General features: G+C 60.3%; 59 protein-coding genes. 33 read left to right on the top strand and 26 right to left on the bottom strand.

Annotated elements, in window-relative coordinates; all coding sequences use genetic code 11:
• Positions 1-149: 149 nt before the first annotated feature.
• The gene (locus SIAM614_RS04480) at positions 150-449 is read right to left on the bottom strand and encodes a GIY-YIG nuclease family protein (protein WP_006932441.1); all 300 of its coding nucleotides are present in this window, start codon (positions 447-449) and stop codon (positions 150-152) included.
• Between the two features lie 333 nt (positions 450-782).
• Here SIAM614_RS04480 and SIAM614_RS04485 point away from each other — a divergent pair, with 333 nt between their 5' ends.
• Positions 783-2,360, top strand: a complete 1,578-nt coding sequence (locus tag SIAM614_RS04485; RefSeq protein WP_006932442.1) for an APC family permease — start codon at positions 783-785, stop codon at positions 2,358-2,360.
• Between the two features lie 18 nt (positions 2,361-2,378).
• Here SIAM614_RS04485 and SIAM614_RS04490 read toward each other — a convergent pair whose 3' ends face one another.
• Positions 2,379-2,861, bottom strand: a complete 483-nt coding sequence (locus SIAM614_RS04490) for an NUDIX hydrolase (RefSeq protein WP_006932443.1) — start codon at positions 2,859-2,861, stop codon at positions 2,379-2,381.
• Between the two features lie 158 nt (positions 2,862-3,019).
• Between SIAM614_RS04490 and purB the strand changes: the two genes are divergently transcribed.
• The 5 genes from purB (at position 3,020) to SIAM614_RS04515 (ending at position 7,041) form a co-directional block, all read left to right on the top strand.
• Positions 3,020-4,348 carry an adenylosuccinate lyase gene (gene purB / locus SIAM614_RS04495; RefSeq protein ID WP_006932444.1) on the top strand — a complete coding sequence of 443 codons (1,329 nt, stop codon included), beginning with the start codon at positions 3,020-3,022 and terminating at the stop codon, positions 4,346-4,348.
• 228 nt (positions 4,349-4,576) lie between these two features.
• Positions 4,577-4,978 carry a DUF4260 domain-containing protein gene (locus SIAM614_RS04500; protein WP_006932445.1) on the top strand — a complete coding sequence of 134 codons (402 nt, stop codon included), beginning with the start codon at positions 4,577-4,579 and terminating at the stop codon, positions 4,976-4,978.
• A gap of 3 nt (positions 4,979-4,981) precedes the next feature.
• Complete coding sequence (locus tag SIAM614_RS04505) at positions 4,982-5,731, top strand: metallophosphoesterase family protein (RefSeq protein ID WP_006932446.1); 750 nt, start codon at positions 4,982-4,984, stop codon at positions 5,729-5,731.
• Between the two features lie 94 nt (positions 5,732-5,825).
• Entirely contained in the window at positions 5,826-6,323 is a 498-nt protein-coding gene (locus SIAM614_RS33505; protein WP_081455183.1) for a BA14K family protein, read from the top strand.
• Between the two features lie 163 nt (positions 6,324-6,486).
• Positions 6,487-7,041: an RBBP9/YdeN family alpha/beta hydrolase gene (locus SIAM614_RS04515; RefSeq protein ID WP_006932448.1), complete on the top strand. Its 555-nt coding sequence runs from the start codon at positions 6,487-6,489 to the stop codon at positions 7,039-7,041.
• A gap of 6 nt (positions 7,042-7,047) precedes the next feature.
• Here SIAM614_RS04515 and SIAM614_RS04520 read toward each other — a convergent pair whose 3' ends face one another.
• From SIAM614_RS04520 to SIAM614_RS04530, 3 genes are all read right to left on the bottom strand, one after another.
• Entirely contained in the window at positions 7,048-7,263 is a 216-nt protein-coding gene (locus SIAM614_RS04520) for a hypothetical protein (RefSeq protein WP_006932449.1), read from the bottom strand.
• Positions 7,264-7,451: 188 nt separating this feature from the next.
• Positions 7,452-8,258 carry an HpcH/HpaI aldolase family protein gene (locus tag SIAM614_RS04525; protein ID WP_006932450.1) on the bottom strand — a complete coding sequence of 269 codons (807 nt, stop codon included), beginning with the start codon at positions 8,256-8,258 and terminating at the stop codon, positions 7,452-7,454.
• A gap of 237 nt (positions 8,259-8,495) precedes the next feature.
• Entirely contained in the window at positions 8,496-8,819 is a 324-nt protein-coding gene (locus SIAM614_RS04530) for a DUF1476 domain-containing protein (RefSeq protein WP_040439292.1), read from the bottom strand.
• 307 nt (positions 8,820-9,126) lie between these two features.
• On the opposite strand from SIAM614_RS04530, the gene purC reads away from it, so the two are divergent.
• From purC to SIAM614_RS04560, 6 genes are all read left to right on the top strand, one after another.
• Positions 9,127-9,891, top strand: a complete 765-nt coding sequence (purC, locus tag SIAM614_RS04535) for a phosphoribosylaminoimidazolesuccinocarboxamide synthase (protein ID WP_006932454.1) — start codon at positions 9,127-9,129, stop codon at positions 9,889-9,891.
• Between the two features lie 121 nt (positions 9,892-10,012).
• Positions 10,013-10,552, top strand: a complete 540-nt coding sequence (locus tag SIAM614_RS04540; protein WP_006932455.1) for a hypothetical protein — start codon at positions 10,013-10,015, stop codon at positions 10,550-10,552.
• A 106-nt stretch (positions 10,553-10,658) separates the two neighbouring features.
• A complete protein-coding gene (gene purS, locus SIAM614_RS04545; RefSeq protein ID WP_040439341.1) occupies positions 10,659-10,901 on the top strand; it encodes a phosphoribosylformylglycinamidine synthase subunit PurS in 243 nt (80 codons plus the stop codon).
• Between the two features lie 28 nt (positions 10,902-10,929).
• Positions 10,930-11,037: a phosphoribosylformylglycinamidine synthase-associated small membrane protein gene (locus tag SIAM614_RS32875; protein ID WP_006932457.1), complete on the top strand. Its 108-nt coding sequence runs from the start codon at positions 10,930-10,932 to the stop codon at positions 11,035-11,037.
• 18 nt (positions 11,038-11,055) lie between these two features.
• Entirely contained in the window at positions 11,056-11,721 is a 666-nt protein-coding gene (gene purQ, locus SIAM614_RS04555) for a phosphoribosylformylglycinamidine synthase subunit PurQ (RefSeq protein WP_006932458.1), read from the top strand.
• A 20-nt stretch (positions 11,722-11,741) separates the two neighbouring features.
• Positions 11,742-11,996, top strand: a complete 255-nt coding sequence (locus SIAM614_RS04560; protein WP_006932460.1) for a DUF2164 domain-containing protein — start codon at positions 11,742-11,744, stop codon at positions 11,994-11,996.
• A 246-nt stretch (positions 11,997-12,242) separates the two neighbouring features.
• Here SIAM614_RS04560 and SIAM614_RS04565 read toward each other — a convergent pair whose 3' ends face one another.
• The gene (locus SIAM614_RS04565) at positions 12,243-13,043 is read right to left on the bottom strand and encodes an AraC family transcriptional regulator (protein WP_006932461.1); all 801 of its coding nucleotides are present in this window, start codon (positions 13,041-13,043) and stop codon (positions 12,243-12,245) included.
• A 106-nt stretch (positions 13,044-13,149) separates the two neighbouring features.
• On the opposite strand from SIAM614_RS04565, the gene SIAM614_RS04570 reads away from it, so the two are divergent.
• Complete coding sequence (locus SIAM614_RS04570; RefSeq protein WP_006932462.1) at positions 13,150-13,686, top strand: peroxiredoxin-like family protein; 537 nt, start codon at positions 13,150-13,152, stop codon at positions 13,684-13,686.
• Between the two features lie 123 nt (positions 13,687-13,809).
• Here SIAM614_RS04570 and SIAM614_RS33290 read toward each other — a convergent pair whose 3' ends face one another.
• A complete protein-coding gene (locus SIAM614_RS33290; protein WP_006932463.1) occupies positions 13,810-14,049 on the bottom strand; it encodes a DUF1127 domain-containing protein in 240 nt (79 codons plus the stop codon).
• A gap of 102 nt (positions 14,050-14,151) precedes the next feature.
• Between SIAM614_RS33290 and SIAM614_RS04580 the strand changes: the two genes are divergently transcribed.
• The 7 genes from SIAM614_RS04580 (at position 14,152) to grxD (ending at position 20,939) form a co-directional block, all read left to right on the top strand.
• Positions 14,152-15,663, top strand: a complete 1,512-nt coding sequence (locus SIAM614_RS04580) for an aminotransferase-like domain-containing protein (protein WP_006932464.1) — start codon at positions 14,152-14,154, stop codon at positions 15,661-15,663.
• A 22-nt stretch (positions 15,664-15,685) separates the two neighbouring features.
• On the top strand, positions 15,686-16,150 hold the full coding sequence (locus SIAM614_RS04585) for a hypothetical protein (protein ID WP_006932465.1): 465 nt from the start codon (positions 15,686-15,688) through the stop codon (positions 16,148-16,150).
• 106 nt (positions 16,151-16,256) lie between these two features.
• Complete coding sequence (locus SIAM614_RS04590) at positions 16,257-16,769, top strand: hypothetical protein (protein ID WP_006932466.1); 513 nt, start codon at positions 16,257-16,259, stop codon at positions 16,767-16,769.
• A gap of 163 nt (positions 16,770-16,932) precedes the next feature.
• Entirely contained in the window at positions 16,933-17,898 is a 966-nt protein-coding gene (locus SIAM614_RS04595) for a calcium/sodium antiporter (protein ID WP_040439343.1), read from the top strand.
• Positions 17,899-18,038: 140 nt separating this feature from the next.
• The gene (gene purL, locus SIAM614_RS04600) at positions 18,039-20,237 is read left to right on the top strand and encodes a phosphoribosylformylglycinamidine synthase subunit PurL (RefSeq protein ID WP_006932468.1); all 2,199 of its coding nucleotides are present in this window, start codon (positions 18,039-18,041) and stop codon (positions 20,235-20,237) included.
• 42 nt (positions 20,238-20,279) lie between these two features.
• Positions 20,280-20,513, top strand: coding sequence for a BolA family protein (locus SIAM614_RS04605; protein WP_006932469.1), 234 nt, complete (start codon positions 20,280-20,282; stop codon positions 20,511-20,513).
• A gap of 90 nt (positions 20,514-20,603) precedes the next feature.
• A complete protein-coding gene (gene grxD / locus SIAM614_RS04610) occupies positions 20,604-20,939 on the top strand; it encodes a Grx4 family monothiol glutaredoxin (RefSeq protein ID WP_006932470.1) in 336 nt (111 codons plus the stop codon).
• 491 nt (positions 20,940-21,430) lie between these two features.
• Here the strand turns inward: grxD and SIAM614_RS31865 are convergent, their stop codons facing one another.
• Entirely contained in the window at positions 21,431-21,598 is a 168-nt protein-coding gene (locus tag SIAM614_RS31865; protein WP_157139682.1) for a hypothetical protein, read from the bottom strand.
• A gap of 60 nt (positions 21,599-21,658) precedes the next feature.
• Here SIAM614_RS31865 and SIAM614_RS04615 point away from each other — a divergent pair, with 60 nt between their 5' ends.
• The 5 genes from SIAM614_RS04615 to SIAM614_RS04640 all read left to right on the top strand — a co-directional run bounded on the left by SIAM614_RS04615 (position 21,659) and on the right by SIAM614_RS04640 (position 24,266).
• The gene (locus tag SIAM614_RS04615; RefSeq protein ID WP_006932471.1) at positions 21,659-21,940 is read left to right on the top strand and encodes a hypothetical protein; all 282 of its coding nucleotides are present in this window, start codon (positions 21,659-21,661) and stop codon (positions 21,938-21,940) included.
• Between the two features lie 444 nt (positions 21,941-22,384).
• Positions 22,385-22,738, top strand: a complete 354-nt coding sequence (locus SIAM614_RS04625; RefSeq protein WP_006932472.1) for a hypothetical protein — start codon at positions 22,385-22,387, stop codon at positions 22,736-22,738.
• A gap of 119 nt (positions 22,739-22,857) precedes the next feature.
• Positions 22,858-23,139, top strand: a complete 282-nt coding sequence (locus SIAM614_RS04630) for a hypothetical protein (protein WP_006932473.1) — start codon at positions 22,858-22,860, stop codon at positions 23,137-23,139.
• Positions 23,132-23,596, top strand: coding sequence for a DUF411 domain-containing protein (locus SIAM614_RS04635; protein WP_040439294.1), 465 nt, complete (start codon positions 23,132-23,134; stop codon positions 23,594-23,596). Before SIAM614_RS04630 ends, SIAM614_RS04635 begins: the two co-directional genes overlap by 8 nt.
• Positions 23,597-23,603: 7 nt before the next feature.
• Complete coding sequence (locus SIAM614_RS04640) at positions 23,604-24,266, top strand: L,D-transpeptidase (RefSeq protein ID WP_081455184.1); 663 nt, start codon at positions 23,604-23,606, stop codon at positions 24,264-24,266.
• Positions 24,267-24,359: 93 nt separating this feature from the next.
• On the opposite strand, the gene SIAM614_RS04645 is transcribed toward SIAM614_RS04640, so the two are convergent.
• A complete protein-coding gene (locus tag SIAM614_RS04645) occupies positions 24,360-25,784 on the bottom strand; it encodes an aldehyde dehydrogenase family protein (RefSeq protein WP_040439344.1) in 1,425 nt (474 codons plus the stop codon).
• A complete protein-coding gene (locus SIAM614_RS04650) occupies positions 25,784-26,776 on the bottom strand; it encodes an NAD(P)-dependent oxidoreductase (protein ID WP_006932477.1) in 993 nt (330 codons plus the stop codon). Before SIAM614_RS04650 ends, SIAM614_RS04645 begins: the two co-directional genes overlap by 1 nt.
• A 116-nt stretch (positions 26,777-26,892) precedes the next feature.
• Between SIAM614_RS04650 and SIAM614_RS04655 the strand changes: the two genes are divergently transcribed.
• Positions 26,893-27,771 carry a LysR substrate-binding domain-containing protein gene (locus SIAM614_RS04655; protein ID WP_006932478.1) on the top strand — a complete coding sequence of 293 codons (879 nt, stop codon included), beginning with the start codon at positions 26,893-26,895 and terminating at the stop codon, positions 27,769-27,771.
• A 937-nt stretch (positions 27,772-28,708) separates the two neighbouring features.
• Here the strand turns inward: SIAM614_RS04655 and ttcA are convergent.
• The 8 genes from ttcA to SIAM614_RS04695 form a co-directional block, all read right to left on the bottom strand.
• Entirely contained in the window at positions 28,709-29,647 is a 939-nt protein-coding gene (gene ttcA / locus SIAM614_RS04660) for a tRNA 2-thiocytidine(32) synthetase TtcA (protein ID WP_006932479.1), read from the bottom strand.
• Positions 29,648-29,753: 106 nt separating this feature from the next.
• The gene (locus SIAM614_RS04665) at positions 29,754-31,133 is read right to left on the bottom strand and encodes an FGGY-family carbohydrate kinase (RefSeq protein WP_006932480.1); all 1,380 of its coding nucleotides are present in this window, start codon (positions 31,131-31,133) and stop codon (positions 29,754-29,756) included.
• A 6-nt stretch (positions 31,134-31,139) separates the two neighbouring features.
• Positions 31,140-31,454, bottom strand: coding sequence for an L-rhamnose mutarotase (gene rhaM, locus SIAM614_RS04670; protein ID WP_006932481.1), 315 nt, complete (start codon positions 31,452-31,454; stop codon positions 31,140-31,142).
• A gap of 3 nt (positions 31,455-31,457) precedes the next feature.
• Complete coding sequence (locus SIAM614_RS04675; RefSeq protein WP_006932482.1) at positions 31,458-32,474, bottom strand: ABC transporter permease; 1,017 nt, start codon at positions 32,472-32,474, stop codon at positions 31,458-31,460.
• A complete protein-coding gene (locus SIAM614_RS04680) occupies positions 32,471-33,454 on the bottom strand; it encodes an ABC transporter permease (protein WP_006932483.1) in 984 nt (327 codons plus the stop codon). Before SIAM614_RS04680 ends, SIAM614_RS04675 begins: the two co-directional genes overlap by 4 nt.
• The gene (locus SIAM614_RS04685) at positions 33,451-35,004 is read right to left on the bottom strand and encodes a sugar ABC transporter ATP-binding protein (RefSeq protein WP_040439349.1); all 1,554 of its coding nucleotides are present in this window, start codon (positions 35,002-35,004) and stop codon (positions 33,451-33,453) included. The genes SIAM614_RS04680 and SIAM614_RS04685 overlap by 4 nt, the downstream gene beginning before the upstream one ends.
• A gap of 101 nt (positions 35,005-35,105) precedes the next feature.
• Positions 35,106-36,098, bottom strand: a complete 993-nt coding sequence (rhaS, locus tag SIAM614_RS04690; RefSeq protein ID WP_006932485.1) for a rhamnose ABC transporter substrate-binding protein — start codon at positions 36,096-36,098, stop codon at positions 35,106-35,108.
• 55 nt (positions 36,099-36,153) lie between these two features.
• A complete protein-coding gene (locus SIAM614_RS04695) occupies positions 36,154-36,960 on the bottom strand; it encodes a DeoR/GlpR family DNA-binding transcription regulator (protein ID WP_040439296.1) in 807 nt (268 codons plus the stop codon).
• A gap of 184 nt (positions 36,961-37,144) precedes the next feature.
• Between SIAM614_RS04695 and SIAM614_RS04700 the strand changes: the two genes are divergently transcribed.
• Complete coding sequence (locus tag SIAM614_RS04700) at positions 37,145-39,247, top strand: bifunctional rhamnulose-1-phosphate aldolase/short-chain dehydrogenase (RefSeq protein ID WP_040439350.1); 2,103 nt, start codon at positions 37,145-37,147, stop codon at positions 39,245-39,247.
• A 202-nt stretch (positions 39,248-39,449) separates the two neighbouring features.
• Positions 39,450-40,733, top strand: a complete 1,284-nt coding sequence (gene rhaI, locus SIAM614_RS04705) for an L-rhamnose catabolism isomerase (protein WP_006932488.1) — start codon at positions 39,450-39,452, stop codon at positions 40,731-40,733.
• A 51-nt stretch (positions 40,734-40,784) separates the two neighbouring features.
• On the opposite strand, the gene SIAM614_RS04710 is transcribed toward rhaI, so the two are convergent.
• The 7 genes from SIAM614_RS04710 to SIAM614_RS04740 all read right to left on the bottom strand — a co-directional run bounded on the left by SIAM614_RS04710 (position 40,785) and on the right by SIAM614_RS04740 (position 47,936).
• A complete protein-coding gene (locus SIAM614_RS04710) occupies positions 40,785-41,711 on the bottom strand; it encodes a LysR family transcriptional regulator (protein ID WP_208983897.1) in 927 nt (308 codons plus the stop codon).
• A 139-nt stretch (positions 41,712-41,850) separates the two neighbouring features.
• A complete protein-coding gene (locus SIAM614_RS04715) occupies positions 41,851-42,762 on the bottom strand; it encodes a dihydrodipicolinate synthase family protein (protein WP_006932490.1) in 912 nt (303 codons plus the stop codon).
• Between the two features lie 79 nt (positions 42,763-42,841).
• Positions 42,842-44,014 carry an L-rhamnonate dehydratase gene (locus tag SIAM614_RS04720; RefSeq protein ID WP_006932491.1) on the bottom strand — a complete coding sequence of 391 codons (1,173 nt, stop codon included), beginning with the start codon at positions 44,012-44,014 and terminating at the stop codon, positions 42,842-42,844.
• A 13-nt stretch (positions 44,015-44,027) separates the two neighbouring features.
• Entirely contained in the window at positions 44,028-45,050 is a 1,023-nt protein-coding gene (locus SIAM614_RS04725; RefSeq protein ID WP_006932492.1) for a 4-hydroxythreonine-4-phosphate dehydrogenase PdxA, read from the bottom strand.
• Positions 45,047-46,327 carry a TRAP transporter large permease gene (locus tag SIAM614_RS04730; protein ID WP_006932493.1) on the bottom strand — a complete coding sequence of 427 codons (1,281 nt, stop codon included), beginning with the start codon at positions 46,325-46,327 and terminating at the stop codon, positions 45,047-45,049. Before SIAM614_RS04730 ends, SIAM614_RS04725 begins: the two co-directional genes overlap by 4 nt.
• Positions 46,324-46,887 (bottom strand): TRAP transporter small permease, encoded by a 564-nt coding sequence (locus SIAM614_RS04735; RefSeq protein ID WP_006932494.1) that lies wholly within the window; start codon positions 46,885-46,887, stop codon positions 46,324-46,326. Before SIAM614_RS04735 ends, SIAM614_RS04730 begins: the two co-directional genes overlap by 4 nt.
• A gap of 65 nt (positions 46,888-46,952) precedes the next feature.
• Complete coding sequence (locus SIAM614_RS04740; protein ID WP_006932495.1) at positions 46,953-47,936, bottom strand: TRAP transporter substrate-binding protein; 984 nt, start codon at positions 47,934-47,936, stop codon at positions 46,953-46,955.
• A 297-nt stretch (positions 47,937-48,233) separates the two neighbouring features.
• Between SIAM614_RS04740 and SIAM614_RS04745 the strand changes: the two genes are divergently transcribed.
• The 5 genes from SIAM614_RS04745 (at position 48,234) to SIAM614_RS04765 (ending at position 54,701) form a co-directional block, all read left to right on the top strand.
• Positions 48,234-49,145, top strand: coding sequence for a LysR family transcriptional regulator (locus SIAM614_RS04745; protein WP_006932496.1), 912 nt, complete (start codon positions 48,234-48,236; stop codon positions 49,143-49,145).
• 106 nt (positions 49,146-49,251) lie between these two features.
• Positions 49,252-50,907 carry a sulfatase-like hydrolase/transferase gene (locus SIAM614_RS04750; protein ID WP_006932497.1) on the top strand — a complete coding sequence of 552 codons (1,656 nt, stop codon included), beginning with the start codon at positions 49,252-49,254 and terminating at the stop codon, positions 50,905-50,907.
• A 1-nt stretch (position 50,908) separates the two neighbouring features.
• The gene (locus SIAM614_RS30435; RefSeq protein WP_006932500.1) at positions 50,909-53,020 is read left to right on the top strand and encodes a TRAP transporter permease; all 2,112 of its coding nucleotides are present in this window, start codon (positions 50,909-50,911) and stop codon (positions 53,018-53,020) included.
• Positions 53,021-53,048: 28 nt separating this feature from the next.
• Positions 53,049-54,023, top strand: a complete 975-nt coding sequence (locus SIAM614_RS04760; RefSeq protein WP_006932502.1) for a TAXI family TRAP transporter solute-binding subunit — start codon at positions 53,049-53,051, stop codon at positions 54,021-54,023.
• 189 nt (positions 54,024-54,212) lie between these two features.
• Positions 54,213-54,701: a LysM peptidoglycan-binding domain-containing protein gene (locus tag SIAM614_RS04765; RefSeq protein ID WP_006932504.1), complete on the top strand. Its 489-nt coding sequence runs from the start codon at positions 54,213-54,215 to the stop codon at positions 54,699-54,701.
• An 87-nt stretch (positions 54,702-54,788) separates the two neighbouring features.
• Here SIAM614_RS04765 and rpsD read toward each other — a convergent pair whose 3' ends face one another.
• Positions 54,789-55,406, bottom strand: a complete 618-nt coding sequence (gene rpsD, locus SIAM614_RS04770; protein ID WP_006932506.1) for a 30S ribosomal protein S4 — start codon at positions 55,404-55,406, stop codon at positions 54,789-54,791.
• Between the last annotated feature and the right edge of the window lie 311 nt (positions 55,407-55,717).

Raw genomic sequence — 55,717 nt, forward strand, 5'->3', positions numbered from 1 at the left:
AGACTTTGAGACTTTGAGACTTTGAGACTTTGAGACTTTGAGACTTTGAGACTTTGAGACTGAGAAACAACATCCGCTTCAGCCCGTCAACACCAACACCCTCATCCTGAGGAGGACCTTAGGTCCGTCTCGAAGGATGGGCCACGAGCTCATTTCTTCGCCGTCGCTCCTCCTCGTCTCGAAAGCGCGGGAAGAAGATCGAACTCGCCTTTTATCAAGGCTTCTTTTTTGTCACGCCTCCACTCTTTCACCTGCCGTTCACAGGCAATTGCGTCCGTGAGATTCTCGAACTCGCAATTGAACACGAGTTCGACAGGTCGATAGCGAGCAGTGTAACCGTCATATATTCCCTGTTGATGTTCACTGATCCGGCTCGCGAGATCCTTACGCGTGATGCCCGTGTAGTAGCTGCCGTTCGAGCATCTGAGGATATAGAAAGTCACCTGCATTCAGATGGCATATCATGGCTATAGCAACTTATGACTGATTATTTGGAGCAAGCTGCCCATCCTTCGAGACAGCGCTTCGCGCTTCCTCAGGATGAGGTGGCGGAGGGATTGCAGGGCTCTGATGCTCTGAGACAACTTTCACCTCAGACTTCCCACACAAACACCCTCATCTTGAGGAGGACCGTCAGGTCTGTCTCGAAAGATGGGCCCAAGGCACCTTTTCCCCACGCCAGCCGGACGCATTCCAAATACTTCCGCTTCGCGTCTTTCCGTTAAGACAATCCGTCGGTTAAGCTCTCCCCGTTAAAGACTGGGGGAATCGTCTTGGCGCATATGCAACGCAGTATCGGTCTGCTGGGCCTCACTTTTGTGGCGATCAGCGGAATTCTTGGATCTGGGTGGCTGTTCGCGCCCTTGATGGCTGCCCAGGCGGCCGGGCCATCTGCCCTTATCGCCTGGATGATCGGCGGCTTCGCCATGTTGCTTCTGGCCGCCACCTTCGCGGAGATCGCGACGATCCTGCCGGTTGCAGGCGGCATCGGGCGTGTGCCGCATTTCTCCCACGGGTCGGTCGTCTCCATGACAATGGGCTGGACGGCCTGGGTCGGCTACAACACCACCGCCACCATCGAGGTGGAGGCCGTGCTGCGCTACTCCAAGAGCCTTGCGCCCTGGTTATACGGATCAGACGGGCTTCTCAGTACCGCCGGCCTGGCCGTTGCCTGCGTTCTGCTGGCGGTCTTCACCGTGCTGAACGCGTTCGGAGTTCGTTTCTTCGCCCGGATCAACACGGCGCTGACCTGGGTGAAGATCCTTGTTCCGGCCCTTCTCGCCGCAGTTATCCTCACGTCCGAATTCCGATACGCCAATTTCAGCGAATACGGCGGCTTTGCTCCGGAAGGGCTGAAAGGCATTCTGTCGGCGATTTCCACCGGCGGCGTGATCTTCGCCCTGATCGGCTTCCGCCATGTGATCGATATGGCGGGCGAGGCCCGCAATCCGAAAGTCAACGTGCCCCTGGCTCTGGTGATCAGCCTTGTGGTCTGCCTGCTGATCTACGGCGGCTTGCAGCTCGCCTTTCTTGGTGCGCTCGATCCGTCTCAGCTCAAGCAGGGCTGGGCAGCGCTCAGCTTCCCGGGAGAGCTCGGCCCGATGGCAGCTCTTGCCACTGCGGTCGGCGCGCTCTGGATCGTCAGCATTCTGGACAGCAGCGCCCGCATTTCCAGTTTCGCATCGGCGCTCGTCTCCGTCGGGTCGAACGCCCGTCTCGGCCTTGCCATGGCGCAGAACGGTCTCTTTCCCAAGTTCATGGAAACCCTGTCCGCCCGCGGTGTGCCGCTGTTTGCCCTGCTGATCAACTTCGCCGTCTCGGCGCTGTTCTTCTTCATCCTGCCGTTCAAGGAAGTGATCGCCCTCAACACGTCCTCAATCGTGCTGTCCTTCGTTGTCGGCCCCGTCGCCGTACTGGCCTTTCGGGACCTCATGTCCGACGTGCCGCGCGCCTTCGTGCTGCCGGCGGCTCCTGTCACCGGGTGCTTTGCCTTCGTGGTCGCAAGCCTGATCATCTACTGGAGCGGCTGGGACACGATGCTGCACCTTGGGCTCTGCCTGCTGATCGGTTTCGTGCTGATGATCTACCGCAACAGCCAGGGCGGTTTCGACAGCCTGGACTGGCGCGAAGCGGCCTGGCTCGCGCCCTATCTCGCAGGACTTGTGCTGCTCTCCTGGCTTGGATCCTTTGGTGGCGGTGCCGGATACCTGCCGGTCGGGCCGGACATTGTCGTGGTCTCGGCGCTGGCGGTCGCGGTCTACGTTCTGGCGGTGCGTCTGCGGCTGCGCCAGGACAAGTTCGATCTCTACATGGCCGAGGAAAAGGCAGACGAGCGGATGGAATACGGCGATACGGCGTGACGGCTTTCAGGAGCCGGATCAGCTGAACCGGCGGCCCGGCACGGTTTTCCCGGCCTGCCCCGGCAGTTTGTCCTTCAGTCCCGAGGGATAAAGTTCAAGCCCCTTGGCGGCCAGTTCATCCAGCGTGATCCAGCGGGCTGTTCCGGTGGTGTCGTCATTCACTTCGTAAATGATCGTATCCGTCCGGTAATAGCTGTTGTCGGTGAAATGGGCATGGCACAGGAAAACCACCTCATGACCCGGGACACCGTGATGATCGTAAATGTTCTCCATCACGATAAAATCGTCGAGCAGGATGATCCTTGCGCCCAGTTCTTCCAGGAACTCGCGCTGAAGCGTGTCGCGCCAGGGCTCGCCGAATTCCACCGTGCCGCCCAGCGGCCGCATTCCGGTGACGCGGCCCGTGTCGTCGCAGACATCGGACAGAAGCAACGCGTCGTCCTGCCAGATCAGGGCAAGCGCCTTCACCGAAATCGTGTTAGCTGGCCGCCAGATCGTCATCCGTGTCTCCTCAAAGACAGCCGCATCGCCTACGTGTGCACCGTAAAATTCACATTCAGGCACCGTGCTGCAAGCAAAAACCGCCTCTCCTCATTGAAGGGGCAGCGCCCCTCTGCTATTCCGCAGCCAGAATTTCCACATATGAGGTCCATTCGCCGATGATCCCGCGCTATTCCCGCCCCGATATGGTTGCCATCTGGTCGCCGGAATCGAAGTTCCGCATCTGGTTCGAGATCGAGGCACATGCCTGCGACGCTCTGGCCGAACGCGGTGTGATCCCGAAGGAAGCGGCCAAGACCATCTGGGAAAAGGGCGGCAATGCCACGTTCGACATCGACCGCATCGACGAGATCGAGCGCGAGACCAAGCACGACGTCATCGCCTTCCTGACCCATCTGGCGGAAATCGTTGGCCCGGACGCCCGTTTCGTGCACCAGGGCATGACCTCATCCGACGTGCTCGACACCTGCTTCAACGTGCAGCTGGTCAAGGCAACCGACATGCTGCTGGCCGACATGGACGCCCTGCTGGCCGCGATCAAGCGCCGGGCGATGGAGCACAAGGACACCGTCTGCATCGGCCGGTCCCACGGCATCCATGCCGAACCGGTCACCTTCGGCCTGAAGATGGCCGAAGCCTATGCCGAGTTCGACCGCTGCAAGAAGCGCCTGCTGGCCGCGCGTGAGGAAATCGCCACCTGCGCCATTTCCGGTGCGGTCGGCACCTTCGCCAACATCGACCCTGCCGTTGAAGAACATGTCGCCAAGGCCATGGGCCTTCAGGCCGAGCCGGTCTCCACCCAGGTGATCCCGCGTGACCGTCACGCCATGTATTTCGCGACCCTCGGCGTGATCGCCTCGTCCATCGAGCGCCTGGCAACCGAAGTCCGCCACCTGCAGCGCACCGAGGTTCTGGAAGCGGAAGAATTCTTCTCCAAGGGCCAGAAGGGCTCGTCGGCGATGCCGCACAAGCGCAACCCGGTGTTGACCGAAAACCTGACCGGCCTTGCCCGCATCGTCCGTGGCTTCTCTATTCCCGCAATGGAAAACGTGGCTCTCTGGCACGAGCGCGACATTTCCCATTCCTCCGTCGAGCGCATGATCGGCCCGGACGCGACCATCACCCTCGATTTCGCTCTGGCACGCCTGACCGGCGTCATCGACAAGCTGCTGGTCTATCCGGAGCGCATGATCGGCAACATGGACCGTCTCGGCGGCCTCGTGCACTCCCAGCGCATCCTGCTAGCCCTCACGCAGGCTGGCTCCTCCCGCGAGGACGCTTACCGCCTGGTTCAGCGCAATGCCATGAAAGTCTGGGACAGCTACCAGGTGGCCGGTGCTGCCTCCGTCGACTTCCTGACCGAGCTTCTCAACGACGAGGATGTCCGCAAGTATCTGTCCGAAGAAGAAATCCGTGACCGCTTCGATCTTGGCTATCACACCAAGAATGTCGACGTGATCTTCGAACGGGTCTTCGGCAAAGCCTAAACCGCCACTAAATCCTTGTCGGTTCGTCATCCCGAACGCAGCGAAGCGAAGATCCGGGATCGGAGAGCCAGGGCATAACCAACGCATTGGGGGAGCCACGGCATAGACTGTGGCTCTCCGCTCCCGGCTCGCACTTCGTTTGGCCGGGATGACATCGGAAGGCAAAAACGAAGTCAGCGATGGCCGGAGGTATTCACCTCCCTTTCCTCTTGTATCGGGAGATTGGACATGTGCGGCGAAAACTCCCTTGTTGCATGGCAGCGCATTGAGGCGCTCTTTGTTCTGATTGCTGCGCTGGTCCTTTATTTCTGGATTGGTGCCCCCTGGCTGACGTTTGTCATCCTCATTCTGGTGCCCGACCTGTCGATGCTGGGATATTTCGCCAATCCACGGATCGGCGCCCTGATCTACAATCTCTTTCACACCTACATCGGCCCTGCGCTTCTGATGGGGCTCGGGGTGATCCTCACCGATAATGATCTCGATCCCTACGCCTTCTGGGATTTTGCCCCGATTGCGATCATCTGGACGGCCCACATTGCGTTCGACCGGGTTCTGGGCTACGGCCTGAAGAGCCCGGAAGGGTTCAAGATCACCCACCTTGGCCGGATCGGCCGACAGGATAGCTGAACGATGAAAATCGCCGTTGTGTCGGACATTCACGGCAATGTCCTGGCCCTTGAAGCCGTACTGGCAGACCTGAAGCTGGAAGCGCCGGACCTGATCGTCAATCTGGGCGATTGCGTTTCCGGCCCGCTCTGGCCGGAGGAAACTGCCGCCATCCTGCGCGAGACCGCCTGGCCGACCGTGCGCGGCAACCACGACCGCGTCGTGCTGGACGATCCGCTCGACAAGATGGGACCGACCGACGTCTTCGCCGCTGAGCGTCTTACTCAGGCAAGCCGCGACTGGCTGGCAACCAGCCAGCCGACCATCCGCCTGACCGACGAGATTTTTCTGTGCCATGGCACGCCGGACAATGACGACCGCTACCTGACCGAAAAGGTGGAGGGACCGAAAGGACACTTGCCGGACGAACAGACCTTGCTGGGCGAACTGAAGGGCGAAACGGCACCTGTCGTCTGCTGCGGTCACACGCATATTCCAAGGGTCATCCGGCTGCAGAAAACCGGGCAGGTCCTGCTCAATCCCGGTAGCGTCGGCCTGCCGTCCTACGAGGATGACCACCCGCACCGTCACGTCATGGAAGCCGGCAGCCCGCATGCCCGCTATGCCCTGATGACCAACAATCACGGTGCGTGGAACTTCCAGGAGAAGATCCTGACCTATGATTGGGACGCCGCCTCAGCCGAAGCGGAAAAGAACGGGCGTCCAGGCTGGGCACGCGCGCTCAAACACGGGTTTTACGGCCCGCTTTCCTGATCAACCGCCAGTCACCATTGACCTTGCCGGACGATTTCGCGGAACTAAGCCGTGTGATCCACGTTTTATCTCTATGATGCCCATGGAGTAAGTCATGCCGATCTGGAAATCCGTTTTAAGTCACGTCGCCATAGGCGGTCTCGCGGTGGGGTTGGCTCTGCCCGCATTCGCCGCCCCCCTTCCTCTTTCTCAGCTCGCACCAACGCGCGCTCAGACGCAAACGGAGGTGCCGGCCAACGTTCTCACGGTCGACCACAGACGTGGACACAATCCGCATCGCGGCTACAACAATCAAAACGGCCGCCATTATTACAACGGTCACCGAGGGTATCGGAAATACCGCCAGGGTTACCGCCGCTACAATGGTTGGTGGTTCCCGCCGGCAGCCTTTGGCTTCGGTATCGGCGTCGCCCCCGGGCCTCGCTACGTTGCCCCGCCCCGCTATGCCGCTCCGCCGCGGTACGGCCGCGGGTACAGCCCTGCCCATTACCAATGGTGCGACCAGCGCTACAGGTCCTACCGTGCCGTGGACAACAGTTTCCAGCCCTACCACGGACCACGCCGTGCATGCGTCTCGCCCTATGGGCCGTGATGGCAGTTGAAGCTCGCCAGGCAAAGAGCCGGTCCCCAGGGCCGGCTTTTTTTTTGCATTCCCTTCAATCGTCATCCCGCCCCGCGCTTGCCGCGATTGACAAGCGCCCGGAAAAACTGCGAGACAGCGGCACATCTTCGACAGCCACGCATAGGTGTAGCCCGTGAAAATTTCAGACACCGATATTCTGCTTGTTCCCGGCTACGGCAAGACCTTGCCGGGCCATTGGCTACTGCGATGGCGCGACAAGATGGCGAACGCCCGTGTGGTGAAACAGGCCGAATTGCACCGCCCGAGCAAGAAGGAATGGCTGGAAACGCTCGTCGAGGCAGTCGATGCCGCCGAGCGGCCTGTCGTGCTTGTCGCCCATTCGCTTGGCTGCATCCTGGTTGCCCATGGCGCTCATGCGCTGAAGGGCAAGATTGCCGGCGCCTATCTGGTCGCTCCATCCGATTGGGACCGCGAGGGACTGGTGACCGAGTTCGACGGCGGTGATTTCAAGCCCATTCCGGAGCACCCGCTGCCGTTCCCGGCGCACCTTGTTGCCAGCCGGGACGATCCCTATTGCGACTACGCGCGTGCCGAGCACTTTGCCAAGGTCTGGGGCACCACCTTCCAGTATGCCGGGGCCGCAGGCCACATCAACCTGGAAAGTGGCCATGGCCCCTGGCCGGAAGGCATGATGTCCTTCGCGCATTTCATGAAGAAGTTGGGCTGACGTCGCTCAGGTCCGTGCGGAGGAGGCGTCCATCATCGCGCCGATCCGCGTCGCGACCCAGTAACTTACCGGAGCAGCAAGCGCGGCGCCTGCCGCCGCGCCGCCGACAAGCAGCAGCGCGTTGAAGTCGCCGACGCCGTAGAACGACAACGGAACCAGGGCGCCAAGGCCCGCAAGTGTCGGGCCGATGATGATGAACAGGATCAATGCCAGTTTCCACATGAGGGTCTCCCATCGGGAAAGCGGCGGTTCTCCGTCCTGAGCACCACGGTTAGCAGTGATTGATTATGAGACATAATCACCCTTGCCGTTGAAGCTCAGAACCGTCGCGGTTTCGATATTCCATTACTTGCGCAAAATGGAAACTTACAGCATTGACCCAGGTCAAGTACGTGCACGAAGATCCTGCATCAATAGCCGGCAGTCGGCCCTGCGCCGGGCTCCGAAAGCCAGGCAACCTCCTTGAGCGCACCCCGGGCGGAATGATCGAGAAAGAGCGTGTCGACCCCGTGCGACATCAACCGGAAACCCTGATTGTAGGCATCCTCGACCTTGTCGGCATTGAGGCAGAAAATCCCGGCAAGTTTGCCTGCCGCAAGCGCCCTTTTCGCAATCTCTCCGGCAACCTCTCCCGTATGGGCCCCGTTCGGGTCAAGTGACGCGCCTTTCGACAGCGCGAGAGAAAGGTCACTCGGGCCGACGAACACGCCGTCGAGACAATCGACACTCAGAATCTCGTCCAATGCGTCGATGGCGTCCTGGGTTTCGATCATGGCGAAGGCCAGGGTCTGGGCGTTGGCGTTTTCAAGATATTCGTCCCGCGTCTGCCCGCTCAGCATGGCTGCTCGGAACGGCGACCAGCTTCGCTCGCCTATCGGCGGATACTTGACGGCGCGCGCAAAGATGTCCGCGTCCCGGAAGGAATTGATCATCGGCGCGATGATGCAATCGGCCCCCATGTCGATCAGCCGCCCCGCAAGCGCGTTGTCGCCCACGGGAATGCGGACGATGCGGTGGGCTCCGGCCAGGGCAATGGCGGCCATAGCCTCGCAGGCAGAGGCAAAATCATACATGCCATGCTGAAGATCAAGCGTCACCGCCTCGTAACCCGAGCGGGCAAACAACTCCGGAACCATGGGGGCGGACAACTGGGACCAGCCGGTAATGACAGCTTTTCCGGAACGCAGCTTGTCGGCGAGAAAGGCATTTTCTGACACGGGACGTCTCCTCCGTAAGTGGAGGTATCAAATCCGTCTGCCGGCACAACCGCAAGCGCTCTTTTTGCATATCCGCGAGCTTGGTTGACGCAAAGGGAGAAGGAAATTTTCTTCATTGCAGTCGAAAGAGGATTGTCTCAGATGCAAGGTCTGCCAGAAGCCCTGGCGGAAGTCCTGCCTGACAACGCAAAAACGCCCGCCGTTTCCGGCGGGCGCTTGAAGCGTAGAAAGCTGTGATCAGCCTTCTTTCTGCAACTGGTCGATTGCCGTGTGCATCAGTTCGTCCATGGTGCGGCGTATCTGATGATCGGACTGCTCGACGTTGTTTGCGTCGAAATCTTCGCGAAGCTTGCGGAACACGTCTTCCTCGCCCGGCTCTTCGAAATCGGCCCGGACGACTTCCTTGGCGTATTCGTCGGCCTTTTCGCCTTCAAAGCCCAGAAGACCGGCCGCCCACAGCCCCAGCAACTTGTTGCGGCGTGCGGTTGCCTTGAACCGCAGCTCCTCGTCATGCACGAACTTGTTTTCAAACCCCTGCTCGCGCTTGTCGAATGTGCTCATACTCATCGTCTCCTGAACTGCGCTGATGCATTTCTCCCCATATGGGGCTGATTTGGTCTCTTGCATATCCCCGCATGGCGATCAAATCAACGCAGTACGTACACGCATGCGTCAAAAGCATAACCGCCCTGCGCACTCTCTGGAAACATAAGATTGTACTTTTGCCCGGCTTCGGTTAAGTTCCGCGCCGCAAAAGAGGGCCAGCTGCCTTTAAGCATCGGCCGGTTGACGACAAACGTCCCGGTGGATTTTCAGACAAGGTAAGCATGTCCCGTCAAAGGTTTCTCTAAAAGACACGGTATAGCCAATGAACCGCCGCCGGCGCATTTACGAAGGTAAGGGCAAGATCCTTTACGAAGGTCCTGAACCGGGAACACTGGTTCAGCACTTCAAGGACGACGCGACTGCCTTCAACAACAAGAAACACGAGATTGTTGACGGCAAAGGCGTGCTCAACAACCGGATTTCCGAATATATCTTCAACCATCTGAATGCCATCGGCATCCCGACTCACTTCATTCGCCGCCTCAACATGCGCGAACAGTTGATCCGGGAAGTCGAGATCATTCCGCTGGAAGTGGTCGTGCGCAACGTCGCCGCCGGTTCCATCGCCACCCGTCTGGGCCTGGAAGAAGGCACTCAGTTGCCGCGTTCCATCATCGAATTCTACTACAAGAACGATGAGCTCAACGACCCGATGGTTGCCGAAGAACACATCACCGCGTTCGGCTGGGCAACCCCGCAGGAACTGGACGACATGATGGCGCTCGCCATCCGCGTCAACGATTTCCTGTGCGGTCTGTTCCTGGGCGTCGGCATTCGCCTTGTCGATTTCAAGATCGAATGCGGCCGCCTGTTCGAAGGAGACATGATGCGCATCGTCGTTGCCGACGAGATTTCCCCGGACAGCTGCCGTCTGTGGGACATCGAGACCAACGACAAGATGGACAAGGACCGCTTCCGCCGCGACATGGGCGGCATGCTGGAAGCCTACCAGGAAGTTGCCAAGCGGCTGGGGATCATGATCACCAGCGAGCGCCCGGCAGGTTCCGGACCGACCCTGGTCAAGTAAGACGCGCTGCTGATGCAGTATTGACACAGGCTGGTGCAATCGCTGCAAACGGCCCTTACGTCAACATTGCAACCATCGGTATTGCCAACTATGACGCCTCCTTGTTCAACAAGGGGGCGTTATGTCTTTTAGATTTTCTTCCATTTTCAAGGCCGTATCGATTGCGCTTCTGTGCGGTTTTCTTGCAGCCTGTCAAACCACGGGCCTGAAGCCCGGCAGCATATCCTCCAGCTTTGCACCCAAGGGTTGGGCCAGTAAGCAGAACGGCAACAAGGCCGTATATGTTTGTCTGCCATCCACCTGCAAATCGCCTGAAGTTGTCGTTGTGGGTCCGATCGAGGTCGAGGGCGACACGGAATCGGCCATCCGGCAAAACCTGATCTCTGCCGAATTGATGAATGCCGTCGGCAACATTGCGAACGTGGCCTCAAAGGGTCAGGTCCGTCTCAAAACCAATCGCCGTGTCGTCACCAAATCCTATTCCGGCTTCGACATGACTACCAGGTACCGGACGGACAAAGGCAACGTCTATGTCGCCGCACGCCTCATCATTCAAAACGACCGCGGCAGCACCGTTGCCTCCTTTGCGACATCAAGCTCCAGGGCAAAGGCAAATCTCGACCGCTTCCTGAAGCAGACAACGATCAAGCGCGTGCCGTAAATCGCAGGTTTTCTGCACACAGGCCTTTCGCAAATGGGGCTCCTCGTGTATGGGGAGCCCCAAAGTCATTCAACTGCAGAATCTGCAGTCTGCTGCGGGGATCCCAATCATGAAAGCACGTGTGATCGTCACCCTGAAAAACGGTGTACTCGATCCTCAGGGAAAAGCCATCGAAGGCGCGCTCGGCGGCCTCGGCTTCGGCGACGTCGGCTCCGTTCGTCAGGGCAAGGTGTTCGATGTCGAACTGACCGGTACCGACAAGGCAGCCGCCAAGGCTGAGCTGGAGCAGATGTGCGAAAAGCTGCTCGCCAACACCGTCATCGAGAACTACGCGATCGAGATCGCCTGACCGACACTTCGACACCGGGGCACCGCCGATGGATGACGACACCCGCAAGGCCCTGATCTTCATGGCCACCAAAGCGGCGATATTCATTCTGGTGCCCGCAATCGCGGCCCTGATTGCCGTACTTGTTCTGCTCTGAACCGACTGGATTGCCCATATGAAAACCGCAGTCATCGTTTTCCCCGGCTCCAACCGCGACCGTGACATGTTCCACGCTCTGGAACTGATCACCGGAACCAGGCCGCAGAGCGTCTGGCACACGGAAAGCACCCTGCCGGATGTGGATCTCGTGGTTGTTCCCGGCGGCTTTTCCTACGGCGACTATCTGCGCTCCGGTGCGATTGCCGCCCGTTCCCCGATCCTCAAGGACCTCGTGGCCAAGGCCGACAGCGGCGTCGCTGTGCTCGGTGTCTGCAACGGGTTCCAGATCCTGACCGAGGCCGGCCTGCTGCCGGGTGCCCTGATGCGCAACGCCGGGCTCACCTTCGTCTGCCGCGAAGTCCTGATGGAAACCGTCAACACCGCGACAAGGTTCTCCTCGAAATTCGAAAAGGGCCAGGTCTGGCGCTGCCCGGTGGCCCATCACGACGGCAACTACTTTGCCGACGCCGACACGCTGAAACAGATCGAGGACAATGGTCAGGTCGTCTTCCGCTACGCGGGCGGCACCAATCCGAACGGCTCCCTCAACGACATTGCCGGCATCACCAATGCCAAGGGCAACGTCCTCGGCATGATGCCGCATCCGGAAAACCTGATCGAACCGATCAATGGCGGTCTTGACGGCCGCCTGCTGTTTGAAAGCCTGCTGGAAGCAGCCTGAAAACCATCCGGGAGGCGGGCATGACAGACCTGACACTCGACAAGGACGCCAGAACCCGCCTCGCCTCCGAGATCAAGCATTATCTCGAAACCGATCTGGATATCGACATCGGCAACATGGACGCCGAATTGCTTATCGATTTCCTGACGCCGTCTCTGGGGGCCAGGTTCTACAACCTGGGCCTCAAGGACGCCCAGGCCCTGCTCGCCCGCAAGGTCGACGACATCAACGACGAACTCTACGCCCTGGAAAAACCAGTTCAGGATCGCGGCTAAACTTCAGGGGACGCTGCGGCGTGAAGAAGCCCGTCCACTCCGATTTCCGCAAGGCCTGGCGCCTTCAGTCCCCACTCTCCTTGTCATCCCCGCGCAGGCGGGGATCCAGTAACCGACCGCCTCAGCCGCCTTGCCCCATCCCGTCAGCTCCGGCGGATACTGGATACCGGTCTTGGCGCTGCGCACCAAACCGGGATGACAAATACAGAGGCTTATGAGGCTACTGAAGCTCAGGGAGTAGCCGGTTCAAGCCGCCTGGCTGCGCTTTTGCTTGGGGGAGTAGCCGAACCGGCGGGAGAAGGCTCTGGAAAAGGCTGCGGGGCTTGCGAAGCCGCAGAGGCTGGCGACGGCCTTGACCTGCCTGCCGGTTTCCAGCTCGGAGCGGGCAATGTCCAGCCGCCAGTTGGAGAGATAGCCCATGGGCGTTGTGCCGACGAGTTCCTTGAAGGTCACCGCGAACTGCGTGCGCGACATGCCGGCCGTCTCGGCCAGCTTTTCCAGCGTCCAGGGTTCTCCGGGCACCTCGTGGATCGCCACCAGCGCGGCTGCGATCCGCGGGTTTGCCAGACCGTTCAAGAGGCCTGTATCGGCCTTCCCCTCCTCCATGGCGTGACGCAGCAGCCGGATCACGACAACTTCGCATAAACGCTGGAACGCGGCCTGCCCGCCACATCTGGGCATGGTGGCTTCCTCGATCAGCGGTGTCACCACGGCAGAGAGAAAGGGATCTTCCGTCATTTGCACGGAAATGCAGTCCGGCAAGGCACTGATGAGCTGCCTGCCGACACCGGAGATCGTGATCCGGGCTGCAACAAGCGGCGTCTCATCGCTGGCGGGCTCCATGCCGCAAAGCGTTCCCTTCCCATCCCGCACAGGACAAAAGACAAGCCTCAGCCCTCTCACCGGGCTGTCGTAGATCCTCAGATTGGAATCGCTGCCGTCCGCGTCCGCGGTCAATGAGATGTCCACCTGCACGCGAAGTCGGTCGATGAGCGAAGACAGCCGGTCCAGTCTGCCATTGAAGGACGTTCGATAGGGGGCCGGCATTTCCGTACTCCTGAGCATTTTTTATGAATGTTTATGGAGCTTTCGTTCACTACCTTACAGCTATTCGCAGGGAAATGGAAAGCCTGCCCAGCCAAATGAGGAAAACATGCTTGTTCCACGCCAACCCGTTCCCGGCCTGACGGTCGAAACACTGAGCTCCGGATCCTTCGATCTGTCCAAGGATAACGCCGATTTCGCAACGCTTGTCGTTTTCTACCGGGGCCTGCATTGCCCGATCTGCGCAACCTACCTGAAAGAACTGGGCCGACTGACCGCCGATTTCGCGGCAAAGGGCGTCAAGACCATTGCGATTTCTTCGGACGACAGGGATCGCGCGGAAAAAATGGCGGAAAAAGTCGGCCATGCGGATCTGCGTTTCGGCTACGGCCTGCCGCTCACTGTCGCAAGAGAATGGGGGCTATACGTTTCCACCAGCCGTGGCACCACCTCGATCGGCATCGACGAGCCGGCGCTGTTTTCAGAACCCGGCGTCTTTCTGGTGAAATCGGACGGCACGCTTTACTTCGCCTCCGTCCAGACCATGCCTTTCGTGCGCCCGCACTTCCAGGAAATGGTCGGTGCGCTCGATTTCGTTCAGAAGAACGAGTATCCGGCACGCGGCGAATATACCGGCGCAGTCTGACGGCGCCTTTACACGGGCCTCAAAACAAGGATGCCGGACACGGGCTGCATCGTGTCCGGCATCAACAAAGACTTGCCAGGGGAAGCAGGTCCTTGTCCGTGGGGATCGGTAGCGATCTCCGCATCAATAGCGGCCCTTGCGCCGGCTTTCGGTATCCCAGAACGGACGCATTGCCTCGGCCAGCGCAGCCTCCCGGGTCAGTCCGAGGTCCTCAAGGGCCGCGTCTGACAATTCCAGAAGTTCCAGGCGGGTCCGGCGTCTCACAAACCATTCCCTCAGATATCTGAAAGCCGTTCTGGCGAGACCGCCGGGGATCCGGAGCCGCGATATCGGGCGCCCGGATATTGTTTCGATTGAACTCATTTAAGTCATCTCCAGGGTGACAATTACATCAATTGGACGCATTGTAGCGCTACAATCATATGAATTGACTCTGTTTGGGATGCAATATATTAAATTGTCACCATGACAAATTGGCACCCAGAGATTCCCGAGGGCCAAGGCCCGCTCTACATCCGGCTGGCGGACCGCATCGCCGAGGACATCGCCACCGGCGCGCTTGGTGCCGGCTCCAAACTGCCGCCGCAGCGCGACCTCGCCTACGATCTCGGCGTCACCGTCGGCACGATCGGCCGCGCCTATGCGCTGATCCGACAGCGTGGTCTCGTCAGCGGGGAAGTCGGGCGCGGCACCTTCGTTCTCGGCAGCACGTACGATCCGACGCTTGAAGAAGACACCAAGCCCGATCTCGACCGGCCCACACATCAGACCAACGGCTCTGTGGCACAGAACATATCCGCCTCTTCCTGGACCCAGGGTGCGATGCACGTGCCGAAGGACGTCGCCTTTGGCGGAACCCGGGTCATGGTGCCCTCTCCAGAGGCAATCCGCTTCGACAGCACGTCCGCACCCGAGATCGGTCAGGCTGCCGTTATCGGACGGCTGACGGCCGACATCACCCGTGAGGCGCCATACGAAATTGCCAGCTACACCCGCTCCGTGCCCGAAAGCTGGCGCCAGGCGGGGCGCATCTGGCTGTCTCGCGCCGGATGGCAACCGCCGGAAGGCAGCATCGTGCCGACGACAGGCGCCCAGGCGGCGATCATGGCCATCATCGCGGCCACGACCGCCCCAGGCGATCAGGTCGCCTTTGAGGAACTGACCTACAGTTCGATTGCCCGTGGTGCGGCTCTCTCCGGCAGGCGGCCGGTCCAGATCGCGCGCGATGACGAAGGCCCCCTGCCCGAAGATCTCGTCCGCGTCTGCGCTCAGAAGCACCCGAAGCTGCTGTTCGTGATGCCGACCATGCATAACCCGACCCTCGGCATGATGGGCGAACAGCGCCGCGCGGACATTGTGACCATTGCCCGCCAGTACAATCTCTGGATCATCGAGGACGAGGTCTACGGGTCCTTGCGCGAAACCTCACCGCCCCCGCTCGCCGCACTGGCGCCAGAGCGCACGTTTCACGTCGGCTCGTTGTCGAAATCCGTCACCGCCGGCGTGCGCGGCGGCTGGGTTTCCAGCCCGTTGTCGCACGCACAGCGGATCTACACCGCCCACAAGATGCTGACCGGCGGCATATCCTTTCTCCTGTCGGAACTGTCCACCCGGCTGGTTCTGTCCGGCGCCGCAGACGAAATCCGCGGGAAAATTCTTGCCGAAGTCTCCGCCCGGTTCGAATTGGTGCAGAAGTATCTCGGCGCCTACGACATGTGCGCCGCCGCAGATGCACCGTTTCTGTGGCTCAAGGTGCCCGAACCCTGGCTGTCCGGCACCTTCAAGGCGGCCGCCGCTGCCGCCAATGTGCTGGTCGATGATGAGGACGAATTCAAGACCGGCCGGTCCGGCAAGGTCTATCACCGCGTACGCATCGGCATCACCAACCCGATGACCCGGGCAGAGACCGCCAAGGGCCTGCTGATCCTGCAAAATTTGCTGGAAGACAGCGGAGCCTGCTACGACAGTTTCGAATAGAGACCTTTGAAGGCAGAAAAATATGCCGGAAACCAGTTTGCCCTTCGTCATCCTTCCGGTCTTCTTCGTCGTCTTCGCCCTGTTCTGGTCGCTGATTGTCTTCGTGATTGCCCAGACCGGCGGCTGGTCCGGGCTGGCGAACGCCTATCCCGCCACCGAAAAACCGGAAGGCCGAAGCTGGAACTGGCGAACCATCAGGTTCGGGCTCTTCGGCAACTACCGCAACAGTGTGAACGTGTCCCTGTCCGACGCTGGTCTCTACATGTGCCCGATCTTTCTCTTCAGGATCGGCCACAAGCCGATCCTCATACCCTGGAAAGCTGTTTCGGATACCCACCGGCGCGACCTGTGGTTTGCGCAGACACTCACGCTAGCGGTACCTCTGACCGGCAGCGGCGAAGAGAGACGGGTGTCCTTCTACGGCGCAGAATTCGTCGACGCGATCGAGGACTGCCTGAGACGTAACGGCAATGCTCTCTACCGGTGAAAACCACGACTGACCGGCCAGCCTGACGGCGCATGAACCGGGATCACGTTTTTCTTGTCCCGCACCCGCTCTGCTGCCAATGTGAGCTGGTGACCTGGAGGGTGCAATGACAGGGTCTGTGCCGTTGTGGGTGAAACTGGCCGGCGTGGCGGCTGCAGTCTATTGCATTGCCGTCTTTGGCGCCCTTTACCGCTACAACCAGTCCATCCTGGCAAATGCCAGCTTTGCCGAAATCACCGGTGGCGGTTTCATCTACAATTACCGCATTGCCGACATCCGGGCTGGCATCACGGTTGGTCTCGTCAAGCCGCTGCCGCTTGGAACCCGGCTCGTTGCCGAATTCGAACGCCCGCAGGGTGGCAAGATCGAGATCGAGAAGGCCGTTTCCCATGCCAGACGCAACTACAGTTTCGAAACGCCGTCGCTGAGCGATGTCGAAGCCGACCGCACTTATACCGCCGTTCTTCACGTCTTGGATGCCAAGACGGGTCAGGAGATCGAGCAACACGAAAAGGGCCTGAAGAGCGGCGTTGCGCCAAAGGCCATGCCCACCAAGGCACTGACCATCGGTCCCGGCTATCACATCAACCCGGAAATCCAGCCGGCACCGAAGGGGTGAACCGGCCGGTCGTTCTGAAAACGGCACCAGACGGCGCTTGAAGTCTCGAAAGTGACGCTATTTTCCGTGCCACGCGAAAAAAGTCTGCGCGGCATTGCCCTGGCCATTGTGCAGCGCAATCACGCACACCATCTGCCAGCAACGTGTCCTCGGGATCTCCAAAATGACTGTCTTTGAAATTGCGCTCGGCCTCGTGCTTCTGGTTGCCGGCGGTGACGTGCTGGTGCGCGGATCTGTTGGCCTTGCCAAGCGCTTCGGCCTGTCGGAACTCCTGATCGGCCTCGTTCTGGTCGGCTTCGGCACCTCGACGCCTGAACTGATGACCAGCGTGCTGGCGGCACTCGACGGCTCTGCCGGTATTGCGGTCGGCAATGTGGCAGGCTCCAACATCGCCAACATTCTGCTCATACTGGGTCTGACAGCCGTGATCTGTCCCTTGCGGGTGGAACCCGCGGCGCTGTTGCGCGATGGGCCGGCGAACCTGCTGGCGGCTCTTGCCTTTACCGGCCTTTCAATAACCGGCTTCATCGGGCGCGAAGCCGGAGTTGCACTGGTGCTGACGCTCGCAGCCTATCTCGTCCTCACCTACCGGATGGAAAAGGGCACGCACACACCCTCGGCCGAGCTGCACAGGGGCGAAGTCCAACTGGTGGCTCCGCCCGCCTGGAAGACCAGCCTGCTGCTCAGTCTGGTTATGGCGTTCGGCGGGCTCGTGATGATCCTCGGCGGCGCGCATTTTCTGGTGGCAGGCGCCACGCGTCTGGCGCAGGCGGCAGGCATCAGCGATGCCGTCATCGGCGTCACCATTGTTGCTGTCGGCACGTCCCTGCCGGAACTGGTAACGTCCGTCATTGCCGCCCTGAAGCGGCAGACGGATATCGCCCTTGGCAACATCCTGGGATCGAACCTTTTCAACATCCTCGGCATTCTGGGCGTGACCGCGCTTGTCTCGCCCTTGCAGGTGCCGCAGGAAATCATGCAGCTCGACATCTGGGTGCTGCTGGGTGCCACGGCGATTCTCCTGGTCTTTTCCATGAGCGGTTGGCGGATTTGCCGGCGCGAAGGGGCAGTCATGCTGTTCGCTTATGGGGCCTACACCACCGTAGTCCTGACAAAGGCCCTTGGATGATGCCAATTTATCGGATTTTCTTGGCACTCCGAGGCTCCCCATTTCGCGGACAATCTGCTAAACGGCGGCATCATCGTCTGCCCGTGCTGTCGCGGCCCCACCCATTGGCCAAAAACATTGGCCAAAAACAGTGAAACGTCATGATCCCGAACGACATCAAGATCACGCCCGACCTGATTGCTTCCCACGGCCTGAAGCCGGATGAATATGAACGCATCCTGGAGCTGATCGGCCGCGAGCCGACCTTCACCGAACTGGGCATCTTTTCCGCCATGTGGAACGAGCACTGCTCGTATAAATCCTCCAAGAAATGGCTGAAAACCCTGCCGACCGAGGGACCGCGCGTGCTGCAGGGCCCGGGTGAAAACGCCGGCGTGGTCGATATCGGCGATGGCCAGGCCGTGGTCTTCAAGATGGAAAGCCACAACCACCCGTCCTACATCGAGCCCTACCAGGGTGCGGCGACCGGTGTCGGCGGCATTCTGCGCGATGTCTTCACCATGGGCGCACGTCCGGTGGCAGCCATGAACGCCCTGCGCTTTGGCGAACCCGATCATCCGCGCACCCGGCACCTCGTTTCCGGCGTCGTTTCCGGTGTTGGCGGCTACGGCAACTCCTTCGGCGTTCCGACCGTCGGCGGCGAAGTCGAGTTCCATGCCCGTTATAACGGCAACTGCCTGGTCAATGCCTTCGCCGCAGGCCTTGCCAAGTCCGATGCCATCTTCCTGGCCAAGGCCGAAGGCGTCGGCCTGCCGGTCGTCTATCTGGGCGCCAAGACCGGTCGCGACGGTGTCGGCGGCGCGACCATGGCCTCGGCAGAATTCGACGACACGATCGAGGAAAAGCGCCCCACCGTTCAGGTCGGCGATCCTTTCACCGAAAAATGCCTGCTGGAAGCCTGCCTTGAGCTGATGGAAACAGGCGCGGTCATCGCCATTCAGGACATGGGCGCTGCCGGCCTCACCTGTTCGGCCGTTGAAATGGGCGCCAGTGGCGACCTTGGCATCGAGCTGGACCTGGACAAGGTTCCGGTGCGCGAAGAGCAGATGAGCGCCTACGAGATGATGCTTTCGGAAAGCCAAGAGCGCATGCTCATGGTGCTGCGTCCGGAAAAGGAACACGAAGCCGAGGCCATCTTCAAGAAATGGGGCCTCGACTTCGCCATCGTCGGCAAGACCACCGATACGCTGCGCTTCATCGTCAAGCACCAGGGCGAAGTGGTTGCCGATCTGCCGATCAAGGAACTCGGCGACGAAGCTCCCGAATATGACCGTCCCTGGGTCGAGCCGAAGAAGCGTCCCGTTCTGTCGCCTTCTGAAATCGAGGAACCGGCGGATTATGCCGAAGCCCTCAAGACCCTGGTCGGCAACGCCAACGGCTCGTCCCGCCGCTGGGTCTATGAACAATACGACACGCTGATCCAGGGCAACTCGGCCGCTACGCCGGGCGGTGATGCCGGTGTCATTCGCGTGGAAGGCACCCGCAAGGGCCTGTCCTTCTCCGTCGACGTGACCCCGCGCTACTGCGAGGCAGACCCGTTCGAAGGCGGCAAGCAGGCGGTTGCCGAAGTGTGGCGCAACCTGACCGCTGTCGGGTCCGAGCCCCTTGCGGCGACCGACAACCTGAATTTCGGCAACCCGGAAAAGCCGGAAATCATGGGCCAGTTCGTCGGCTGCATCAAAGGCATCGGCGAAGCCTGCCGGGAACTCGACTTCCCGATCGTTTCCGGCAACGTCTCTCTCTACAACGAGACCCATGGCGAAGCGATCCTGCCGACCCCGGCTATTGGCGGTGTCGGCCTGCTGCCGGACGTTACGGTGCGCGCCGGTGCGGCCTTTGTAAACGAAGGTGACGCAATCCTGCTCATCGGTGGCAATGGCACCCATCTGGGTGCCTCCCAGTATCTCGCCGATATTCTCGGCCGTGAGGAAGGTGCACCGCCGCCGGTCGACCTGGCCGCCGAAAAGCGGCGTGGCACGCTGGTTCGCCAGTTGATCGGCGCGGCCCGTGTGACGGCTGTCCATGACATTTCCTCAGGTGGCCTGGGTGTCGCGCTGGCCGAAATGGCGATGGCGAGCGGCATCGGCGCAAAGGTCAAGATTGATGGCCCGGCTCATGCGGCGCTCTTCGGCGAAGACCAGGGCCGGTATGTCGTTACGGTTGCCGAGGACAAGCTGGAAGCCGTTCTGGAAGACATTCTGGACGGCGGCGTCGATGTTCAACAGATCGGCACAACCGGGGGCACGGATTTGACTGTTGAGGGCATCCTCACCATATCCGTTGCAAACTTGAAGAAAGCGCACGAAGATTGGTTCCCGAATTACATGGCAACGGCATAAGCCGTTTGACCTTCAGGAACTTAACAACAGGACGGACGCACGATGCCGATGAACGCAAATGAGATCGAGACCCTGATCAAGGCAGCCCTGCCCGATGCTCAGGTCGAGATCCGGGATTTGGCTGGAGACGGTGATCACTATGCGGCGAATGTCGTCTCGGAATCGTTCCGGGGCAAAAGCCGCGTGCAACAGCACCAACTGGTTTACGAGGCGCTGAAGGGAAACATGGGCGGCGCTTTGCACGCCCTCGCCCTTCAGACCAAGGCACCGGATTGAGCTGACACATTGCCGCGCAGACAGCGCGCGCACTTGAACACGCCGCCTTAATTCGCCAGATAAGCGGCAAAGACACAAAGGACGGACCCCATGAGCATCCAGGACTGGATCAAGAACGAAGTCGACACCAACGACGTTGTGCTTTTCATGAAAGGCACGCCGAACTTCCCGCAGTGCGGTTTCTCCGGTCAGGTCGTGCAGATCCTCGACTATGTCGGTGCCCCGTACAAAGGCATCAACGTTCTGGAAGACGACGACCTGCGCCAGGGCATCAAGGAATTCACCAACTGGCCGACGATCCCGCAGCTTTACGTGAAGGGTGAATTCGTCGGCGGCTGCGACATCATCCGTGAAATGTTCCAGAACCAGGAACTGCAGGGCCTTCTGACCGAAAAAGGCATTGCGACCACGCAGCAGACCGCCTGAGCCTGAATCGATTTCTGAAGACAGCTTTCCAAGGGGCGGTTCTACCGCCCCTTTTTCGTGTCTGCGGTGTTTCCTGCGACAGCGATAATTCGGAAATGGAGAGCCAGGCTGTGGGGTGAACTTACCCGCAACTGTGACCAATGACGGCTCCCCGATCCCGGATCGCGCTTCGCTTGTCCGGGATGACGAAAGTGAGGGAGAGGTTCGGGCGACGGTTCGAGATGCGCTTGTCGAGCGTGTTGAGTTGCCCCTCCCCCTCCCGTCATTCCGGACAAGAGAGGCACCGCCGAACGCCGATCCGGAATCCAGACATATTTCGCGCCAGAGGCGCGGCCTTGCTTTGAAATAAAGAGTTCGCTTTGCTCACGATGACATCTGGTTTCCGGATTGGCGCGCAGCTTCGCTGCACTAGTCCGGAATGACGGAAGCGGAACGACGGGTGCCACGTGACACTCCGGAATCAGCTCACTGGAGCACCGGAACGATACCAATCAGCCTCCCGACCCCGTCAAAGCCGTCAGGATTTGCGGTTTATCCAATGCTAACACGAATCGATTGCGGTCGAATTTAGGCAGCGCCTCGGCAAATTTTGCCGAATCACCTAAGCTGAACGCAAGGTGAATGCGGATTTCAGGGTGAGTACAGGTGCGTTCCGCCATTCTCCGACCATATCGCAGGGCTCCAACGAACAACGGAGCCGGGAAATGGGACCGGGGACTATGAACAAGATTGCAGTTGCTGCCACCTCCACTTTCGTTCTGGCACTTGTCGGAGCCGGCGTCGTTCTGTCTGGCGGCGTCAGGACAGACAGCGAGCTGCGCCGGGTTGAATGCCAGGCCCTCACCATGTTCACACCGGCCAGAAGCAAGAGCGCCGAAGAGCTTTGCGCCAACTACGGCGGTGTTGCGCTGAAGGATGCCGAGCCCAGCAAGCAAGGCCTGGTGATTCTCGTCCGCAACCAGCCGATGGGCGGCTTCGATGGTGAAAACACCGTTCGCTAAATTCTGCCGATAAACACTCTGATCGATTGCGTCAGGCGCCGACTTGAGCGGATCATGCCACCACGCCTGATTGACGTTCCCCGAAGCGCGACCTCATCCAGGCAAGGACATCATGATCCCTCTCAACGGATGATCGGCAAACGCCGGGCAACCTGGGCTCTCCCGGGGAACAACCGGTCACTGCTCGGTCGCCCCGCACCGTAATCGCATGCGCGGTCACCGGCCCGGCGACTTTGTGCAGGTACGCCAGCCCGAGCGGCTGGCTCTCCTCAGGCCCTCCGCGCGCCTCCCCCCTCACGCCCGCAAACGGCACTTGCAAAAAACGCATAGGTGCTCTCCGCTGCAGACACCCGATCAAGCCACGGTTTGACCTCAATTCGCGATTACGCGCTTGTGAGCAGTCAGAGTATGGAAATTGAAAACCCTGTCGGGTACTGAAATTATATGCGCACCGTTCTGATCACATTGCTGATCTGTTTCTTTGCCGGGGTCACCTCCGCCGCAGCCTATACGCATGTTCCAAAGAGTATCCGGGCTCTGGAACGCTCGATTGCGCTGGAAACGGGCCTATCGGCAAAGACGGGGCAGTTCACCGCGCATTACGCCCAATGTTGCCAACCTGACAATCAGGCCGGAACGCCCAGCAAACCCTTTGGGTGCGGCCCGGATTGCCTCTCTCATTTTTCCGTCATGGCTCTGCAATTTCCGACGGCTGAAACCGGCCCGGAGACCACCTCGCCTCCCGTCCTGACGGACGGACTGCCATCCACGGAAGATCAACCTCCCATAAAAGGCTGAAAGCTCCATCGGAACGCGAAGTTCCAGCTTTGCCCACACTATTGGAAGGTTGAACGACTTCTTGTCGGGATTTGAGTGACCGGCGGGAAAACAGTTCGCCTGAATGACAGGAAAAAAACATGAGTCTTCAGGAAAACGGCACACAGGCATTCCATGCCGCGCCAGGATTTCGAACTCGGAAATATCTGAACAGGACCACCCTCTTCATGTCTGGTTGCTGCCTGCTTATGGCATTGGTGACCGGTCTTTTGATCGTCTCCGCCCCGGCCGGACTGACCGCGGGCGAAGCTTTGCTGCTGGCCGCGCCAATGTTCGGCTGCGTCGCCATTCATGCGATTCTGCATCGTATCATGGGCCAGCCCTGCCACGCGCCTGCACGAAAGGAGACCGACCATGTCTAAGAGACCACTCGTTTTCGCACTTGCCGGTGGCTTTCTCGCCTTGTCCTCTGCCGCTTGGGCTGCGGAAGACACCACCATCACGGTCTACAAGTCGCCCTTGTGCGGTTGCTGCGAACTGTGGACGGAGGCCGTCGAGGCTGCCGGATACAAGGTCGTCATTCACGATATGGAAGACCTGAGCTCCATCAAGGCCCAGGCAGGCATTCCGGACGACATGCAGGCTTGCCACACGGCAGTGACCGGCGGCGACCGGAAATACATCATCGAAGGACACGTGCCGCTGGAAGCGGTTGAAAAAATGCTGTCGGAGCGGCCGGACATTCGCGGTATCGCGGTCCCAGGCATGCCCCAGGGCTCGCTCGGCATGGGCTACGATCCGGCGGCGCAATACACGGTTTACACCCTCGGCCAGAACCCGGCCGATCCTCCCATCCCCTATCTAGAGACAGGCCAGTAGCCTTCACATGACGAACCTTACAAGAAGATCCTTTCTTGCCGGGTCGGCGAGCCTCACCGGGCTCGCCGTCAGCGGTTGTATGTCGACAGCTCCCCAGCAGCCACTTGCGCCCTGGCAGGACCCGTCCGTCCTTGCCATGTACCGTGCGATGCCGGAAGAACAGTTTCCGATCCCCGCCCCCGATTTGAAGAAGGTACCGGAACGCTATTACCGCAAGCAGGTCGACTACCCGACCAGCGAGAAGGTCGGTACGCTGGTGGTCGATACCAGCAACTATTACCTCTACCTCGTTCAGGAAAACGGCAAGGCAATGCGCTACGGCGTCGGCCTTGGCCGAGCCGGGTTCGAATGGTCCGGACGGGCCCGGATCGCCCGCAAGGCTGCCTGGCCCAAATGGACGCCGCCGGAAGAAATGATCCAGCGGCAACCCGAGCTGGAAAAGTGGAGCTGGCGCAACGGCGGCATGCCCCCGGGCATCGAGAACCCGCTTGGGGCAAGAGCGCTCTACATCTTCCAGGGCAACAAGGACACGCTTTACCGCATCCACGGCACCGCCGAATACTGGACGATCGGTTCTGCTGTCTCCAGCGGGTGTGTGCGCCTGATCAACCAGGATGTCATCGACCTTTACAGCCGCGTTCCGGACGGATCCCAGATCGTCGTACTGTAAGGGCGGAAGGACAGTTGAGCAAAAGGGGCTGGCCAGCCGGTCCCTTCGCCACCTCCAGGCACTACTAGTGTCTCATACCTCCGACACCTGGCTTCAGCCTGTTATGGCTTTCAGTTCCAGGAAATCTTCCAGGCCGAATTCGCCGAACTCGCGACCATTGCCGGACTGTTTGTAGCCGCCGAAGGGCACATCGTAATCCGGACTGGCGCCGTTGATATAGACGCTGCCCGCGCGTAGCTTGCGGGCAACGCGCTTGGCCCGTTCCGGATCGCCGGTCTGGATGTAGGCAGCAAGGCCGTAGGGCGTATCGTTGGCGATTGCGATGGCGTCCTCTTCCGTTTCGAACGGGATCATCACCAGCACCGGACCGAAGATCTCGTTGCGCGCAATCGACATCTGGTTGGTGACATCCGCAAAGACGGTCGGCTGGACAAAATACCCGGTCTCAAAGCCCTTCGGCTTACCTGGACCACCGGCAACAAGACGTGCACCATCGGCCAAACCACGCTCGATATGCCCCTGGATCTTCTCGTATTGCAGGTCGCTGATCACCGGTCCGATGTGATCGCCTTCCTCGGCCGGATCGCCGACCTTGGTCTCCGCGGCAATCTTGCCGGCAAGTTCGACGGCTTCGTCGTAGACGCTCCGCTCCACCAGCAGACGGGTCGGAGCATCGCAGGATTGGCCGGTGTTGGAAAAGCAGCCGGACAGCGACGTGCGCAGGGCCGTTTCCAGATCAGCATCCGCAAAAAGCAGGTTGGCCGATTTGCCGCCAAGCTCTTGTGCGACACGCTTGACAGTCGTCGCTGCGTTCTGGCTCACGGAAATGCCCGCCCGGGTGGAGCCGGTAAAGGACATCATGTCGATATCCGGATGCGAAGACATCGCCACGCCCACGCCCGGTCCATCGCCATTCACCAGATTGAACACGCCGGCCGGGCAACCGGCCTCGTCCAGAAACTCGGCGAAGAGAAGCCCGGAAAGCGGTGCGATTTCGCTCGGCTTCAGCACCATGGTGCAACCGGCGGCAAGCGCAGGCGCCACCTTGGCTGCGATCTGGTTGATCGGCCAGTTCCAGGGCGTGATCAGCCCGCAGACACCAATCGGCTCGTGCCGAAGCACGCTTCCGCCACGGGGGCTGGGACGTTCGAACGCGTGATGCTTCAAGGCTTCCAGGGTGGCTTCCAGATGGCCTGCGCCGGTTGGTGTCTGGCTGTCCCGCGCAAAGCAGCGCGGTGCGCCCATTTCCAGCCGGATCGCCTCGTCCATTTCCTCCGACCGGCGCTTGTAGATCACAATGATCCGCTCCAGCAACGCTGCGCGCTCATCGACACTCGTTTCCGACCAGTCGGTAAATGCGGCCTTGGCGGCAGCCACCGCCTTGTCTACATCGGCGGCACTGCCAAGGGAAATCACGGCAATCGGCTGTTCCGTTGCCGGGTTAATCACCTCAAGCGTTTTTGCCTCAACCGGATCGACCCAGGATCCACCGATATAGAACTGGCGCTTTTCAATCATCAGCCTGCTGCTTCCCATCTGTTCAGTTTCATCTCGCAGCCCCGTTTGGGCGTGACCTCATATCCGGCTTCTTCGGGCTCGTCGTCAACCATCTCCTCCGGAAAACCCGGAGCTCTGATGTCGAGACCCGTCGCGTCTTCCAGGCGCCTGATGATGTTGGGCGACAGTTCCCGCGGCCCGTAGCGGTCGATGCCGTCTGCGAATATCCGGTTGATAAGCGGTGACACTTCAAGCGGCACCTGATGATCGTCTGCGATTTTCTGGAAAAGGCCGACATCCTTGGCAACCAGATCCATGGTGAAGGAAATGTCTCGCGAACCATTCAGGATCACCTGGCTCTCCGTTTCATGCACGAAGGAGTTTCCCGAGGAAATCCGGATGGCTTCATAGGCGGTGCCAAGATCCATTCCCGCCGCCTTGCAAGTGGTCAGGGCCTCGGCGAGCGACACCAGATTGACCGTTGCCAGATAGTTGGTGACCACCTTCAGGACAGACGCCGAGCCGATCTCGCCTGTGTGCAGCACCCGGCGACCCAGAACCGTCAGCAGCGGAAGCATCCGCTCGAAGGTTTGCCGCGCGCACCCGGCAAAGATCGAGATATTTCCAGTAGCCGCCCGGTGACAGCCACCGGACACCGGACATTCGATTGCCTCACCGCCCCTGGCTGCGACAAGCCCCGCAAGACGCCGCACTTCACCAGCATCGGTGGTGGACATTTCCGCCCAGATCCTGCCCGGGCCAATCCCTTCCAGAATGCCGTCCCTGCCCTCCACGACCGCCGCACAGGCCGCCGGACTGGGCAGGCAGGTGATGACGACATCGCAGCTCTCGGCAAGCTGCCTGGGGCTTTCACCACGCACCGCGCCTCTTGCCGCAAAGCTTTCCATCAACAGCGGGTTCAGATCGAGAACCGCAATCTCAAACCCGTTTCTGAGAAGACTGCCGGCCAGTTTACCGCCGACATTGCCCAAACCGATAAATCCGACCCGCATGAGACGCCCCTTTCGTGAAGCAGGAAGTGACCGGACTTCACTTTGCGCCTCGCCCCGCAAACAGAGAAATGATATTAATTCAGGAGATTACCCGACTATTTTTATGAGTGCGCAAGATGTCGTCACTGCCCAATCTTCTGTGGCTGAGAAGCTTTGAAGCCGTCAGCCGGCTGGGTGGTTTCACAGCGGCGGGTGCGGAACTCGGCCTCACCCAGGCTGCCGTCAGCACGCACATCAGCGGTCTGGAAACCCAGCTCGGCCATCAGCTTTTCGAACGCACCACGCGCAAGCTGGAACTGACCGCAAGCGGCCAGGCTTATCTGCCCGCGGTGCGCAAGGCATTGCAGGAGCTGGCGGTTTCGACCGACAGCCTGTTCGGCAACCGGTCTGCCGGGTCCGTAACCATTCGCGCCCCGATTTCCGAAGCCGTGCTCATTATCGCCCCTGCCCTGGTAGAGTTTCAGAAGGAGCATCCCGAACTCGACATACGACTTCTGTCGGCAATCTGGGCCGATACGGCGCTCGACACTGGCACCGACATCGAAATCCGCCTCGGCACCGGCAACTGGTCCGGTGTGCATGCGGAGCCTCTGGGACCGGAAACCATCGTACCCGTGTGCCATCCGGATCTGGCCGGAAAACTGAAGCAACCGGCGGATCTGATGGACCTCCCGCGCATTCACATTCTGGGGTTCGACGATCACTGGCCAAGCTATTTCGACGCCCTCGGCCTTCCGCAGCCCTCGACCCGAACCAGTGCCACGGTCGACACATCGCTGGCGGCAGTCGAACTGGCGGCTGCAGGCGGCGGTGTCGCCCTGCTGCTGGGCAAGGTTGCGACCAGACTGGCGGCAACAGGGCGACTGACGACCCCTCTGTTCCCGGGCCTGCCTTCCGTGCGCACCCATTACCTGCTGAACCGGGACAATGCCTCACCGCGAAAACCGGCGGTTCAACGGGTGGAAACCTGGCTGCGAGACCTGTTTGCAGCATAGGCCGGCGACTATCCCGGCCAGGTCAAGCGCTCACCTGCGCGCTGGGAGTGGGCCAGAGGCTCATATCGATTTCAATAGGTGCGCGTCTCCGCGTTCACAGGCACTCACCCCAGCGAAAAGCAGATAAGCGGTTGAAACAGCGTCCTTTTCTCAAGCCCGACCGCACGGCGTACTGGATCCCGGTCTTGTCGCTGGTGCGACAAACCGGGATGACAAGTCAGGGGGTAGCGTAACAATGACGGAGCAGGCTGAGCGGGGACACCATCCCTTTCCTTGCCACACCCTCGTCATGCCATGGCTCGACCATGGCATCCACGCAGATGCATCACCGCACACCGCTATCTCTTCTTGTTGAAAGGTCACGGCATGGATTGCCGGATCAAGTCCGGCAATGACGGAAGAGACTGAGCTAGGGTGCTTTACCAATGCCTCTCCCCAAACCTCGTCATGCCATGGCTCGACCATGGCATCCATGCCGATACATCACCACACACCGCCACCTCTCCTCTTGGAAACGTCACGGAGTGGATTGCCGGATCAAGTCTGGCAATGTCGGATGGGCTGTAACAGAGTGCTTTCCCGCTGCCTCTCCCCGAACCACGTCATGCCATGGCTCGACCATGGCATCCATGCCGATACATCGCCACACACTGAGACCTCTCCTCTTGGAAACGTTACGGAGTGGATTGCAGGGTCAAGCCCCGCAATGACGGATGGACTGAGTTAGAGCACTTTCACAATGCCTCTCCCCAAACCACGTCATGCCATGGCTCGACCATGGCATCCATGCCGATACAACACGACACGGCAACGCCTGTCCTTTTGGAGAGGCCAAGGAGTGGATTGCAGGGTCAAGCCCTGCAATGACGGGGAGCGTGCGGGATAAGGTACGGGGCAGTCAGAACTCAGTTGGCAACTGTTGCCACGTCGCCTGATGTTACTCCGCTGCGAACAGCTTGGCCGTCATCGCGAGGCTGGCGCCACAGGGTTCTTCCGCCTCGCCGCTCGCCTCGGACATGCCCTCAGCAGGCCGCAGGTTGACGAAGTCGTAGAGCGAGCGGTCGAGAAGATGCGACGGACGGGTGTGGCCGAGAGCGCGGGCCATGACGCCGAGGCGGCCCGGTGTTGCCTTTTCCCAGCCCTGCAGCATGCGTTTGACTTCCTCGCGCTGCAGACCGTCCTGCGAACCGCACAGATTGCACGGAATGATCGGGAACTGCATGCCGGAGGCAAAGCGGGCGATATCGCTTTCGGCTGAATAGGCAAGCGGACGGAGCACCAGAAGGTCGCCCTCGTCGTTGATCAGCTTGGGCGGCATGGAGGCCAGACGGCCGCCATGGAAGAGGTTCATGAAGAACGTCTCCAGGATATCCTCCCGGTGATGGCCGAGCACGATGGCCTCGCAACCCTGCTCCCGCGCGATCCGGTAGAGAATGCCACGACGCAGCCGCGAACAGAGCGAACAATAGGTGCGGTGCTCGGGAATCTTGTCGGTGACGATGGAATAGGTATCTTCGCGCACGATGATGTGCTCGATGCCATTGTCCTCGAAGAACTTCGGCAGAATGTCCGTCGGAAAACCGGGCTGGGCCTGATCGAGATTGCAGGCGATCAGATCGACCGGTAGCAGACCACGCCATTTCAGTTCGATCAGCACCGCCAGCAGCGTGTAACTGTCCTTACCACCTGACAGGCAGACCAGCCATTTCGGACGGTTTTCCTGCGATGCCCCTGCCGGCAGCATGCCGAAATCGGCAATCGCCTCGCGCGTCTGGCGCAACAGGCGCTTGCGCAGCTTCTTGAACTCGACGCTTGAAGGCGCATTGCGGAGCAACGCGGGCACATCGATGTCGGTACTGTCGGCAATATCGTTCATGAGAGAAGCTCGGCGGCGTATCGGGATCTGGATCTTTCGCTGACATAGCGGATCAGGGCAGCCGGGAAAAGGGAAAAGCCGCGCTTATCAAGGGATGGCAGTTCCCTCACCGAAGCTGTTCGCGCCATTTCCTTGCGTATTTTGCCAGTCGTGGATCGCGATTGTCCGCGGTCTCGCCTGCCTGAGCCTCTGGTTCCTGCGCTTCACTATCCGCCACCAGCAACGCCGCGCCGATGCTGGTCCCAGTGACCGACCCAGCCGACGCTTCAACCGGCCGCCTTGTCGCTGCCACCAGCATGTCGAGATAAAGCCGGTTCTGCGCAAATGGTCCCTCAACGACGACTGGACCGTCTGCCCCGGTCATCGCCAGGCATTCCGCCGTCACCAGCGCCAGGTAGAAAGACGTTGCCGCAAAGCGTTCACCGTCGCTCAGGACCGTTTCATCCACGCTCCAGTGATGCTCCCGGCCCTGAAAAGGACCGGAGCGCGGATCGACGGCGGGAAAGAGCATGGTCTCGTGAGAAAGGATAGTTTCGATTTCCCTTTCAGAACAGCCTTTTTTGCGGCCTTGCAGGATCATGTCGAACTCGCGTCCGCCCATGAACCTTGCCGAGGGTACCGGATCCCCGAAAGCGTTGACGTTGATCAGCGTGTCGCGTGATGGATCGAGCATGACCTGGCCACCGCCTATCGCCAGCACGATTACCCAGGTGCCTGTGGAGACCACCGAAAACGGCGGCTCGCGCCCGATCAGGTGCGGATAAAGCGAGGCGTTGGAATCGTGGATGCCGCAGGCAATCTTGATGTCCTGTGGCAGGCCGGTCCGGGCTGCCACATCCGGCAAGATCGGCCCCAGACTGTCACCGGCCTTGCGCACGGGCGCCATCCTGTCTGTCAGACCGATCCTGTCAACCAGAGAGGAAAACCGGTTTTCCGAAGGGCACCAGAGGTCGGTATGGCAGCCGAGTGACGTCACCTCGTTGGAAAGAACGCCGGTGAGCTTGTACGCCCAGTATTGCGGATAGGTCAGAACCGTCGTCACCCTGCCAAGCAGATCCAGGTCCGTTTTCAGCTGCCAATGAAGCTGTGCCCCCAGATTGAGGCCCATGCCGAGCCGGGGTGACCCGGTCTCCGCGAAGTCCGGCCGGATCGCCTCATAATCATCCGCTAGGTCGTCCGGGCCGGTGGACTCATAATCGAGCATCGGCGCGGCAAGGTTTCCTTCCGCGTCCAGAAGAACGGCGCTGGCGCCATGGGTCGTCACCGACAGGGCATCGATACCATGGGCCTCATGCAACTTGCTCAGTGCGTCGCAGATGAAACCCCAGTGGCCTTCCAGATCGAAATGCGGATAAGGCGGCCCTGGCAGGACCGTGTTGGGCCGTGTCAGGACCCCAAGCTCTCTGCGCTGGTCCAGATCCACCACGGCGACCTTGGCATTGGTCTTGCCGATGTCGATGACGCCCACATTACGGATCGCTGCCATCAGCGCTCAATCCATGTGAAAGACGGTTGTGAGCGGCGTTGCCACCGGCTCGTTGTCCGGTTTTGTCGCCATCACATCGGCCATATGCGCCCACCATTTCCGCATCACCGGGTGGTTCGGCAGATCGTCCATCCTGTGGCCATCCTCGCGCCAGAGCACGCCGAAGAGGATATTTGTTTCCGGATCCAGGTGAATGGAATAGTCGCGGATGCCCGCCTCTTTCAGCAGGTCCACCAGGTCCGGCCAGATCTCGTCGTGGCGCTTCCGGTATTCAGCTTCCATGCCCGGATTGAGCTTCATCTTGAAGGCATATTTTTCCATGGCTCAGGCCTTCCTGCGCGCGAGGATACGGCCGGCGATGCGCGGCAGGGCAATGACGGCAATCAGCAGCAGGCCGATGAAGATCGACATGACGATGCCCGGCACGTTGAGCAGGCCGAAACCGAAGGTGACCATGCCCATGACGAAGGCGGCGATCACCACGCCGGGAATGGAGCCGGAGCCACCGAGAATATTGACCCCGCCCAGCACCACCATTGTCACCACCTCAAGCTCCCAGCCGAAGGCAATCGACGGCCTTGTCGCCCCGAGGCGCGAGGTCAGACAGATGGCGGCAACGCCGGACATCAGGCCCGTGATCAGGAAGAGCGCGAATTTCACGCGTGGCACGCGAATGCCGGAAAAAAGCGCACCGACCGGATTGTTGCCGACGACATAGACCGCGCGGCCGAAATTCGTCTTGTGCAGGATGACGGCGAAGACGATGGCCAGCAGTGCGAACAGGACGAACTCGAAAGAGATCACCCACCAGACGTAGCCCTGCCCGAAAAAGGCAAAGCTTGAGGGATAGCCGGTGTAGGCCTTGTCGCCCAGCACGATATAGGAAATGCCTCGGAAAAGGCTCATGGTGCCGATGGTCACAACGATGGACGGCAGGCCGAAGCCCGTCACCAGAAAGCCGTTGAACGCACCGCACAGCAGACCGGTGCCCAGCCCGATCATCACCAGAACCGGCGTATCGGCGCCCATCTGGACGGCAAAGCCCATGGCCGTTGAGGCAAGTGCAATGATCGAGGCGACCGAAAGGTCGATTTCGCCGGAAATGATCAACAGCCCCATGGCAAAGGCGATCATCGCCTTTTCGGTGAAATTGAAGGTCGCGTCGGAGAGGTTCCACGGGTCGAGGAAATAGGGCGAGGCAAAGCTGTTGAGCGTGAAGACGGCAACGGCGACTATCAGCAAAAGCAGTTCCCAGCTCACAAGGAACCGCTGCAGCGGTGACTTCAGCCTGTCCGGGATCTGGCGCCCTTGCGCGCCGGTGTCTGGGGTGGCGAGGCTCATGCTGCGTGCTCCGCTTTTTTCAGGATCACCCGGCCCTTGGCCCGGCTGGACGTGGCGTTGAAGGCAACGGCAATGATGATCGCGCTGCCGGAAATGGCGAGCTGCCAGAAGGGCGAGATATTGATGACCGGGAGCGCATTCTTGACGATGCCGAGGAACAGCGCCCCCAGCAGCGCCCCGCCGACCGACCCGATGCCGCCTGCAATCGAGATGCCGCCGATGACACAGGCCGCGACCACTTCCAGCTCGAAGCCGCCGGCGATATCGACATAGGCAACCGCATATCGGGCCACCCAGAGATAGCCGGTGAGACCGGCAAGCGCACCGGAGATGACATAGGCCGCGCATTGGGTGAGACCGACGTTGATGCCGGTGTAGACGGCAGCATGCGGATTGCCGCCAACGGCAAAGAAGGCCCTGCCGAGCGGTGTGCGCCCGACCAGAACGATGAAGCCGATCACGACGGCAATCGCGATCCACGAAAGAACCGGTAGCCCGAGCACGACCTCGCGCGGAAATGCCTTGAAGGCATCGCTCATCTCGTGGGCATTGATCCACTCCCCACCGGAAATCACGAAGATGATCCCCCGGTAGATAGTCATGGTGCCAAGGGTGACAACAATGGGCGGAATATCCAGCTTCCAGACAAGCAGCCCGTTGACGAGCCCCATCAAGGCCCCGAGGCTGATCGCCAGGGCAAGGATCACCGGCACCGGCAGGCCGGGCATGGCCATGTTGAGCATGGCAACCACCATGCCGGTGAGCGCAAGGTTGGCGGCCACCGACAGGTCTATACAGCGGGTGAGGATCACCACCATCTGGCCGAGTGCCAGTATGATCAGAGGTGAGGTGTCGTTGAAGACATTCGCCAGGTTGGACGGTGCAACAAAGCCGGGAAAGCGGGTGGCGATGGCCAGCACCAGTACCAGGATCGCCGCGGCGAGAATGGTTTCGCGGGATTTCATCAGCGGGCGGATCATGGGCGCACCTCCGTGATGCCGGCGGCCGCCCGCACCAGATGTTCCGGCGTCAGGTCAGCGCCTTCATATTCGGCCGCGATGCGCCCCTCGCGCATGACGATCACCCGGTCGGACATGCCGAGAATTTCCGGAATTTCGGACGACACCATGATCACCGCCAGACCTTCGGCTGCCAGTTCCGCCATGAATTCATGCACGGCGGCCTTGGACCCGATGTCGATGCCCTTGGTCGGCTCGTCCAGGATGATCACCCGGGGTTTGGTCGCAAGCCATTTGGCGATGACGACCTTCTGCTGGTTGCCTCCGGACAGTTCGCCGATGTCCTGATCTAGCGCGGCCGCGCGCAGATCCAGTCGCCGCGTGTAGTCGCGGGCAAGCTTGAATTCCTCTGCAAGCCGCAGGAACCCCTTGTGCGAGGTTTCCTTGAGCGACGGCAGCGAGACATTCTGGAAAATAGGCAGGCCCTTGATCGCCCCCTGTTTGCCCCGGTCCTCCGGCACATAGACGATGCCGTGCCGGATGGCCTCGTTGGGGTCGCGAATGACGGCAACCGTGTCATCGATCCGGATTGCCCCCTTGGAGGGCTTGGTCACCCCGAACAGCGCCTGCATGAATTCGCTGCGCCCGGCACCGACAAGACCGTAAAAACCCAGGATCTCGCCTGCGCGCAGTGTGAAGCCGATGTCCTCGAATTCGGTCGGGTGGCAATAGCCGACAACCTTCAGCACTTCCTTGCCAAGCTGCGGCGCCCGTTTCGGGAAAACCTGGTCGACCGAGCGGCCGACCATGAGTTTGACCAGCTCCTGTTCGGACACCTCCTCGATCTTGCCCATGCCGACCATCTGGCCGTCGCGGAAGACCGTATAGCGGTCCGCAATGCGGAAGATTTCGTCGAACTTGTGACTGATGAAGAGGATCGCCTTGCCCTCGGCTTTCAGGCGTTCCACCAGCTCGTAGGTTTCCTCGATTTCCTTGTGGGAGAGCGAGGCGGTCGGCTCATCCATGATGACGATCTTGGCGTCGATGGAGAGCGCCCGGGCAATCGCCACGAGGTGCTTGTTGGCAATACCGAGGTCTTTCAGGGTCACTTGGGGGTCGATCCTGGCACCGATCCGGTCGAGCAGCGCTTGCGCCTTGCGCAGCATTTCCTTGCGGTCGATCAGCCCGAAACGCGTTTTCGGTGCATGACCGATGAAGATGTTTTCCGCCACCGACAAATCATCGAACAGGACGGTTTCCTGGTGGATCGCCGTTACCCCTGCCCGGCCCGCATCCTGGGCGGTGGGAAAGGAGACCGGACTGCCGTTGATCGAAATCGCGCCCTCGTCCGGCTGATAGATCCCGGTCAGGATCTTCACGATTGTGGATTTTCCCGCGCCATTCTCGCCCACCAAAGCGGTGACTTCACCCGGAAAAAGCTCCAGCGACACCTCGGAAAGGGCCTTCACGCCGGGGAATGATTTGGAAATGCCGCTGAGGGTCAGTACCGGCCCCGCGCCGTCTGCCGTTTGCGAATGCGTGTCCGCTATGCCCTGCGTGTTCGCAAGCATGACCATGTCCCGGAGCCTGAAGTTTCGTTGCTGGTTTCAAAGACCCGGTGCCGCGCGCACCGGGTCTGACAGATTTCTATCGTCCGGTCGTGGCGACCAGCTTAGAAAATGTCCTTGAAGTCGTCGATGTTGGAGCTGTCATAGACGAACGGATCGGCCATCGCGCCTTCGTTATTGTCGTCGAGCGTGAGCGTGCCCATACGGCCCATCGGGATTTCCGCACCCGGCTTGGCTTCCGCGGCGCCGGTGGACAGATTGTAGGCCAGCATGGTTGCCGAATAGCCGAGATCGATCGGGTTCCAGATCGCGAAGGATTTGGACGCACCGGACTTGATGTGACCGGCCATTTCGGACGGCAGACCGAGACCGGTCACGTTGACCTGGCCGGCTTTTTCAGCGTCAGAAACAGCCTGCGCGGCAGCCACGATGCCGACGGAGGTTGGTGCGATGATCGCTTTCAGGTCCGGATAGGTCTGCATCAGGCCCTGGGCTTCACGATAGGACTTGTCGGCAAGGTCGTCGCCATAAACGGTGGCAACCACCTTGATGCCCGGATAATTGTCCTTCACCTTGTTCATTTCCTCGATCCAGATGTTCTGGTTCGTGGCGGTTGCGGACGCGGACAGGACGGCGACATCACCGCCATCGGGCAGATGATCGGCGGCCAGCTTGATGATCATGTTGCCGATCAGCGGATTGGACGACGGGTTGAGGTGTAGCTGACGGCCTTCCGGCGCGACACCACTGTCCCAGGAAATCACGGTGATGCCGCGATCCATGGCCTTCTTCAGGGCCGGGACCAGGGCGTCCTGATCGTTGGCGGAGATTGCGATGGCATCGACCTTCTGGGCGATCAGCGCGTTGATGACCTCGATCTGGCCTTCAGCGGTCGTATCAGTCGGTCCGGTGTAGATGATCTCGACATCGCCGAGTTCCTTGGCGGCTTCTTCAGCGCCCTTGGCGGCAGCTTCAAAGAAGCCGATGCCGAGCGCCTTGACGACAAGGGCGATGCGTTTTTCCGCGGCACTGGCCGGTGCGGCGATGCAGACGGCGGCGACTGCTGTTGCCGCCAGAAGTGACTTGAGCAATTTCATGGTCTTCCTCCCAAAAATGCTGCCGGCCCCTCCCAAGGTCCGGACAGTATGCCGGCTACCCGTTCGAGGTTGCCTTGGTCTGCGCGGCGCTTGTTTCCGCCACGATCAGATGGATGTCGGCCTGTTCCAGCATGCTGGCCGCGCTGTCGGGGATCCCGTCATCGGTGATGACGGTGGAGATCCGCTCGAGCGGGCACAGGATCAGGCTGGAACGGGCTCTGAATTTCGATGAGTCCACCAGAACCACCAGTTCGTCCGCCTGTCCGATCAGCTTCTGCTCGGCCTGAATGAGCAGCGGATCGGCCTCCATGAGCCCTAGCGGACCAAGCCCCTGCGCGCCCATAAACATGCGCTTGGCATAGAAATTCCGGGTCACGTCATTCTCGAAGGGACTGAGGATGATGTTCTGTTCTCGGTAAATGACACCACCGGAAAGCATGATGGTGTTCTTGGAATTCTTGAGGAGATGCTCTGCAATCGGAAACGAGTTGGTGAACACCTGGCAGCGCTTGGTTGCCAGCGGATGCACCATCTGAAACGTCGTGGTGCCGCCATTGATGATGATGGCATCACCATCTTCACACAGCTCCACCGCCTTTTGCGCGATTGCGCGTTTCTGAGCGATGTTGATCGTTTCGTTGACACTGAACGGACGCCCCGCCAGACCGACGAACTGCGGCGGATGTATGCTCTCCGCCCCACCCCGCACGCGGCGCAGCTTCTTCTGCACGTGCAGCTGGGCAATGTCGCGCCGGATGGTCGCTTCAGAGGAATCCGTCAACGCCACCAGTTCCTGAACCGTCACGACCGGACGATCCTGGACTGCGGACAATATGATCCTGTGGCGTTCTTTCTCGTGCATCTGGTCCTCCCATTGATCAGACGTTTCCACCAATACCGGTCAATGTCAATCATAAAAAATCAAAAATGATCATTTTGCAGCGCAATATGATTGATATTGATCGTTTTTGATTGACAACCTGATCCGTTCAAGCGAATTTCAACGCAACGAGACGCAAGCCATCAGGCTTACCTGGGAGGAAATGATGTTGAATTCCGCTGCCGGTTCCCGGCTTGCCAACCTGTGGGATGACCAGAAGGCTTCCGGCATGAGCGAAGCGGAGCTGCTGCTCTACCGCTCCAACCTTCTGGGCTCCGACAAGCGCATCACCAATTACGGCGGCGGCAATACCTCCGCAAAGGCGATGGAAAAGGATCCGCTCACCGGCGACCAGGTCGAGGTTCTGTGGGTCAAGGGCTCCGGCGGCGATGTCGGCACCATCAAGATGGATGGCTTTGCGACACTCTACATGGACAAGCTGCGGGCACTGAAAGGGCTCTACCGCGGCGTCGCGTTCGAAGACGAGATGGTCGCCTGCCTGCCCCACTGCACGTTCAACCTGAACCCGCGCGCCGCCTCCATCGACACCCCGCTTCATGCCTATGTGCCGAAAAAACATGTCGACCACATGCACCCGGATGCGATCATCGCCATTGCCGCGGCAAGCGACAGCAAGGCAATCACGCAGGAGATCTTCGGCAGCGACATCGGCTGGTTGCCCTGGAAGCGTCCGGGCTATGAACTTGGCCTCTGGCTGGAAAAATTCTGCCTGGAAAATCCGGAGGCTCGTGGGGTCGTTCTGGAAAGCCACGGCCTCTTTACATGGGCTGACGACGCCAGGGCCTGCTACGAGACCACACTGGAAATCATCAACAAGGCGATTGCCTGGTTTGAGGAAAAGACCGTCGGCAAGGATGCCTTCGGCGGGTCCAAACATCGCGCCCTCGCCCCCTCCGACCGGCGCGCGATTGCCGCCCGTCTGATGCCCGCGATCCGGGGCATGGTCTCCGGCAAGCAGCATATGGTCGGTCATTTCGACGACAGTGACGCCGTGCTGGAATTCGTCTGCGCCAACGACATGGAAGCGCTTGCCGCCCTCGGCACAAGCTGCCCGGACCATTTCCTGCGCACCAAGATCCGCCCGCTCGTGGTCGATTTCGATCCTGCCGCACCGGATATCGAGGCAACGCTTGCCGGTCTCGGCGAGGCAGCCGAAGCCTATCGTGATGACTATGCGGCCTATTATGAGCGCTGCAAGCACGACGACAGTCCCGCCCTGCGCGACCCGAACGCAGTCGTCTACCTGATACCAGGCGTCGGCATGATCACCTTTGCCAAGGACAAGGCGACGGCACGCATTTCCGGCGAGTTCTATACCAACGCCATCAACGTCATGCGCGGCGCTTCCAGCGTCTCCACCTACCGCGGCTTGCCCGAGCAGGAAGCCTTCGACATCGAATACTGGCTTCTGGAGGAAGCCAAGCTGCAGCGCATGCCGAAACCCAAGAGCCTTGCCGGCAAGATCGCTCTGGTCACCGGCGGTGCCGGTGGCATCGGTTCGGCCACCGCAGAACGCTTCCTGCGCGAAGGCGCCTGCGTGGTGCTGGCTGATATTGATGCGGACGCACTCACGGCCGCCGCCGACAATCTCACCGCACGCTATTCCAGGGACGTCGTGCGCACGGTGACGATGGATGTCACCAGCGAAGAGGCCGTTGCCGACAGTTTCGCCCGCGCAGCACTGGAATTCGGCGGGGTCGACATTCTCGTTTCCAACGCCGGCATCGCCTCTTCCGCCCCCATCGAGGACACCACGCTTGACCTGTGGAACCGGAACATGTCGATCCTGTCGACCGGTTATTTCCTGGTGTCCCGAGAGGCCTTCAAGGTCATGAAGACGCAAGGGGTCGGCGGTTCCATCGTTTTCATCGGATCGAAGAACGGCCTTGCCGCGTCTCCCGGCGCCAGCGCCTATTGCACCGCAAAGGCCTCCGAACTGCACCTTGCCCGCTGTCTGGCTCTGGAAGGCGCTCCAGAAGGAATTCGCGTCAATGTGGTCAACCCGGATGCTGTCCTGCGCGGGTCCAAGATCTGGTCCGGTGACTGGCTGAAGGAACGCGCGGAAGCCTACGGCAAGGACACATCGGAGCTTGAGGAACACTACCGCCAGCGTTCACTGCTGAAACTCTCCGTTCTGCCGGAAGACATCGCCGAGGCAACCTACTTTTTCGCCTCCGAGTTTTCCGCCAAGTCGACCGGGAACATCATCAACGTCGACGCCGGCAACGTTCAGGCGTTCACGCGGTAGCAATCCTTGAGGTAATCGAACCACATCTTCCCTCATCCTGAGGAGGACCGCCAGGTCCGTCTCGAAGGATGGGCCACACGATCTGAGCTTGCCGCCCATCCTTCGAGACGCGAGCAGGCTCGCTCCTCAGGATGAGGAAGTGGATTGAGGGAAGTGATCTTGGAACAAACGGATCGAAGAAAATCCGGGAAAGGATCTTCTCATGATGATCGACACATCGCTGGTCGCCGGGGAAAACGAGACCCGCACTGCCGACCTGAAGCGTGACTATGAAACCCTGGGCGAAAGGCTAGACCGGCGCGGCGTTTCCATTGACGCCGTCAAGGAAAAGGTCGCCGCCTATGGTGTTGCCGTACCGTCCTGGGGTGTCGGCACCGGCGGCACGCGCTTTGCGCGTTTTCCCGGCAAGGGCGAACCGCGCAACATCTTCGACAAGCTGGAAGATTGCAGCGTCATCCAGCAGCTGACCCGCGCAACGCCCAACGTTTCGCTGCATATTCCCTGGGACAAGGCCGACCCTGCAGAGCTGAAGGCCAAGGCAAACTCGCTCGGGCTTGGTTTTGACGCCATGAACTCCAACACCTTTCAGGATCAGGACGGCCAGCCACTTTCCTACAAGTTCGGCTCGCTCAGCCATACGGACGCCGGCACGCGCAGGCAGGCTGTCGAGCACAATCTGGAATGCATAGAGATCGGCAAGGCCATCGGCTCCAGGGCCCTGACCATCTGGATCGGCGACGGATCGAACTTCCCGGGACAGACCCACTTCACCCGTCAGTTCGAACGGTATCTGGACGCGGCCAAGACCATTTATGCGGAGCTGCCGGACGACTGGCGGCTGTTCACCGAGCACAAGATGTATGAGCCCGCCTTCTATTCCACCGTCGTGCAGGACTGGGGCACCAACTACATGATCGCGCAGGAACTGGGCGCGAAGGCCTACTGCCTTGTCGATCTCGGCCACCATGCCCCCAACGCCAATATCGAGATGATCGTTGCCCGGCTGATCCAGTTCGGCAAGCTCGGCGGTTTCCACTTCAACGACAGCAAGTATGGCGACGATGACCTGGATACCGGGTCCATCGACCCGTACCGGCTTTTCCTGGTCTTCAACGAGCTGGTGGATGCCGAAACGCGAAAGGCACCCGGTTTCGACCCCGCGCATATGCTCGACCAGTCTCACAATGTCACCGATCCCATCGAAAGCCTGATGGTCTCCGCCATGGAGGTGCAGCGTGCCTATGCCCAGGCCCTGCTGGTCGATCGGTCTGCCCTGGAGGGCTTTCAGGACAGCAACGACGCCCTGATGGCAACAACCACCCTGAAAACGGCGTTCAGAACCGACGTCGAGCCGATCCTGGCCATGGCAAGACTGGAAAACGGTGGCGCTATCGATCCCGTTGCGGCCTATCGTACAGCCGGATACCGGCAGAAGGTTTCGGAGATCCGCCCGGATGTGTCCGGGGCTGGTGGCGGGATCGTCTGACCCCCGGGCGTTGGACAGGAAAATACCGGCCGGGAGGGTCCCCCTTCCCGGTCAGGCCGAGGCGCGAATGAGCGACACCAGCGCCTCGACTTCAGGGTCGAATTCATCCTTGTTCGGGATCAGCAACCCGTAACGGCTCATGTGCTCTTCCAGTTTGACCGGCAGAATACGGATCAGGCCGTTTTCCTGGTAGTAGTCGGCAACCGATTGCGGCAGCACCGCCAGCATCTCGCTTTTGCCGACCGCCAGCGTCGTCATCAGCATCGATGATGTCTCAAGGCCGTAATGCGGCGCCGGCAGATCCGCATGGGCGAAAGCGAGTTCGATCGACATGCGCATCGGACTGGGGCGCGGCTGAAGGATCCAGCTGAAATCGCCAAGATCCACCAGGCTCAACTGTTTGCTTGACGCCAGTGGATGCGACGGCGCCGCCACGACCGCCAGTTTTTCCTGCCAGAGCGGCTCGAACCTGATCCCCGTCATGTCGAGATGTTCCACCGGCCGCCCCAGAACAATATCCAGAGCACCTTCGTTGAGCGCGGAAATCAGATTGTCGGAAGTGGACACCATCAGGCTGATCTGCGGCCCGACGTTCGTTTCCATCAGGTTCATCAGCAGTTCCGACACCTGCCCCGGCAAGGCTTCCATGATGGCCCCAAGCCGCACCTTGCCGTATTCACCGCGCTGCATCGCCGACAATTGCGCCTTCAGCCGCCCGGTCTCGGAAATGATCTGCCGGGCATGCCGGGCCACCACGACGCCATAGGCCGTCGGCTTCATGCCCCGGGAAAGACGCTCGAACAGGGTGACCCCAAGCGTGTCCTCAACTTCCTTCAGGAGCTTTGTCGCCCCCGGCTGCGACAGGTTCAACTCACGCGCGGATTCGTGAAGATTGGTTGTGACTTCCAGGCTCGCCACCAGGGCAAGCTGTTTGAACCGCAGGCGAGACAGGATCGCCATGTCGAAGGTTCCGTGCATATCGATCGATCCGCTCAGTCGTTGGCGTACCCGCTTGGCGGTTTCAATCGATACCGGATTTTTTCCTTTCCAGACAGTCAAATACCCGGCCTCATGCTTGTGGAGGGACCAAACGGCGGCGAACCGCCTGAAAGTCTCGTCACTTCCCCCAACGCAGAACCAGGGGATCGAGCCGGCGCAAAAGCGTCAGCAACCTTTCGCGCACCGGCTGCGGCAGCGGGTCGATCGGATGCCGGCAGAAATCGGATTTGATGACACCACCTTCGACCATCGCCGCCTTGCAGGAGCGCCAGCCGCATAAGCGGTTCTCATGATTGATGACAGGCAGAACACGCGCGTAGGCGTCTGCAGCCTCATCCGGCTTTCCTGCGTGATAAAGCTCGATCACGGGCTTGATCTGGTCGACAATCATCCCCGAGGTCATCGACCCGCGCGCACCCGCATCCAGATCCGCAAGCAGCGTGATGCCTTCCTCTCCGTCAAAGGGACCTTCAATGGCTGGACCGCCTTCTGCAATCAGAGACCGCAACTTGTTGGCAGCCTGCGGACATTCGATCTTGAAGAGCTTTACCATCTCGATCTCGCGCGCCATCTTCACCAGAAGCGGCACTGGCAGGTCGACGCCGGACAGGGGGGCATCCTGGATCATGATCGGAATGCCGACCTCGCCGACGGCGGCGAATTGATCGTAGGTTTGCTGGGCGTTCCCCTTCAGAAGAGCACCGTGATAGGGCGGCATCATCATGACAATGGCCGCGCCAAGCGACTTGGCAAGGTGCGCCCGCTCTACCGCGATCCTTGTCGCGAAATGGCTGATCGTGACGATGACCGGGACGCGGCCGTCGATATGCTCGATGCAAAGCCGCGTCAGCAGCTCTCTCTCGGCATCGGACAACAGGAACTGCTCCGAGAAATTCGCCAGAATACAGATGCCGTCCGCACCCTGGTCGATAAGGCAATCCAGCACGCGGCGCATGCCGGGCTCGTCCAGCGAGCCGTCTTCGTGAAAGGGTGTCGGGGCGACAGGCCAGATACCGGAATAAGGGGTCATGGGCTACGTGCTTTTTGCTTTCAGGATACGGGATGAGCTCACCGCCCTGGCCCACAGGCCAGGGCGGAAACCCGAAAGGTTACTCGGTGATATCAAAATGCTGGAGGTGCTTGTCCGAGATCGCGATGCCGAGGCCCGGCAGATCGTCGTCAAGCTGCAGATAGCCGTCCACGGCTTCCGGATCGCCTTCGAAAATGTAGTAGAAGAGCTCGTTGCCGACCTCGACATCGAAGACGGGGAAATATTCGCTGATCGGGCAATTCGTGTTGGCCATGGTCAAATGGTAGTTGTGCATCTGGCCCGCATGGGGAATGACCGGGATCTGGGCAGCTTCGGCAATGGCGTTGATCTTTTGTGCTGCCGTGATGCCACCGACGCGGTTGGTATCATACTGCAGCACGCTGACGGCCTTGCGGTTGATGAGCTCGGCGCAGCCGATCACCGAAAACTCGTGCTCTCCACCGGAAATCGGCACGATGTTCATCGCGTTGAGTTCGGCATAACCGGCAACATCGTCGGCAATCACCGGCTCTTCAAGCCAGCGCGGCTCGTAAGGAGCGAGTTTCGGCAACATGCGCTTGGCATAGTCGAGGTTCCAGCCCATGTAGCATTCGAGCATGAGATCATTGTCGTAACCGATGACCTCGCGAACCGCCTCGACCCGCTTCAGGTTTTCGCGCATGCCCGGCATGCCGTCCTTCGGACCGTAACCAAAGCGGGACTTGAAGGCCTTGTAACCGCCCTTCATCGCCTCTTCGGCTTCCTTCTGCATCGCTTCGATCGATCCGGCATAGAGCTTGGAATAATAGACCGGGATCCTGTCCTTGGTGCGCCCGCCCAGAAGCTTGAAGACAGGCTTACCGACCAGTTTGCCCATCAGGTCCCAGATGGCAATGTCAATGGCGGAGATCGCCGTCATGCCGATCCCCTTGCGGCCCCAGGCATGGCTGCGCCGGTACATCTTTTCCCAGATGTAGGCATAGTCGAACGGATCTTCGCCGATCACCAGCGGGGCGTACCAGTCGTCGATGACCTTCTTGACCACCGAGGGAGCCAGTGCGGCGTTGCCGATACCGATGGTGCCGTCTTCCGTCTCGACTTCACATGTCAGCCACTGGTGAAAGCGGAAGGACGACATTGCATCGCCCTTCATCCAGAGAGCATCGGAGGCATTGGTGCAGAAGTTGCCCTGCGGCGGGACCGTCGGACCTTTCCAGGTCCAGACGCGCGTGCGTACGGATTTGATTTTCATATGACTGGTCCACTCAATTGGAAATTCGGGAAGTCCGGCGCCGCGTTCCCATGGCGCAGGCAATGTTCCAGGCGTTGCGCATCGGGCCGACGTTGGCCGTTCCCTTGCCGCGAATGTCGAAAGCGGTTCCATGCGCCGGTGTCGTGATCGGGATCGGCAGGCCACCCTGCACCGTCACACCCTGCCAGAAGCCCAGCAGCTTGATCGCGATCTGCCCCTGGTCGTGATAGAGCGTCACGATGGCGTCGAGTTCCTTGGCAACCGCTTTCAGGAAAATCGTATCGGAGGGATAAGGCCCTTCCACCGGTAGGCCCAGCGCTTTCGCACGTTCGACCGCCGGCGTGATGATCTCGATTTCTTCCGTGCCGAAATTGCCGTTGTCGCCATTGTGCGGATTAAGGCCGCAAACACCGATCCGTGGGCTCTCGAACCCGGCATCCTTCAGGGCCGAATGGATCAGCCGGGCAGCCTCGATAATCTTGTCTTCGGTAATGAGGTCGGCAACGTCACGAAGCGCGATATGGCTCGTCACCCGGCTGGTCCACAGGCCATCCATGACATTGAGTTCCGAAACACTGCCGTTGTGGCCCAGCCTGTCGGCAAACCAGTGCAGTTCGTCCGACTGGCTCATGCCGGCAGAATGCAGCGAAGCCTTGTTGAGCGGGGCAAAGACCAGCGCATCCGCTTTGCCGGACCGCACCAGATCGACGCCTTTTCCAAGCGTTTCCAGACAATGGGCGCCACCTTCCGCACTCACCTCAGCCCGCTTCCAGCCGCCTTCCGGCGCGGTGCCGACCTGAAAAAACGAAGGCACGTCGGTGGCCTGCGAAGGCAAGGCGGCTTCGGAGACTTTCTCGTACTCAAAGCGGACGCCGGCGATATCCATGCCGTTCTTCAGTTCGTCCTCATCGCCGAGGATCAGGATAGCCGCCGCCTGACGAGCCTCCTCGTCGGCAAGCAGCCGGGCGACCAGTTCAGAGCCGATACCCGCTGGGTCGCCAAGGGTCAGAACCAAACGCGGTTTGGGCGTCGTCATTGAATAAACTCCGTCAAAGCAAGGGAAACCTGGGGAACGTAGGTCACCAGAAGCAGGATCAGGGCGAGCACGGCGATGAACGGCAGGTTGGCGCGGGAGGTTTCCCAGATGCCCGCCTTGGCAATCGAGCAGGACGTGATCAGCACCGAGGCAACCGGCGGCGTCTGCTGGCCGATGGCAAGATTGAGCGTCACCATGATGCCGAAATGGATCGGGTCGATGCCGACCGCATTCACCAGCGGCATCACCACCGGCACGACCAGGATGATCGCCGCCGCCCCGTGCAGGAACATGCCGAGCACCAGCAGAAGCAGGTTGAGCAGCGCCAGAACGATGTAGGGATTGGTCGTCAGCTCGGTGATCTGGGCGGCCAGCTGCTGCGGCACCTGGGCCTGCGTCAGGAACAGCCCGAGCGCTGCGGAGGTTGCCACCAGCAGCATGACGACACCTGTCTGGCTGATGCCTTCGAGCATGGTTTTGCGCAGCCGCCGGACATCAAGGTCCCGGTAGATGAACAAGCCGATCACCAGAGCCGCCAGCACCGCCAGCCCGGCGCCTTCGGTCGCCGTAACAAGCCCGGAGAAAATGCCGCCAAGGATGATCACCGGCATGGTAAGCGCCCAGAAGGCTTCCCGGAAGGTTTTGGCAACGTGGCGAAGATCGAACCCTTCGGCGCGCGGCAGGTTGTAGCGAACCGCCAGGATGTAGGTGACGACCATCAGCAGCCCTCCACCGAGAACACCCGGCACAATACCGGCCACAAAGAGCTTCAACACCGAGGTTTCGGCAATCGCACCGTAGAGGATCATCGGGATGGACGGCGGGATGATGATGGCAAGCGACGCCGAAGACGAGGTGATTGCCGCCGCAAGTGTGCGGGAATAGCCGCGCTTCTTCATTTCCGGGATCAGCACCGTGCCGGTGGCAGCCACATCCGCCACAGCTGATCCGGAAATCTCGGCAAAGACCATTGAGACGCCGATATTGACCATGCCCAGCCCGCCTCGGACAAAGCCGATGAGCGCGGTGACAAAGTTGATCAGCCTGACGGAGATGCCAGACGTGTTCATCAGATTACCGGCAAGGATGAACAGCGGGATGGCAATCAGCGGAAACGAGGTCGAGCCCGAATAGAGCGCGATTGCCATGTCGTAGAGCCGGTCCGTGCCCGAGGTCATGACGAAGCCGCCAAGAGCCACGATCCCGATTGCCACGGCAATCGGAACGTTGATCAGGATCAGGCCGATCAGAACGATTGTTGTCAGAAGAAGGATCATCGTGTGCCCTCCCGTGCATGCAGGGCCTGGGCTTCTTCTTCAGCCTCGGCAATTGCGTGTTCGATTTCTGCGTGTTCCCGGTCAATACCGGCAGCAGCGTCGCGCAAGGTGCGCGGCAACGTCAGCAGCGTTCCGATGATCATGAGGCCGCAGGTGATGGGGATGACCGATTGCACGATGTCGAGCGTCATCCATGGAAGGCTGAGGAGCGAATCCCACTTGGCAACGGCCAGAACGGCATAGCCGTACCAGGCGACAATTGCGAAGAAAGCGATGACGAGCAGCTCCGAAAAGGCCGTCAGGGCAACTGCCAGTCCCTTTGGCATGGCCGTCAGCAGCCCGGAAAAGGACATGTGGTGCCGCATGAAGACGGCATAGGTCGCACCAAAATAGGTCAGCCAGGCCAGCATCACGCTGGCGAGTTCGTCGTACCAGGACGGGGAAGACCCCAGGTACCGCATTGTCGTCGAGTAGATGACCGCTCCCGTCAACGCGAGCAGCAGTGCGATGCAGACAGCCTCGATTGCGCGCAACAAAAGGCGCTCGAACAAAGCAATCATGGCTCCTCCCAGAGAAATCGCCGGCCGGTTGGCCCGGCCGGCTGTTTTGTCAGTGTCTTGTTTGATCAGTCGGCCAGGCTCTGCGCTAGCCCCACCAGCTTGTCGCCTCCCTCAACCTTTGCAGCAAAGGCTTCGTAGATCGGCGCAGACGCTGCGATGAAAGCGGACTTGTCGGCCTCGTTCACCTCGACGCCAGCGGCACGCACCTTGTCGACCAGCTCCTTGTCCGCAGTCTCGCCTTCATTGAGCGACCAGTCCTGTACCGAAGCGGCAACTTCGGATACGGCCGTCTTGACGTTTTCCGGCAGCTCGCCCCAGGTGCCCGCACCCGTAGTCAGGTAGGTCGGCGAATAGACGTGACCTGTCAGGCTGAGATACTTCTGAACTTCCTGGAAATTAGCGCCGACAATGTTGGTGAGCGGGTTTTCCTGGCCGTCCATGGTGCCGGTCTGCAGAGCCACGAACACTTCCGAAAATGCCATCGGCGTCGGGTTGGAACCCCACTCCTTGAACATCGCGACACGCCACTCAGAAGACGGTGTGCGGATCTTCAGCCCGGCCAGGTCAGCCGGTGTGTTAATCGGGCGGGAGTTGTTCGTGATCTGGCGGAACCCGTTTTCCCAGGTCGAAATCACGTGAAGGCCGGCGGCCTCCGCCTTGGGAGCCAGCTCCGTCTTGACCAGGTTGGCATCGATGGCCTTCAGATGCTCGCGGTCCTTGACCAGAAACGGCATGTCGAACAGAGCGAACTCAGGAGCGACGTTGGTCATGATGGACGAAATCAGCGTGAACTGAACGGTACCGAGGCGCAGCTTCTGCATCAGCTCCTTCTCGTCACCCAGCTGAGCATCAGCATAAAACTCGACCTTGTCGGCATCACCGAGGCGCGTCTGCAGCTCTTCGGCGAATTTCTGTGCGCTGCGGCCCTGCAGGCTGTTGGAAGCCGCGCCAACCGCAACGATATAGGTCTCGGCCTGTGCCGGCAGAGCACCGAAAGCAAAGACGGACGCGAGCAGGCCAGCACAAAGGCCCTTGTGTATCTTGTTCATTGATGTCTCCTCCACTTGACGGGACCGACGACCGGCGACGGACGTCCACTCCCACCTAAGGGAACGTACTGAAGGTCCGTTGCCAAGAATAATGGGAAGACAGGATCGACCGATAACCAAATGGAATTGATCGCACCTGTTGCGAAAACCATGAGAGCAAGTATTGGTGCTTGCCGCAAGGCCACAAGAGTCCATTGCAGACCCTTGTCCCAAGCCGATATGCAGTGCTCTGTAGCCTGATCGGCCGAACTTTGGCACAGTCTGGCCCTGCCAGTAACCAACCGGAAGGCCCTTGGCGTGAAAGCCCAGTATGTGGAACTGATCGACGCGGTCGCGACCCTTGGAAGCATGGCCGCCGCCGCAAAGGCCCTCGGAAAATCTCAACCGGCAATCACCAAGGCGCTGAAGAAGATCGAGGCCGATCTCGGTGTTTTCCTGTTCCACCGGGTGCCGAGCGGTATCGTGCCCACGCTGGAAGGCCAGACGGTCATCGATCGTTGCCGCCGTATCCAGAGCGACCTGCAGAAGCTGTCGGAAGATGTGGCCCAGTCACGCGGGCAATATGTCGGCATGATTTCCGTGGTGGTGTCGCCGCTGGCCGCACTCAAGATCATTCCGCCGGTGATGCGCCGGTTTCAGAGCCGGTTTCCGGGCGTTGAACTGAACATTACCGGTGGCCATGCACCGAAAGCCTTTCACGCACTGAGGTCCGGCGAAGCGGACTTCGTCATCGGACCCGCTCCCGACGCCCAGCCCAAGGCCGGGCTTCACGTCGAGCCGCTGCTGACCACTTCGGTGACCTTCCTTGCCGGACAGCAGTCCCACCTCAAAGACCTGTCGAAACCGCAGGACCTGCTGACGGCACGATGGGCCGTTATCGGTCCGAGCAGCCGGCGCCCTCTCTTTCAGGATTTTTTCCGGATGCACGGTTTGCAAGGACCCGACCCGGTCATCCGCTCCGATTCGATCCTGAGCATCCTGTCGGTTATCGAACAGTCCGAAATCGTGTGCTCGTTTCCCTCGCTCATCGTCGACGAGGTGATGGAACGCTGGGCCGTAACCGCCCTGCCGATCGATCTGAGCATGCTGACCGTGGACATTGCCCTGACCTGGACCAAGGAAAGACTGCTGACACCAGCCGCTAACGCCTTTGCCGACATCGTGCGCGAGGAAGGCCGCAACTGGGTCTCACAGGCAAGAAAGACATAACCTGAAGTTATATCTATGAGATCGAGTTAATTGAGGGCTATACCCCCAAAGTGCTAGATTGAGTTCCAAGAAGGCCGCAGAAGCGGCACCTTGGGAGGACATCTGAGTGAATATCCTGTTCGTCATGTACGACCAGCTGCGCTTTGACTATCTGAGCTGCGCGGGGCACCCCTATCTGCACACCCCGAATTTCGACCGGGTCGCCGCCAGGGGCGTGCGTTTTACCAACGCCTATGTGCAATCCCCCATCTGCGGCGCCAGCCGGATGAGCTTCTACACCGGGCGTTATGCATCCTCCCACGGGGCACAGTGGAACGGCTTCCCGCTTCGGGTCGGCGAACACACGCTTGGCGATCACCTGCGCAAGGCCGGCATGGACTGCTGGCTGATCGGCAAGACCCACATGAAGGTGGATGCGGAAGGCATGACACGGCTGGGACTTTCGCCCGACAGCATCATCGGCGCCCGGCAGGCGGAATGCGGCTTCGATGTCTGGGTGCGCGACGACGGGCTCTGGGGCGAAGGACCGGACGGCTTTTATGATGAAAAACGTTCCCCTTACAACGAATACCTCAAGTCGCGCGGCTATGCGGGAGAGAACCCCTGGGCGGACTTCGCCAATGCCGGCGTCGAAAACGGCGAAAAGGCCTCCGGATGGATGTTCGACAATGCCGACAAGCCGGCCAACATCCGCGAGGAGGACAGCGAGACCCCCTGGCTGACCACCCGTACCATCGAATTCATCGAGCAGGCAAAGGCGCCCTGGTGCGCGCATGTCAGCTACATCAAGCCCCACTGGCCTTACATCGTCCCGGCGCCCTATCACGACATGTATGGGCAGAACCACGTTCCCGCCGCGATCCGCGCCGATGTCGAGCGCGACAATGCGCATCCGGTCTACGCGGCCTTCATGGCCAACAAGATCGCGGCCGCCTTTCAGCAGGATGACGTGCGCCGGAAGGTCATCCCCGCCTACATGGGCCTGATCAAGCAATGCGACGACCAGCTCGGCAGGCTCCTGGACTACCTGGAAGAAACCGGCCGGATGGAGGACACGATGATCGTGCTGACCTCCGACCACGGCGATTACCTCGGCGACCACTGGCTCGGCGAAAAGGACCTGTTCCACGAGCCTTCCGTCAAGATCCCGATGATCGTCTACGATCCGCGGAGCGAGGCCGATGCCACCAGAGGCTCCACCTGCGATGCGCTTGTGGAAGCCATCGACCTTGCCCCGACCTTCCTGGAAGCCGCAGGCGGGGCAGAAGCCGGTCATATTCTGGAAGGCCGCAGCCTGACCCCCTGGCTGCGCGGCGAGACGCCGGAGTGGCGCGAGGCGGTCATCAGCGAATACGACTATTCCGTCACCCCCATGTGCGCTTCGCTCGGTGTCACCACCCGCGATGCCCGTCTCTTCATGGTGTTCGACGGCCGCTACAAGCTGATCCATGCCGAAGGCGGCTTCCGGCCGATGCTGTTCGACCTTGAGAACGACCCGGAGGAATTCCACGATCTGGCCAAGGCGGACGGCCATGAGGCCGAGATCGCCCGCATGTACGACCTTTTGGCCCGCTGGGGCCGGCGCATGTCGCAGCGCGTGACCCGGTCGGATGCCGACATTGCCGCCATGCGCGGCAAGTCTGCCCGGCGCGGCATCCTGCCATTCCTGAAAGACGGTTCGGAAGTGCCGGAGGAACTGACGCAGGCCTATCGCGGCCCTGCCCTGCAGGATCACGTCACCCCCGAAAAGGGAGGACGCTGAGGTGAGCACGGCAACAGGCAACACCCCGGTCATTCCGCGCACCGACAAGTGGATTGCCGACTGTCTTGCCGTTCTTTTCGTGCTCGTGATCCTCACCTATGCGGCTTCCGGCCCGATCACGGATTTCGTTCGCTGGTTCATCGAAACCACCACGCAAGGCTTTGACGAACTGTCCCGCCGCGACCAGCGCGCGCTCATGCGCGATCATTGGCTGGGTTCGGGGTATCGCTCGTTCGAGCGATCCTTCCTGCTGCCGACGGGGCTGATCATCGGCCTGCCGATTGTCTTCTCCTTCGCCATCAGCCTCCTGACGCTGCACCGGGGCCGGGCCGGACGCTGGCTCAACTGGGCGCTGACCTTGCTGGCACTTGCGGCCTTCGTGTCCTGGATGCTGAAGATCTTCGCGACCGACGGCGGTGCGCTGCCCAGCGCCAGCCCGATCGACTTCGTGATGTTCCCGATTGCCACCGCCATCACGCTCTATCTGACGTGGCGCATGTTCGGCGGCTTTATCGTCGCCTTCTGCCTGTTCTGGGTGGTCTATTTCTTCATCCGTGGCTACCTGCCCGACTGGACCGGCATCCTGGCTGGATCCGACTCGACCTTCAGCCAGAGCCTGCGGGCCATGGTGCTGAACTTCTGGGCCCAGACCGGCGGTCAGTTCGGCCAGCCTTTGCAGGTGGTATCCGGCAGCGTGCTGATCTTCATCGTTTTCGGCGCGGTGATGATGGCTTCAGGTGCAGGCGATCTCCTGATGAAGATCGCCAACCGGCTCACCGGTGGTCTCGTCGGCGGGGCCGCTCATGCAGCCGTCGCCTCCTCCGCCCTCTTCGGCACGCTTTCCGGCGCGGCCATCTCCAACGTGGTCTCCACCGGCGTGATGACCATTCCGGTCATCAAGAAATCCGGCTTCAAGCCCGCCTTTGCCGGGGCCGTGGAAGCTGCCGCCTCCACCGGCGGTCAGATCATGCCGCCGGTAATGGGGGTTGTCGCCTTCTTCGTCGCCGGACAGATCGGGCTGGAATACCGCTACATCGTGGTGGCCGCCATCCTGCCTGCGATCATGTTCTACTTCGCCACCTTCCTGACAGTCTATTTCGAGGCCCGGCGGCTTGGCATCGGCGCCCTGCCAAGGGAGCAGCGCCCGCCGCTGACCGGCAAGGAATGGGTGCAGTGCCTTGTCTTCGTCGTGCCGCTGGGGATCCTCACCTATTTCCTGTTCAGTCAGCCCTCTGTGCCCAAGGCGGGATTTTACGGCTTTGTCGCCGCAATTGTTTGCGCCCTGGTCCTGTTCCGTGAATTCCGGTCCCGAAAACGGCTATGGCAGGCCTTCGTCAATGCCGGGCGGATGGCAGCTTCCATAGTGGTCATCGTCACGGCCATCGGCCTCATCGTCGGCCTGATCCAGGTATCGGGTTTTGCCGGCCGCCTCGCGCTGTTGCTGACACAGCTTGCCAGCGGGCCGTTGCCGCTCGTGCTCATCGTCGTTGCCCTTGGTGCTATCGTTCTCGGCATGGGTCTGCCCCCCGGGGCGACCTATTTCATCATCGTCATCGCGCTGTCCTCCGGCATCGATGCGGTCGGCATTCCCGAGCTGACGCTGCACATGTTCGTGGTCTTCTTTGCGGTCATGTCCACGGTCACGCCGCCCGTCGCGCTCGCTGCCTTTGCCGCTGCCCCGATTGCCGGCGCGGACCCGATCCGCACCGGTTTCGAGGCCGCCCGCATCGGCATTGCCGGGTTCCTGATCCCCTTCATCTTCGTCTATCACCCGGCGGTTCTCTACAAGCTGCAGGTGCTGTTCGTCTGGTTCGGTTCGGGCGCCCCGGACAGCAAGGCGATGGTCGATCTTGCCAGCGTTTCCTGGGGGGCGTTCTTCTGGATTATGGCCGCTTTCGCGCTCGCCATGTGGTCGATTGCGTCCGCGCTGGCCGGGTTCGACCGGGGACGCCTGCCGCACTGGGAGCGCCTGCTGCGCATCTGCCTTGGTCTGCTGGTCCTGGCCCCGAACGTCGCCATTGCCGGTGCCGCCACGGTCTTGATCATGGCTGATATCGTCTTTCACGCAACCCGGCAGCGGAGCCTGGCCTCCGCGCCCAATCCATCACAATGACAAGAGCACTTTTCCACGGGAGGACGGAATGAAACGATTTGCCTTTACGGCCCTTACGGGCCTTCTTCTGGCCGGCTCCGCGTCGGCTCAAGACACCACGCTGAAGATGCAGACCATCGAGCCGAGCCTCGGTCAGGCAATCACCATGGCGACCTTTGCCAACATCGTGACGGACAAGCTCGATGATGTCTCCATCGAGGTTGCCGGCGGCGGCGCGGCCACGCTGCACCAGATGGAAACCGCGCGCGGCAATCTCGACATGTACATGATCTCGCCGACCATCCATATCCTGATGAGCAACGGCGCGGCAATGTACAAGAATGAGCCGGAAGCTCCCGAACTTGCCAAGAATGTGCAGGTTCTGATGTGGTTCCCTTACGGCCAGTATCACTTCGCGGTGCGCGGCGACAGCGACATCACCGTTTTGGACGATATCGAAGGCGCGACGGTTTTCCTCGGTCCGCAGGGCGGCGGTGCCTACAACGCAGCCAAGGGCTGGATCGAGGCAACCACCGGTCTTGTTGCCGGTGAAGACTACGACGCCATCAAGGCCAACTGGGCAACCGGCTTCCAGTCGTTCATGGACGGCAAGGTGGAAATGTATGTCAACGGCTGCATCGACCCATGCCAGCAGTTCATCCAGTTTACCGAAACCGAGACTGTCCGCTTCATCGGCCCCGAGGACGATCAGGGAGAAGAGGTCGACAAGTTCCTTGGAAAGTTCCGCCATCGGGCCGAGATCCCGGCAGGGCTTTACGAGAACCAGGTCAACGACGGCCCGGTCATGTCCAACGATACGGCCGTCGGCATCGGCGTGCGTGCGGATCTCGACGAAGAACTCGTCTACCAGATCACCAAGGCCTTCTGGGAAAATCTCGACAGCATCACGACCGATGCTCCCTGGGCAAAGGCACTGTCGCCTGAATATGCCGCCCAGACACTCGGCACGGCCAAGTTCCACCCTGGCGCTGCCCGTTACTACAAGGAAATCGGCATTCAATAGCCGGCCGGACGCTCTGGCCGCATCACCGCGGCCAGAGCAGTCCCGTCAAAATCCGGAACGGCCTGTCGCCAGGACAGACCCCCGGCAAAGTTGCATCTATCGTTTTTCCGCCAAAACGTTGTACCCTTACAGAGTGCTGGTTGGGGGCAGCGGAAGATACCTGAGACTTTTTACGCGGAAGGTATTGATATGACTGTAACTCTCGACATCCAGCAGCCACAGCCGTTTGATCTGGTGAAATCCAGAATACTGATCGCGGGCAATGCGACCGCGTTCGAAGGCACCTTGAGCATTCGCGTTTCCGAAGGACACGACGAATATGCCTCCTTCACCCAGGTGGGTTCATTCGGGCTGAAGCAGTTCCAAGGCTTCATCGATATCCCGGACACCAACCAGTTTCAGATGAACCGCCTGTTCCTGACCCTGGCGGACGACACAGGCAACGAAAACGGCCCGTCCGTCGTCATTCCGGTGCTGTTCGGTCCGCGCATCCTGCCCGGTTACGGCGGCTGGCAGCCCTATACGGTGAAGGCGGGCGATACGCTGACAAAGATCGCGCAAGACCAGTATGGCAACGGCGACTATCAGCCGATCTACGAAGCCAATCAGCACATCTTATCCAACCCCAACGTGATTTTCCCGGGTCAGGTTCTTCGGATACCGCGAAACGACATCTGACATCCGGCGTCGGTGCGGAACTGCTGCCTGCCAAAAGAAAAGGCCCGCCAGAGGCGGGCCTTTCCGTCAAACCATATTCGGCGCTGATTAGCGCGAATAGAACTCGACCACCAGGTTCGGTTCCATCTGTACCGGGTACGGTACGTCAGAGAAGCCCGGAACGCGGGAGTAGGTCGCGGTCATCTTGTTGTGGTCGACGTCGAGGTAATCCGGAACGTCACGCTCTGCGGACTGGACAGCTTCCAGAACCAGGGCGAGCTGCTTGGACTTTTCACGAACTTCGATCACGTCACCCGGACGGATCTGGTAGCTCGAGATATTGACGCGCTTGCCGTTCACCTTCACGTGGCCGTGGTTGATGAACTGACGTGCTGCGAAAACGGTCGGGACGAACTTCGCACGGTAGACGATGGCGTCCAGACGGCGCTCCAGCAGGCCGATCAGGTTTTCGGAAGTGTCACCCTTCATACGGGACGCTTCAGCATAAACCTTGCGGAACTGCTTTTCGGAAATGTTGCCGTAGTAGCCTTTCAGCTTCTGCTTTGCGCGGAGCTGAACACCGAAGTCGGACAGCTTGCCCTTGCGGCGCTGGCCGTGCTGACCCGGGCCGTATTCACGCTTGTTGGCCGGGCTCTTCGGACGACCCCAGATGTTTTCGCCCATCCGGCGGTCAATTTTGTACTTAACGCTATGGCGCTTCGACATCGCGGTTTCCTTTGAATTCGCGTTGTTATTTAAAAGGAAACGCGCCCTCCTTTATCGTCACAACCCGTCTTGCGACGGAAAGGTCAGATCGACAGGGACCCAGCTAGACGGCGCCGGCCGGATGCCCACGGGTGCGTAGATCCGGAAGACATTGCCTACCGGACCGCGCGGAGATACAGGCAGTGCCCCCAAATGTCAATCCACGGGCGGGCCTGCCCCGGAATGGAACCGCCGAAATCCGGCCGGTTCCCTGAATTTTGTCGAACGAGAACACATATTTAACGATTAAGAGGGGTTTGATTGCCACAATT

This window comes from Roseibium aggregatum IAM 12614 (genome assembly GCF_000168975.1).
GTDB classification, from domain to species: domain Bacteria; phylum Pseudomonadota; class Alphaproteobacteria; order Rhizobiales; family Stappiaceae; genus Roseibium; species Roseibium aggregatum.

Bases quoted from the DNA above. Each gene is read 5' to 3' on its own strand.
- SIAM614_RS04635 (WP_040439294.1), top strand. From the start codon at position 23,132: ATGTCTAAGAGACCACTCGTTTTCGCACTTGCCGGTGGCTTTCTCGCC.
- SIAM614_RS04760 (WP_006932502.1), top strand. From the start codon at position 53,049: ATGAAACGATTTGCCTTTACGGCCCTTACGGGCCTTCTTCTGGCCGGC.
- SIAM614_RS04590 (WP_006932466.1), top strand. From the start codon at position 16,257: ATGACAGGGTCTGTGCCGTTGTGGGTGAAACTGGCCGGCGTGGCGGCT.
- SIAM614_RS04735 (WP_006932494.1), bottom strand. From the start codon at position 46,887: ATGATTGCTTTGTTCGAGCGCCTTTTGTTGCGCGCAATCGAGGCTGTC.
- SIAM614_RS31865 (WP_157139682.1), bottom strand. From the start codon at position 21,598: ATGGCGGAACGCACCTGTACTCACCCTGAAATCCGCATTCACCTTGCG.
- SIAM614_RS04695 (WP_040439296.1), bottom strand. From the start codon at position 36,960: ATGCACGAGAAAGAACGCCACAGGATCATATTGTCCGCAGTCCAGGAT.
- rhaI (WP_006932488.1), top strand. From the start codon at position 39,450: ATGATGATCGACACATCGCTGGTCGCCGGGGAAAACGAGACCCGCACT.
- rhaM (WP_006932481.1), bottom strand. From the start codon at position 31,454: ATGGAAAAATATGCCTTCAAGATGAAGCTCAATCCGGGCATGGAAGCT.
- SIAM614_RS04630 (WP_006932473.1), top strand. From the start codon at position 22,858: ATGAGTCTTCAGGAAAACGGCACACAGGCATTCCATGCCGCGCCAGGA.
- SIAM614_RS04520 (WP_006932449.1), bottom strand. From the start codon at position 7,263: ATGTGGAAACTGGCATTGATCCTGTTCATCATCATCGGCCCGACACTT.
- SIAM614_RS04570 (WP_006932462.1), top strand. From the start codon at position 13,150: ATGCTTGTTCCACGCCAACCCGTTCCCGGCCTGACGGTCGAAACACTG.
- SIAM614_RS04740 (WP_006932495.1), bottom strand. From the start codon at position 47,936: ATGAACAAGATACACAAGGGCCTTTGTGCTGGCCTGCTCGCGTCCGTC.
- SIAM614_RS04580 (WP_006932464.1), top strand. From the start codon at position 14,152: ATGACAAATTGGCACCCAGAGATTCCCGAGGGCCAAGGCCCGCTCTAC.
- SIAM614_RS04650 (WP_006932477.1), bottom strand. From the start codon at position 26,776: ATGCGGGTCGGATTTATCGGTTTGGGCAATGTCGGCGGTAAACTGGCC.
- rpsD (WP_006932506.1), bottom strand. From the start codon at position 55,406: ATGTCGAAGCGCCATAGCGTTAAGTACAAAATTGACCGCCGGATGGGC.
- SIAM614_RS04655 (WP_006932478.1), top strand. From the start codon at position 26,893: ATGTCGTCACTGCCCAATCTTCTGTGGCTGAGAAGCTTTGAAGCCGTC.
- SIAM614_RS04595 (WP_040439343.1), top strand. From the start codon at position 16,933: ATGACTGTCTTTGAAATTGCGCTCGGCCTCGTGCTTCTGGTTGCCGGC.
- SIAM614_RS04665 (WP_006932480.1), bottom strand. From the start codon at position 31,133: ATGGCAGCGATCCGTAATGTGGGCGTCATCGACATCGGCAAGACCAAT.
- grxD (WP_006932470.1), top strand. From the start codon at position 20,604: ATGAGCATCCAGGACTGGATCAAGAACGAAGTCGACACCAACGACGTT.
- SIAM614_RS04530 (WP_040439292.1), bottom strand. From the start codon at position 8,819: ATGAGCACATTCGACAAGCGCGAGCAGGGGTTTGAAAACAAGTTCGTG.
- purB (WP_006932444.1), top strand. From the start codon at position 3,020: ATGATCCCGCGCTATTCCCGCCCCGATATGGTTGCCATCTGGTCGCCG.
- SIAM614_RS04640 (WP_081455184.1), top strand. From the start codon at position 23,604: ATGACGAACCTTACAAGAAGATCCTTTCTTGCCGGGTCGGCGAGCCTC.
- SIAM614_RS04765 (WP_006932504.1), top strand. From the start codon at position 54,213: ATGACTGTAACTCTCGACATCCAGCAGCCACAGCCGTTTGATCTGGTG.
- SIAM614_RS04715 (WP_006932490.1), bottom strand. From the start codon at position 42,762: ATGACCCCTTATTCCGGTATCTGGCCTGTCGCCCCGACACCCTTTCAC.
- SIAM614_RS04680 (WP_006932483.1), bottom strand. From the start codon at position 33,454: ATGATCCGCCCGCTGATGAAATCCCGCGAAACCATTCTCGCCGCGGCG.
- rhaS (WP_006932485.1), bottom strand. From the start codon at position 36,098: ATGAAATTGCTCAAGTCACTTCTGGCGGCAACAGCAGTCGCCGCCGTC.
- SIAM614_RS04675 (WP_006932482.1), bottom strand. From the start codon at position 32,474: ATGAGCCTCGCCACCCCAGACACCGGCGCGCAAGGGCGCCAGATCCCG.
- SIAM614_RS32875 (WP_006932457.1), top strand. From the start codon at position 10,930: ATGGATGACGACACCCGCAAGGCCCTGATCTTCATGGCCACCAAAGCG.
- SIAM614_RS04605 (WP_006932469.1), top strand. From the start codon at position 20,280: ATGCCGATGAACGCAAATGAGATCGAGACCCTGATCAAGGCAGCCCTG.
- SIAM614_RS04585 (WP_006932465.1), top strand. From the start codon at position 15,686: ATGCCGGAAACCAGTTTGCCCTTCGTCATCCTTCCGGTCTTCTTCGTC.
- SIAM614_RS04560 (WP_006932460.1), top strand. From the start codon at position 11,742: ATGACAGACCTGACACTCGACAAGGACGCCAGAACCCGCCTCGCCTCC.
- SIAM614_RS04480 (WP_006932441.1), bottom strand. From the start codon at position 449: ATGCAGGTGACTTTCTATATCCTCAGATGCTCGAACGGCAGCTACTAC.
- purQ (WP_006932458.1), top strand. From the start codon at position 11,056: ATGAAAACCGCAGTCATCGTTTTCCCCGGCTCCAACCGCGACCGTGAC.
- ttcA (WP_006932479.1), bottom strand. From the start codon at position 29,647: ATGAACGATATTGCCGACAGTACCGACATCGATGTGCCCGCGTTGCTC.
- SIAM614_RS04490 (WP_006932443.1), bottom strand. From the start codon at position 2,861: ATGACGATCTGGCGGCCAGCTAACACGATTTCGGTGAAGGCGCTTGCC.
- SIAM614_RS04485 (WP_006932442.1), top strand. From the start codon at position 783: ATGCAACGCAGTATCGGTCTGCTGGGCCTCACTTTTGTGGCGATCAGC.
- SIAM614_RS04645 (WP_040439344.1), bottom strand. From the start codon at position 25,784: ATGATTGAAAAGCGCCAGTTCTATATCGGTGGATCCTGGGTCGATCCG.
- SIAM614_RS33290 (WP_006932463.1), bottom strand. From the start codon at position 14,049: ATGAGTTCAATCGAAACAATATCCGGGCGCCCGATATCGCGGCTCCGG.
- SIAM614_RS04505 (WP_006932446.1), top strand. From the start codon at position 4,982: ATGAAAATCGCCGTTGTGTCGGACATTCACGGCAATGTCCTGGCCCTT.
- purL (WP_006932468.1), top strand. From the start codon at position 18,039: ATGATCCCGAACGACATCAAGATCACGCCCGACCTGATTGCTTCCCAC.
- purC (WP_006932454.1), top strand. From the start codon at position 9,127: ATGAACCGCCGCCGGCGCATTTACGAAGGTAAGGGCAAGATCCTTTAC.
- SIAM614_RS04565 (WP_006932461.1), bottom strand. From the start codon at position 13,043: ATGCCGGCCCCCTATCGAACGTCCTTCAATGGCAGACTGGACCGGCTG.
- SIAM614_RS04500 (WP_006932445.1), top strand. From the start codon at position 4,577: ATGTGCGGCGAAAACTCCCTTGTTGCATGGCAGCGCATTGAGGCGCTC.
- SIAM614_RS04625 (WP_006932472.1), top strand. From the start codon at position 22,385: ATGCGCACCGTTCTGATCACATTGCTGATCTGTTTCTTTGCCGGGGTC.
- SIAM614_RS04700 (WP_040439350.1), top strand. From the start codon at position 37,145: ATGTTGAATTCCGCTGCCGGTTCCCGGCTTGCCAACCTGTGGGATGAC.
- SIAM614_RS04540 (WP_006932455.1), top strand. From the start codon at position 10,013: ATGTCTTTTAGATTTTCTTCCATTTTCAAGGCCGTATCGATTGCGCTT.
- SIAM614_RS04725 (WP_006932492.1), bottom strand. From the start codon at position 45,050: ATGACGACGCCCAAACCGCGTTTGGTTCTGACCCTTGGCGACCCAGCG.
- SIAM614_RS04615 (WP_006932471.1), top strand. From the start codon at position 21,659: ATGAACAAGATTGCAGTTGCTGCCACCTCCACTTTCGTTCTGGCACTT.
- SIAM614_RS04730 (WP_006932493.1), bottom strand. From the start codon at position 46,327: ATGATCCTTCTTCTGACAACAATCGTTCTGATCGGCCTGATCCTGATC.
- SIAM614_RS04710 (WP_208983897.1), bottom strand. From the start codon at position 41,711: ATGCACGGAACCTTCGACATGGCGATCCTGTCTCGCCTGCGGTTCAAA.
- SIAM614_RS33505 (WP_081455183.1), top strand. From the start codon at position 5,826: ATGCCGATCTGGAAATCCGTTTTAAGTCACGTCGCCATAGGCGGTCTC.
- SIAM614_RS04685 (WP_040439349.1), bottom strand. From the start codon at position 35,004: ATGCTTGCGAACACGCAGGGCATAGCGGACACGCATTCGCAAACGGCA.
- SIAM614_RS04720 (WP_006932491.1), bottom strand. From the start codon at position 44,014: ATGAAAATCAAATCCGTACGCACGCGCGTCTGGACCTGGAAAGGTCCG.